Annotated in this window: 51 protein-coding genes and 2 pseudogenes (2 of these 53 only partly in view); 43 read left to right on the top strand and 10 right to left on the bottom strand. The window is 59.2% G+C overall.

Annotation, left to right across the window (positions count from 1 at the left end; genetic code table 11):
- A protein-coding gene (ppdK, locus tag AC0L16_RS01290; protein WP_473618549.1) for a pyruvate, phosphate dikinase crosses the window boundary here: on the top strand, window positions 1-416 show its end. It extends 2,263 nt beyond the left edge of the window; the window shows 416 of its 2,679 coding nt (coding positions 2,264-2,679); the start codon falls outside the window, past its left edge; it ends in the stop codon at window positions 414-416.
- A 96-nt stretch (window positions 417-512) separates the two neighbouring features.
- Here ppdK and AC0L16_RS01285 read toward each other — a convergent pair whose 3' ends face one another.
- Both AC0L16_RS01285 and AC0L16_RS01280 read right to left on the bottom strand, forming a co-directional pair.
- A complete protein-coding gene (locus AC0L16_RS01285) occupies window positions 513-902 on the bottom strand; it encodes a DUF427 domain-containing protein (protein ID WP_473618548.1) in 390 nt (129 codons plus the stop codon).
- A gap of 83 nt (window positions 903-985) precedes the next feature.
- Window positions 986-1,342 (bottom strand): hypothetical protein, encoded by a 357-nt coding sequence (locus tag AC0L16_RS01280; RefSeq protein WP_473618770.1) that lies wholly within the window; start codon window positions 1,340-1,342, stop codon window positions 986-988.
- 177 nt (window positions 1,343-1,519) lie between these two features.
- Here AC0L16_RS01280 and AC0L16_RS01275 point away from each other — a divergent pair, with 177 nt between their 5' ends.
- Both AC0L16_RS01275 and AC0L16_RS01270 read left to right on the top strand, forming a co-directional pair.
- Window positions 1,520-3,148: a fatty-acid--CoA ligase gene (locus AC0L16_RS01275; RefSeq protein ID WP_473618547.1), complete on the top strand. Its 1,629-nt coding sequence runs from the start codon at window positions 1,520-1,522 to the stop codon at window positions 3,146-3,148.
- Between the two features lie 79 nt (window positions 3,149-3,227).
- Window positions 3,228-4,010 carry a DUF1499 domain-containing protein gene (locus AC0L16_RS01270; RefSeq protein WP_473618769.1) on the top strand — a complete coding sequence of 261 codons (783 nt, stop codon included), beginning with the start codon at window positions 3,228-3,230 and terminating at the stop codon, window positions 4,008-4,010.
- 8 nt (window positions 4,011-4,018) lie between these two features.
- Here the strand turns inward: AC0L16_RS01270 and AC0L16_RS01265 are convergent, their stop codons facing one another.
- The gene (locus tag AC0L16_RS01265; protein ID WP_473618546.1) at window positions 4,019-5,017 is read right to left on the bottom strand and encodes a LacI family DNA-binding transcriptional regulator; all 999 of its coding nucleotides are present in this window, start codon (window positions 5,015-5,017) and stop codon (window positions 4,019-4,021) included.
- A gap of 197 nt (window positions 5,018-5,214) precedes the next feature.
- Between AC0L16_RS01265 and AC0L16_RS01260 the strand changes: the two genes are divergently transcribed.
- From AC0L16_RS01260 to AC0L16_RS01240, 5 genes are all read left to right on the top strand, one after another.
- Window positions 5,215-6,255 carry an ABC transporter substrate-binding protein gene (locus AC0L16_RS01260; protein ID WP_473618545.1) on the top strand — a complete coding sequence of 347 codons (1,041 nt, stop codon included), beginning with the start codon at window positions 5,215-5,217 and terminating at the stop codon, window positions 6,253-6,255.
- Window positions 6,256-6,283: 28 nt separating this feature from the next.
- On the top strand, window positions 6,284-7,321 hold the full coding sequence (locus tag AC0L16_RS01255) for an ABC transporter ATP-binding protein (protein WP_473618544.1): 1,038 nt from the start codon (window positions 6,284-6,286) through the stop codon (window positions 7,319-7,321).
- Window positions 7,318-8,205 (top strand): ABC transporter permease, encoded by an 888-nt coding sequence (locus AC0L16_RS01250; protein WP_473618543.1) that lies wholly within the window; start codon window positions 7,318-7,320, stop codon window positions 8,203-8,205. The genes AC0L16_RS01255 and AC0L16_RS01250 overlap by 4 nt, the downstream gene beginning before the upstream one ends.
- A gap of 70 nt (window positions 8,206-8,275) precedes the next feature.
- Window positions 8,276-8,989 carry an ABC transporter permease gene (locus AC0L16_RS01245; RefSeq protein WP_473618541.1) on the top strand — a complete coding sequence of 238 codons (714 nt, stop codon included), beginning with the start codon at window positions 8,276-8,278 and terminating at the stop codon, window positions 8,987-8,989.
- A gap of 32 nt (window positions 8,990-9,021) precedes the next feature.
- Entirely contained in the window at window positions 9,022-9,942 is a 921-nt protein-coding gene (locus AC0L16_RS01240; RefSeq protein ID WP_473618540.1) for a phosphorylase family protein, read from the top strand.
- Window positions 9,943-9,977: 35 nt separating this feature from the next.
- Here the strand turns inward: AC0L16_RS01240 and AC0L16_RS01235 are convergent, their stop codons facing one another.
- Window positions 9,978-10,886, bottom strand: a complete 909-nt coding sequence (locus tag AC0L16_RS01235; RefSeq protein ID WP_473618539.1) for an MBL fold metallo-hydrolase — start codon at window positions 10,884-10,886, stop codon at window positions 9,978-9,980.
- Window positions 10,887-10,999: 113 nt separating this feature from the next.
- Between AC0L16_RS01235 and AC0L16_RS01230 the strand changes: the two genes are divergently transcribed.
- The 13 genes from AC0L16_RS01230 to AC0L16_RS01170 all read left to right on the top strand — a co-directional run bounded on the left by AC0L16_RS01230 (window position 11,000) and on the right by AC0L16_RS01170 (window position 24,075).
- Entirely contained in the window at window positions 11,000-11,584 is a 585-nt protein-coding gene (locus AC0L16_RS01230) for a biotin transporter BioY (RefSeq protein ID WP_473618537.1), read from the top strand.
- Window positions 11,585-11,993: 409 nt separating this feature from the next.
- Window positions 11,994-12,557, top strand: coding sequence for a transcription termination/antitermination protein NusG (gene nusG, locus AC0L16_RS01225; protein WP_473618536.1), 564 nt, complete (start codon window positions 11,994-11,996; stop codon window positions 12,555-12,557).
- 142 nt (window positions 12,558-12,699) lie between these two features.
- The gene (locus AC0L16_RS01220; protein ID WP_473618535.1) at window positions 12,700-14,019 is read left to right on the top strand and encodes a UDP-glucose dehydrogenase family protein; all 1,320 of its coding nucleotides are present in this window, start codon (window positions 12,700-12,702) and stop codon (window positions 14,017-14,019) included.
- A gap of 39 nt (window positions 14,020-14,058) precedes the next feature.
- Window positions 14,059-15,336 (top strand): sugar transferase, encoded by a 1,278-nt coding sequence (locus AC0L16_RS01215; RefSeq protein WP_473618534.1) that lies wholly within the window; start codon window positions 14,059-14,061, stop codon window positions 15,334-15,336.
- Between the two features lie 148 nt (window positions 15,337-15,484).
- The gene (gene gmd, locus AC0L16_RS01210) at window positions 15,485-16,579 is read left to right on the top strand and encodes a GDP-mannose 4,6-dehydratase (RefSeq protein WP_473618533.1); all 1,095 of its coding nucleotides are present in this window, start codon (window positions 15,485-15,487) and stop codon (window positions 16,577-16,579) included.
- 11 nt (window positions 16,580-16,590) lie between these two features.
- Window positions 16,591-17,370, top strand: a complete 780-nt coding sequence (locus AC0L16_RS01205) for a glycosyltransferase family 2 protein (RefSeq protein WP_473618532.1) — start codon at window positions 16,591-16,593, stop codon at window positions 17,368-17,370.
- Window positions 17,370-17,987, top strand: coding sequence for a class I SAM-dependent methyltransferase (locus tag AC0L16_RS01200; protein WP_473618531.1), 618 nt, complete (start codon window positions 17,370-17,372; stop codon window positions 17,985-17,987). Before AC0L16_RS01205 ends, AC0L16_RS01200 begins: the two co-directional genes overlap by 1 nt.
- Entirely contained in the window at window positions 17,935-19,326 is a 1,392-nt protein-coding gene (locus AC0L16_RS01195; protein WP_473618530.1) for a lipopolysaccharide biosynthesis protein, read from the top strand. Before AC0L16_RS01200 ends, AC0L16_RS01195 begins: the two co-directional genes overlap by 53 nt.
- 8 nt (window positions 19,327-19,334) lie before the next feature.
- Window positions 19,335-20,060 carry an FkbM family methyltransferase gene (locus AC0L16_RS01190; protein WP_473618529.1) on the top strand — a complete coding sequence of 242 codons (726 nt, stop codon included), beginning with the start codon at window positions 19,335-19,337 and terminating at the stop codon, window positions 20,058-20,060.
- 30 nt (window positions 20,061-20,090) lie between these two features.
- Window positions 20,091-21,005, top strand: coding sequence for a hypothetical protein (locus AC0L16_RS01185; protein ID WP_473618528.1), 915 nt, complete (start codon window positions 20,091-20,093; stop codon window positions 21,003-21,005).
- An 88-nt stretch (window positions 21,006-21,093) separates the two neighbouring features.
- Entirely contained in the window at window positions 21,094-21,834 is a 741-nt protein-coding gene (locus tag AC0L16_RS01180; RefSeq protein ID WP_473618527.1) for a methyltransferase domain-containing protein, read from the top strand.
- A gap of 28 nt (window positions 21,835-21,862) precedes the next feature.
- Entirely contained in the window at window positions 21,863-22,939 is a 1,077-nt protein-coding gene (locus AC0L16_RS01175; protein ID WP_473618526.1) for a glycosyltransferase family protein, read from the top strand.
- Between the two features lie 419 nt (window positions 22,940-23,358).
- Complete coding sequence (locus AC0L16_RS01170; protein WP_473618525.1) at window positions 23,359-24,075, top strand: hypothetical protein; 717 nt, start codon at window positions 23,359-23,361, stop codon at window positions 24,073-24,075.
- A gap of 6 nt (window positions 24,076-24,081) precedes the next feature.
- Here the strand turns inward: AC0L16_RS01170 and AC0L16_RS01165 are convergent, their stop codons facing one another.
- Window positions 24,082-25,305 (bottom strand): O-antigen ligase family protein, encoded by a 1,224-nt coding sequence (locus AC0L16_RS01165; RefSeq protein ID WP_473618524.1) that lies wholly within the window; start codon window positions 25,303-25,305, stop codon window positions 24,082-24,084.
- 5 nt (window positions 25,306-25,310) lie between these two features.
- Window positions 25,311-27,269 carry an acyltransferase family protein gene (locus tag AC0L16_RS01160; RefSeq protein WP_473618523.1) on the bottom strand — a complete coding sequence of 653 codons (1,959 nt, stop codon included), beginning with the start codon at window positions 27,267-27,269 and terminating at the stop codon, window positions 25,311-25,313.
- Between the two features lie 288 nt (window positions 27,270-27,557).
- Here AC0L16_RS01160 and AC0L16_RS01155 point away from each other — a divergent pair, with 288 nt between their 5' ends.
- The 16 genes and pseudogenes from AC0L16_RS01155 (at window position 27,558) to cysQ (ending at window position 45,151) form a co-directional block, all read left to right on the top strand.
- Window positions 27,558-27,716, top strand: coding sequence for a hypothetical protein (locus AC0L16_RS01155; RefSeq protein ID WP_473618522.1), 159 nt, complete (start codon window positions 27,558-27,560; stop codon window positions 27,714-27,716).
- A complete protein-coding gene (locus tag AC0L16_RS01150) occupies window positions 27,709-28,575 on the top strand; it encodes a class I SAM-dependent methyltransferase (protein WP_473618521.1) in 867 nt (288 codons plus the stop codon). The genes AC0L16_RS01155 and AC0L16_RS01150 overlap by 8 nt, the downstream gene beginning before the upstream one ends.
- 23 nt (window positions 28,576-28,598) lie before the next feature.
- Window positions 28,599-28,889, top strand: a pseudogene (locus AC0L16_RS01145) (NAD-dependent epimerase/dehydratase family protein); the annotation flags it as partial.
- Window positions 28,877-29,545, top strand: a pseudogene (locus AC0L16_RS01140) (NAD-dependent epimerase/dehydratase family protein); the annotation flags it as partial. The pseudogenes AC0L16_RS01145 and AC0L16_RS01140, both read left to right, overlap by 13 nt.
- The gene (locus AC0L16_RS01135; RefSeq protein WP_473618520.1) at window positions 29,542-30,717 is read left to right on the top strand and encodes a glycosyltransferase; all 1,176 of its coding nucleotides are present in this window, start codon (window positions 29,542-29,544) and stop codon (window positions 30,715-30,717) included. The pseudogene AC0L16_RS01140 and the gene AC0L16_RS01135, both read left to right, overlap by 4 nt.
- Window positions 30,714-32,954 (top strand): AGE family epimerase/isomerase, encoded by a 2,241-nt coding sequence (locus AC0L16_RS01130; protein ID WP_473618519.1) that lies wholly within the window; start codon window positions 30,714-30,716, stop codon window positions 32,952-32,954. The genes AC0L16_RS01135 and AC0L16_RS01130 overlap by 4 nt, the downstream gene beginning before the upstream one ends.
- A gap of 83 nt (window positions 32,955-33,037) precedes the next feature.
- On the top strand, window positions 33,038-33,505 hold the full coding sequence (locus AC0L16_RS01125; RefSeq protein ID WP_473618518.1) for a hypothetical protein: 468 nt from the start codon (window positions 33,038-33,040) through the stop codon (window positions 33,503-33,505).
- 231 nt (window positions 33,506-33,736) lie between these two features.
- Window positions 33,737-34,393 (top strand): hypothetical protein, encoded by a 657-nt coding sequence (locus AC0L16_RS01120; RefSeq protein WP_473618517.1) that lies wholly within the window; start codon window positions 33,737-33,739, stop codon window positions 34,391-34,393.
- Window positions 34,394-34,786: 393 nt separating this feature from the next.
- Window positions 34,787-35,596 (top strand): tyrosine-protein phosphatase, encoded by an 810-nt coding sequence (locus AC0L16_RS01115; protein WP_473618516.1) that lies wholly within the window; start codon window positions 34,787-34,789, stop codon window positions 35,594-35,596.
- Window positions 35,596-36,381 (top strand): polysaccharide biosynthesis/export family protein, encoded by a 786-nt coding sequence (locus AC0L16_RS01110; protein WP_473618515.1) that lies wholly within the window; start codon window positions 35,596-35,598, stop codon window positions 36,379-36,381. Before AC0L16_RS01115 ends, AC0L16_RS01110 begins: the two co-directional genes overlap by 1 nt.
- A gap of 51 nt (window positions 36,382-36,432) precedes the next feature.
- On the top strand, window positions 36,433-38,808 hold the full coding sequence (locus AC0L16_RS01105; RefSeq protein WP_473618514.1) for a GumC family protein: 2,376 nt from the start codon (window positions 36,433-36,435) through the stop codon (window positions 38,806-38,808).
- Window positions 38,771-39,955 (top strand): tetratricopeptide repeat protein, encoded by a 1,185-nt coding sequence (locus tag AC0L16_RS01100; RefSeq protein WP_473618513.1) that lies wholly within the window; start codon window positions 38,771-38,773, stop codon window positions 39,953-39,955. The genes AC0L16_RS01105 and AC0L16_RS01100 overlap by 38 nt, the downstream gene beginning before the upstream one ends.
- Window positions 39,952-41,265, top strand: a complete 1,314-nt coding sequence (locus AC0L16_RS01095; protein WP_473618512.1) for an O-antigen ligase family protein — start codon at window positions 39,952-39,954, stop codon at window positions 41,263-41,265. Before AC0L16_RS01100 ends, AC0L16_RS01095 begins: the two co-directional genes overlap by 4 nt.
- 244 nt (window positions 41,266-41,509) lie before the next feature.
- Window positions 41,510-42,415, top strand: coding sequence for a sulfate adenylyltransferase subunit CysD (cysD, locus tag AC0L16_RS01090; protein ID WP_287176677.1), 906 nt, complete (start codon window positions 41,510-41,512; stop codon window positions 42,413-42,415).
- A 2-nt stretch (window positions 42,416-42,417) separates the two neighbouring features.
- Window positions 42,418-44,355, top strand: coding sequence for a sulfate adenylyltransferase subunit CysN (gene cysN, locus AC0L16_RS01085; RefSeq protein ID WP_473618511.1), 1,938 nt, complete (start codon window positions 42,418-42,420; stop codon window positions 44,353-44,355).
- A gap of 10 nt (window positions 44,356-44,365) precedes the next feature.
- Window positions 44,366-45,151, top strand: coding sequence for a 3'(2'),5'-bisphosphate nucleotidase CysQ (cysQ, locus tag AC0L16_RS01080; protein ID WP_473618768.1), 786 nt, complete (start codon window positions 44,366-44,368; stop codon window positions 45,149-45,151).
- Window positions 45,152-45,322: 171 nt separating this feature from the next.
- Here the strand turns inward: cysQ and AC0L16_RS01075 are convergent, their stop codons facing one another.
- The 4 genes from AC0L16_RS01075 to AC0L16_RS01060 all read right to left on the bottom strand — a co-directional run bounded on the left by AC0L16_RS01075 (window position 45,323) and on the right by AC0L16_RS01060 (window position 49,316).
- On the bottom strand, window positions 45,323-46,465 hold the full coding sequence (locus tag AC0L16_RS01075) for a DegT/DnrJ/EryC1/StrS family aminotransferase (protein ID WP_473618510.1): 1,143 nt from the start codon (window positions 46,463-46,465) through the stop codon (window positions 45,323-45,325).
- A 254-nt stretch (window positions 46,466-46,719) separates the two neighbouring features.
- Window positions 46,720-47,643 (bottom strand): carbohydrate kinase family protein, encoded by a 924-nt coding sequence (locus AC0L16_RS01070; RefSeq protein ID WP_473618509.1) that lies wholly within the window; start codon window positions 47,641-47,643, stop codon window positions 46,720-46,722.
- Window positions 47,640-48,086 carry an RbsD/FucU family protein gene (locus AC0L16_RS01065; protein ID WP_473618508.1) on the bottom strand — a complete coding sequence of 149 codons (447 nt, stop codon included), beginning with the start codon at window positions 48,084-48,086 and terminating at the stop codon, window positions 47,640-47,642. Before AC0L16_RS01065 ends, AC0L16_RS01070 begins: the two co-directional genes overlap by 4 nt.
- A 3-nt stretch (window positions 48,087-48,089) precedes the next feature.
- Entirely contained in the window at window positions 48,090-49,316 is a 1,227-nt protein-coding gene (locus AC0L16_RS01060; RefSeq protein WP_473618507.1) for an ROK family transcriptional regulator, read from the bottom strand.
- A gap of 211 nt (window positions 49,317-49,527) precedes the next feature.
- Between AC0L16_RS01060 and AC0L16_RS01055 the strand changes: the two genes are divergently transcribed.
- From AC0L16_RS01055 to glgC, 6 genes are all read left to right on the top strand, one after another.
- Entirely contained in the window at window positions 49,528-50,544 is a 1,017-nt protein-coding gene (locus AC0L16_RS01055; protein WP_473618506.1) for a substrate-binding domain-containing protein, read from the top strand.
- Between the two features lie 97 nt (window positions 50,545-50,641).
- The gene (locus AC0L16_RS01050; protein WP_123147170.1) at window positions 50,642-51,760 is read left to right on the top strand and encodes an ABC transporter permease; all 1,119 of its coding nucleotides are present in this window, start codon (window positions 50,642-50,644) and stop codon (window positions 51,758-51,760) included.
- Complete coding sequence (locus AC0L16_RS01045; RefSeq protein WP_123147171.1) at window positions 51,757-52,539, top strand: ATP-binding cassette domain-containing protein; 783 nt, start codon at window positions 51,757-51,759, stop codon at window positions 52,537-52,539. The genes AC0L16_RS01050 and AC0L16_RS01045 overlap by 4 nt, the downstream gene beginning before the upstream one ends.
- 317 nt (window positions 52,540-52,856) lie before the next feature.
- Window positions 52,857-55,319, top strand: coding sequence for a glycogen/starch/alpha-glucan phosphorylase (locus AC0L16_RS01040; RefSeq protein WP_473618505.1), 2,463 nt, complete (start codon window positions 52,857-52,859; stop codon window positions 55,317-55,319).
- A 51-nt stretch (window positions 55,320-55,370) separates the two neighbouring features.
- Window positions 55,371-57,584 (top strand): 1,4-alpha-glucan branching protein GlgB, encoded by a 2,214-nt coding sequence (glgB, locus tag AC0L16_RS01035; RefSeq protein ID WP_473618504.1) that lies wholly within the window; start codon window positions 55,371-55,373, stop codon window positions 57,582-57,584.
- Between the two features lie 36 nt (window positions 57,585-57,620).
- Window positions 57,621-57,671, top strand: the start of a protein-coding gene (glgC, locus tag AC0L16_RS01030; RefSeq protein ID WP_473618503.1) for a glucose-1-phosphate adenylyltransferase. Its footprint extends 1,218 nt past the window's final position; 51 of the gene's 1,269 nt are visible here — the first part of the coding sequence; it begins with the start codon at window positions 57,621-57,623; the stop codon falls past the right edge of the window.

Genomic DNA, 57,671 nt, shown 5'->3' with positions numbered 1-57,671 from the left:
CGATGATCGAGCTGCCGCGCGCCGCGATCCGCGCCCAAATCATCGCCGAGGCGGCCGAATTCTTCTCTTTCGGCACCAACGATCTGACCCAGACCACCTTCGGCATCTCACGCGACGATGCGGCCTCGTTCCTGGAGACCTATCGCCAGAAGGGCATCATCGAGCAGGATCCGTTCGTGTCGCTCGACATCGAGGGCGTCGGCGAACTGGTGCGGATGGCGGCCGAAAAGGGCAGGGCGACGCGGCCGGAGATCAAGCTCGGCATCTGCGGCGAGCATGGCGGCGATCCGGCGTCGATCCATTTCTGCGAGGAAGTCGGCCTCGACTACGTGTCGTGCTCGCCCTACCGCGTGCCGATCGCCAGGCTGGCTGCCGCGCAGGCGGCAGTACAGGCTGCCAAGAACGGTCGCGGGTAAGCGGCAGACGTCAACCATGACCGTGCCACCGACTGGTCGGCAGGACAGGTCACGAGCCGTCCCTGCTCAAGCTGACCCTGCTCAAGCTGGCCCTTCTCAGGCTGGTTTGGCTTCGACCGTCACCTTGTTGGGATAGAACGCGCCGTGATCGCGGATTTCGATCATCTCGTCGAAAGGCTGCTCATAGGCCCACATCGCATCCTTGCCTGCTTCAGCAGCTGGCAGCACGCTCCAATAGCTCGCATCACCCTTGTATGGGCAATGAGTCGACAACTCCGTCTTGCGAAGCTGGTCGAAATCGATGTCTTCGAACGGGATGTAGAGGACCCCGGGGTAGGGGGATTCGGTCAAAACCTTGGCCCTCGTGGATGAGGCAATGATCGCGTCGCCGGCGCGTACGGTCACAGTTCCGCTGTAGGGCTCGATCGTAATCACCTTATCCGGGTTGCGCTGAAAGCCGGGTGACGGATTGGCGATCTGGTCCAAGACGGTTCTCCTTGCATCGACCTAAGGTGTGTCATCGACCTAAGGTGTGTCGGGCGCGCGCGCTATGCAAGGCCGCCGACCGATCAGGCGGCAGCCTGAAACGCGTCCATCAGCCCGGCATAGGCAGCGGCGATACCGGCGACAGGATTGGCGCTTCGCGACGCGGTTTCGACCTTGAGCGCACCACCACCGGTCGGCAAGGTAAGAAGCAGGAACTGGCGGTTGCCGCCATCGCCGACGCAAGCCGCGGCGACATGCTGGCTTTCGCCTTCGTTCTGAACGCACATCTTGAACAGCAGCGTGCCGCCGACCGCCTCAAGCGCGCCGCCGACAAGTTCGACGAACTCGTCCTCGGAAACGGTGTTGGCGTCCGGCGCCAGATCGGCCAGGCTTTCGGCAAGCGAATCTTCGAGAGCTTTGTCGTCGAGCTGCGCGTCCATGCGAACCTCTTTCATTCGCCAATCACATCCCTACCATTAATCAAAGTTAATGTCGACAATGGCCGGATTGTGGCGGTTTTCCCTGCCTTTTCGGACGATGCGCTGCTTCTGCCCGGTCATGGCTGGACAATCCCCTTGTTCGTCCCACAATGGAACGAAAACCGATGGGAGGAAAAAATGCTCGGACTGATGCAGGATTGGCCGCTGCTTTGCCACAAGCTCATCGACAACGCAGCCAGGCAGCACGGCGAACGCGAGATCGTGTCGCGTTCGATCGAGGGCCCGATCGTCCGCACCACTTACGCCGAAATTCATCGCCGCGCCTTGCGGGTCGCTGAGCGGCTCGAGCGTGACGGTTTTGGGCTTGGCGACCGCATCGCCACATTGGCCTGGAACACGGCGCGCCATCTCGAAGCCTGGTACGGCATCATGGGTGTCGGCGCGATCTATCACACGCTCAATCCACGCCTGTTTCCCGAGCAGATCGCCTGGATCATGAACAATGCCGAGGACAAGGCGATCTTCGTCGACCTGACATTCATGCCGCTGCTTGAAAAGATCGCCGGCGCGGTCAAAACGCTCAGAAAGGTGATCGTGCTGACCGACAGGGCGCACATGCCGCAGACGGCGCTGCCGAATGCGGTCGCCTATGAGGAATGGCTTGACGAAGCCGACGGCGCCTTCACCTGGAAGACGTTCGATGAAAACACCGCCGCCGGCATGTGCTACACCTCGGGCACGACAGGCGATCCGAAAGGCGTCCTCTACAGCCATCGCTCGAACGTGCTGCACGCAATGATTGCAGCGATGCCCGATGCGATGGGCCTGTCGTCGCGCGACACCATACTGCCGGTTGTGCCGATGTTCCACGCCAACGCCTGGGGCCTTGGCCAGAGCGGGCCGATGATCGGCGCCAGGCTGGTCATGCCTGGCTGCAAGATGGACGGCGCCTCGATCTATGAATTGCTCGACACCGAAAAGGTGACGTTCAGCGCCGCCGTGCCGACAGTGTGGCTGATGCTGCTGCAGTACCTGGAGGAGACCGGCAAGAAACTTCCCTATCTGAACAGGGTCGTTATCGGCGGCTCATCCTGTCCGCGTGCGATCACGGCAAAATTCCAGGGCAATTACGATGTCGAGGTCATCCACGCATGGGGCATGACCGAAATGTCGCCGCTCGGCACGCTGTGCACCATGAAGCCGGACTATGCCGGGCTTGAGGGCGAAGCCCGGCTCGACGTCCAGAGCAAGCAGGGTTATCCGCCTTTCGGCGTCGAAATGAAGGTCACCGACGACGATGACAAGGAACTGCCTTGGGACGGCAGGACGTTCGGGCGCCTGAAGGTCCGCGGGCCGGCCGTCGCGCGTGCCTATTATGGCGGCATCGGCTCCGAACAGTTCGATGAAGAAGGCTGGTTCGATACCGGTGACGTCGCCCATATCGACCCAGGCGGCTATATGCAGATCACCGATCGCGCCAAGGACGTCATCAAGTCGGGCGGCGAATGGATCTCGACCATCGAGCTCGAGAACCTCGCGGTCGGTCATCCGGATGTGGCGGAGGCGGCCGCCATCGGCATCCAGCATTCGAAATGGGGCGAACGGCCGTTGCTTGTCGTCGTCCGCAAGCCGGGCCGCGAGCCGACCAGGACCGATATTCTCGCCTTCATGGACGGCAAGGTGGTTAAGTGGTGGATGCCGGATGACGTCGCCTTCGTCGGCGAAATTCCCCACACCGCTACCGGCAAGATCCAGAAGACCACCTTGCGCGAGCAATTCAGGGACTATCGTCTGCCGACGGATTGACTGACATGACGTCGTTTGCCTTCAAGCCGCCGCTAAACGGCTTTAAGCGCCGGTTCGGGGTGAAGCAGTGCTGAAAACAATGAAAAATCCCGAGCGGCAGACGTCGAGGGCGGCCGGCTGGTCGCGGCGGACAGGCGCTTTTTCGGCGGTTCTGCTGCTGACCGTTCTCGTCGGCCACCGCTATCAGCTTGTTGAAACGCCGGCTTTCCTTTGGGTGCTCGGCATTGCCGCGCTGCTTGCCGCCTTTGCGCTGTTGTTCGCCGGCCTTGCCTTTTCGAGATTGTGGAATTTCGGCGACCGTGGCGGTCGCGATCTCACCCTCGGCGCGGTGCTGGCACTGTTGGTGCTTGTCCCTTTTGGCATTGCCGCCTACTGGGCAGCGACCTCTCCACCGCTCAGGGACATCTCGACGGATTTCGACGATCCGCCGGTGCTCGACACCAGCACCCGGACCGCGGACATGAACACGCTTTCGCCACCGAGCCCGGGCGAGCGGCGCCTGCAGAGCGAGACCTATCCGCTAGTCACCGGACGCAGCTACAACCTGCCTTTCGATCGGGTCCTGGAAGCGGTCGCAACCGTACTCGGTCGTCGCAACTGGCAGCTTGCGGCGCCGTTTCCCCGTGCGATCGGGCAAAGCGAGGCGACGATCAACGCCCTGGCCAGGAGCTTCATCCTCAGCCTTCCCGCCGACGTCGCCATCCGTGTGACCGACGATGGCGAAGCGGTCATCGTCGACATGCGTTCGGCCTCGCGTTACGGCCGCTACGACCTTGGCGACAATGCGGCCCGCATCGTGGATTTCCTGGCCGAGCTCGATCAGGAAGTCGCCGGCCAGGTCGGCACGGCCCCGGCCGAGTGATGTCCAGGCTATTCGCCAGGGTCGAATTCACCTTTTAGCAGGATTGTCTCCACCGGCCCAAGCGGATTGATGATCCGGCTCTCCAGGACTTCGACAAGCTTGCGTCCGACAGCCGCCATATCAACGGAATGAACTTCGATCTTTGCCGGCAGGAAGCGCGCCAGCCGCGTGCTGTCACGCGTTACAATGTGGACGTCGCTCCCCGGCGCAAGACCTCTTTTGCCAAGCGCGTGCAGCGCCCCTAGAAGGCCCAGTTCGTTGGCGCATGCCAAGCCTGTCGGCGGATCTGAACAAGCCAGCAAGCGATCGAACCAGGCTGCGCTCGATTCCATGGTGAACATGCCATGACCGATCAGCGATTGGTCGATCGGAATGCCGGCCTCGGCCATTGCCCTCCCATACCCGGAAAGACGCATGGCACTTGCCTGATCCTCCGGAACCAGAAGTTGCAGTGCAATGCGTCGACAGCCCTTATCCATGAGCCGTCGGGTTGCCTCGTAGGCAATCTGTTCATTGTCGACATCGACATAAGGATACGCGGTATCCAGGTCGGTTCTTCCAAACGCGACGAATGGCATGCGTTGATCCAGCAGCAGCTTGACGCGCGGATCACCCGACACCAGGCGCGTGATGATCAGTCCGTCTGTGCTGCGCGCCTGAAGCTGCCGCTGCACACTCTCGACCGGATCGTCGTCGGGCGTGGTGGAATAGATGGACAGACTATAACCGGCTTTTCGCGCCGCCAGCGTCATGCCTTCGATCAAAGGCAGCTTCAACAGATCGGACAGATGATCTCGGGTCTCCATCGGGAGTACGGCCGTCAGCGTCAGCGTTCGACCGGTCTTGAGCGCACGACCATGATGATTTGGCAGATAGCCGACCCGCTTGGCCGCCTCCTTGACGCGGGCTATGGTCGAGGGCTGCACTTCCGGCCCATCCTTCAGAGCGCGGGACACCGTGGTCACCGAGAGGGAAAGTTCCGCCGCGATCTGCTTTAGATTGGCCATTGTTCGCCCGACTTCCTTTGCGAAAGCGCCGGCTGACTTGCTGACCGCCATTACGTTACCGGATTCGACCTCCCGGTCAATCCAAACGCCCGTGGCAAGCAGCTTGACTCCTGCGTATTCAGATGCAATCGTAACGTTACGATTACAAATAAATAGCCATTTCACGCAATATTTGATGAAAGTTGGGAGGAGAACCTATGTCCTGGCTGCGCATTTCCTTAACAGCATTCGCCATCTTGGGTGCCTTGCCCGTCCATGCGCAAACACTCACCATCACGACCGCAGGCGGCGATTATGGCAACGCCATGAAAGGGGCCATGTGGGGGCCTGCTGCAAAAGAGCTTGGCTATGATGTCCGCGAGGAGACCCTGAGCGACGGCCTGGCCGCCTTGAAGATGCAGGTCACCTCGGGGGCAATTGCGACCGACATTATCCACCTCGGCTCGCCGGAAGGCGCGCAGGCCGCCGCTCAATCGCTGCTGGAGCCGCTCGACTACAAGATCATCGATCCCAAATCCGTGCCGGAGGGTGCCAAGTCCGACTACTGCTATCCGTTCGATTCCTATGGCACCGTCATGTCGTGGAACACCAAGGCCTATGGCGAGAACCCGCCGAAGACCTGGGCTGAGTTCTGGGACGTGGCCAAATTCCCGGGCCGCCGCGCGTTGCGCGCCAATGCGCAGGACTCGATCGAGATCGCGCTTCTCTCCGATGGCGTGGCGCCGGCGGACGTCTATGCCGTGCTCAGCACGCCGGAAGGGCTGGAGCGCGCCATCAACCGGCTTGAAGCGATCAAACCAGATGTCGCCGTGTGGTGGACCTCGGGAGCCCAGTCCGCGCAGCTGCTGAAGGATGGTGAGGCGGATCTGGTCGTTACCTGGAACGGACGGGCAGAGACCGTGAAAAAAGATGGCGGCGCGGCTGACTACACGTTCAAGGGTTCGGTCATCGGCACGGACTGCCTTGGGGTGCCGAAGGGAGCGCCGAACAAGGAAGCCGCGATGAAGCTCATCGCAGCGATGACGCAACCAGCGCGTGTAGCGAAGCTGACCGATTTCATCGCCTATGGCCCGGTCAATCCTGCGGCATATGAGGGTGGCCTGATTCCCGCGGACCGTCTGAAGACGCTTGCGACCGCGCCTGAAAATGCCGGCACTTCGGTGTTTTCGAATTCAGAATGGTGGGTCAAGAACGGCGAGGCTGCCCAACAGGCTTTCGATGAGATGATGGCCCGCTGAGTCTCGGCTGATAAGGCTGGAGCAGATGATGAAGTCGCTCCCGATCACCATCGACAGCGTCAGCAAGGCTTACGGGTCCTACGTCGCACTGGATGATGTTTCGCTCGATATTCAAGCTGGCGAGTTTCTCACGCTGCTGGGGCCCTCGGGATCGGGCAAGACCACGCTGCTCATGGCTCTGGCCGGATTTGTCCGGCCGGATTCCGGCAAGCTGTTGTTGGGCGATCGCGACATCACCCGCCTGGCGCCCAACAAACGCGAGATCGGCATCGTATTCCAGAATTACGCCTTGTTTCCGCACATGAACGTCCTGGCGAATGTCGCGTATCCGCTGGCGCTGCGCAAGACGCCGAGAGCCGAGGCGCGTCAGCGGGCGCTTGCCACCCTGGCCCGCGTCAAGCTGGATGGCCTGGCGGAGCGCAATATTGCCGCGCTGTCTGGCGGCCAGCGCCAACGGGTGGCGTTGGCGCGGGCTATCGTCTTCGAGCCGCGCGTCATGTTGATGGACGAGCCGCTGTCGGCGCTCGACAAGAATCTGCGCGAAACCATGCAGTACGAGATCCGGCGTCTGCACGATGATCTGGGGATCACCACAATCTATGTGACCCACGACCAGCGCGAAGCGCTGATCATGTCTGACCGGATTGCGGTGATGAACTCCGGCCGCATCCAGCAGATCGATACGCCGCAGCGGATCTATGATCGTCCATCGACCCGCTTCGTCGCCGAGTTCATGGGCGAGGCCAACATTGTGGCGCCGGGCTCGGTGCGCAGGATCGATGGTGCCGCAGCGTCAGGCGAAACTCTGATGATTCGCGCCGAAAGCTTCCATCTTGATGCGAAGCTCGTCGGGGCAGACGCAGTGGCTCTCGAAGGCATACTGCGCGCCAAGGCGTTCCGCGGCGAAAACTGGCTTTTGACGCTTGCGCTTGACGGTGGCCAGGAGGTTCTTGTCTGCATTCCGGCAGCGCTGGCTGGCGGCTGCGCGGAGCTTGCCGTCGGTCAGCGGATAACCGCCTATGCACCGGCAGCGAAGGTTCACGCGATACCGGGAGCGATGGCGTGACCGTCACTGTGGATCCAGCACTGCTGGCGGATGCGCGACGCGAGCGGCGGTTTTTTCTTTCGCTTTCGCTGCCGGCGCTGTTCATCGTTGGACTGGCGGCGATATTGCCGATCCTTTGGATCATCCGGCAATCTTTCCTGACCACAGGCGGTGAGTACACTGTCGGCAACTACGCGAAAGTGCTTTCGAGCGGACTGACATGGTCGGCGCTCGTCACCACCCTTGAACTGTCCCTCGGCACGCTGGCGATCTGCATTCTTCTGGGCATCCCGCTGGCACTCGCCTTGGCCAGCGCCAGGCCAAGGGTAGCCAACGTGCTGATGGCCTTCGTCATGCTGCCATTGTGGACCGCCATCCTGGTGCGCACCTATGGCTGGCTCGTGCTCTTGCGGCGTGATGGCCTGATCAACGCGGCTTTGACTGGTTCTGGCCTGACGGCCGAGCCTTTGCCGCTGGTCTATAATTTTACCGGGACGCTGATCGGCATGGTTCACTACATGCTGCCGCTGTTTCTGCTGCCGGTTTATGCCGCGATGCGCGATATCGACCCAAACCTCATTCGCGCTTCAGCGAGCATGGGAGCCACGCTCGGGCAGGTCATCCGCACCGTCATCATGCCGCTTTCGGCCGGCGGCATTTTCTCGGGTTCGGTCATCGTCCTCATCTATTCCATCGGTTTTTTCATCACGCCGGCGGTGCTTGGCGGCGGCAAGGTAAATCCTCTCTCTACCCGGATCGAGCGTGCGCTATCGACCTTTCAGGATTGGGGGTCGGCAAGCGTCCTGGGCATTCTGCTCCTCGTTCTGATGGCGCTGATCGGTGTGATGCTGCTGGCGGCACGCCGCCTGCTGGCCCACAACGCCGTGGCAACCTCCCATGCTTGAAGCCTATCCGCACAACCGGCTCGCCCGCATTGTCCTGTGGAGCTTTGCTGCTCTGGTCATGGCATTTCTGATGTTGCCGACGCTCGTCGTGGTGCCGCTTTCGTTTTCGGCGTCGAGCCTCCTCGAGTTTCCGCCGCAGGCCTACTCGTTGCGCTGGTACCAGAACTTCTTCGGCTCGGCGACGTGGATGGCTGCGCTCAGGACGAGCCTGATCCTTGGGACATTGACGGCGCTGATCGCGGTGCCGTTTGCGCTGCTCGCCTGCATTTCAATGAATCGGCTGGGCGGGAAGACCGCGGCGAGCATCCAGGGCGTCCTGCTCACCCCCTCGGTCACCCCGGGGATCCTGCTGGCGATCGGCCTGTTTTTTGTGCTGGCGGCACAACGTCTGGTCGGAACGCTGTTCGGTGTGCTGGTCGGACATGTGGTGCTGGCCGTTCCGGTGGCGTGCATCGTGTTGTTGCCAGCCCTGGCTCGCTTCGACTGGAACCAGGTTCAGGCGGCGCGCAGCCTCGGCGCGGACTGGGCCAGGGCTATTGGCGGCATAATCGTTCCGCAACTTCGGCTCAGCCTGTTGTCGGCGACATTGATGGCCTTCCTGACGTCGCTCGACGAGTCGGTGATTTCGATTTTTATCGCAAGTGGTCGCAACAGCACGATGCCGAAGCTCATGTTCCTGTCGCTGCGCGATCAGATCGATCCGACCATTGCGGCGATCTCGACATTGTGGACCGCTATTGTTGTTGTCGTCGTCCTGATCGTCGCCCTTCGCCAAAAATCCTGACCGAGCCAAAAATCCTTACCGGGACTGGAAGCATGCCCAAAAATCATCACGCAGCTGGCGCTCCGGCGGATCAATCGACTGACATACCTCAGGTTGGGTTGGCCATCATCACCGGGTCGGCAAACTGGGGGCTTGCCTTCCCGGAAGATGTCGGATTCGACGGCGTGCGCACGCTGCGTCGCGACATCAGTTTTGAAACGCCTTTCGGTCGTTCCGACAACTGGAAGTTGCTCGAGTTCGATGCCTCGATTTCAGCTGAAGGCAGAGCAAAGCGAGCGTTGTGCATGTATTCGCACGGCAATCCCCGCGACCATATCGACCATTCCTGCCATCGCCGCGCGTTCTGGGTGTTGATGCAAGCGGGGGTGCGGCAAATCCTCGCCTGCTCGACCGTTGGCGCCGTCAACAAGGCGATCCAGCCCGGCGACTTGGTGGTGAACGCCGATATCATCGAACTGACGCAGACCCCGTTTTCACTGCTTCCGGATCGCCAGAGTTTTGACTGTTCGGGCAAGCAGATCGTATGTCCAAGATGTGCGGCGGTTCTGGTCGAGACGGCCCGTCGCCATTGGCCAGCCGAAGGCCGTATTCATGGCATCGAACAGCAGCTGGTGGCTGCCCATTGTTATGGGCCGCGGCTGACAACCCCAGCCGAAGCCTTGGCCTATCGCGGCATGGGGGCGGACGTGCTCAACCATTCCATCGCCCCTGAGGCGACCTTGGCGCGCGAGATCGGCGCCTGCTTCGTGCCCTGTGCCTTCGTCACGGCGGGTTTTAACGACTACATGGATCGCAACCGCCAGAAATTGCTGCAGGAGGACGTGCTGCCCAACCTCTCCATGACAGCCTCGCTTGTCGCGCTGGAGACCGCCGCGCGACTTCCGGCCAATCCGCAATGCTCTTGCCAGGCTCTGAAGTCGCCTCAACCAGAAGAGCGTTCCAGCCGGTTCTGAGCTTTCAGGAGCGTAGTGTGCGCTCTGGCGGGGGCTTAACCAAGCGGCCTGAATATGCCGTCGATCGCCGGGTCGCCGTCGGTGCTCACCAGACCGCGCGCCACCAGGTCCTCGAGATGGGCAAGCACCGACAGGCCGGCCGCGCCGTGCAGGCGCGGATCGGTATCGTGATAGATCGCCGCGACCACCTCCTTGATCGTCCGGTCGCCGCTTCTGATCCGCTCCAGGATCGCTTGCTCGCGCATCCTGCGATGCGTCTTCAACTCGCGCATGAAGCTGCGCGGCGCTGTCACCGGCCCGCCATGGCCGGGCAGCAGCAGGCGGTCGTCGCGCTCGATCAGCCGATCCAGCGAGGCCATATAGTCGGCCATGGCGCCGTCCGGCGGCGCAACGATGGAGGTCGCCCAAGCCATGACATGGTCGGCCGAGAACAGGAGGCCGGTTCCTTCTAGCGCAAAGGCTGCATGATTGGCGGCATGGCCCGGCGTCAGCACCGTTCTGATCGCCCAGCCGTCGCCGTCGACCACCATATCGTCGGCAAGCGCGATATCCGGATTGAAGGCGGTGTCGGCGCTGGCGTCGAGCGGATTGATTTCGCCTATGCGCAGCGGCCTCGCCGGCCGATGCGGACCCTCGGCCAGGACAATCGCACCGGTGTGCTGCTTCAGCCGCGCTGCCAGCGGAGAATGGTCGCGATGCGTGTGGCTGACGAAAATGTGGCTGACCGGCCTGTCTGCGATCACCTCGATCAGTGTCTTGAGATGCGCATCGTCATCCGGTCCAGGATCGATCACCGCCAGCGTCTCGCGCCCGACGATGTAGCTGTTGGTGCCGTAGAATGTGAACGGGCCGGGATTTTCCGCGGTGATCCGCAGCACGTCGGGCGCAACGGTCACGCCCTGGCCGTAGGCCGGGTCGAAGTCAGTGTCGAATTTCAGCGCCATGGCCAATATCGTCGAGCTGTTGGGAGACGGCAAAACCGATTGCCGCATAGCACGGAAGCCAATATAGGAAAACGCAACGCCGCGATCTGCGGCAGTCCGCAATGAGGAAGACCATGGCAATTGCAACGACGCCGCTTGTTTCTCTCGCTCTGCCTGAAAAGGGCGCAGCCCGCCTGGCGACGCAGCTTTTGCTGGCGGTCGGTGGAACGCTGCTGCTGACCTTGTCGGCCAAGACCAGAGTTTTGCTCGGACCGGTCGACATCTCGATGCAGACCTTGGCCGTGTTTCTGATATCAGCTGCATTCGGCATGCGCCTCGGCGTCGCCACGCTGCTTCTCTACATGGCGGAGGGCGCCATGGGCTTGCCGGTGTTCCAGGGCACGCCGGAAAAGGGCATCGGCATTGCCTACATGCTCGGCTCGACCGGCGGCTATCTTGCCGGCTTCGTCGTCATGGCGGCGATCGTCGGCTGGGCCGCCGATCGCGGCTGGGATCGCCATCCGGTCAAGCTCTTCAACGCGATGCTGGTTGCCGAAATCGTCATGATGGCGATGGGCTTTGCCTGGCTGGCGCTGCTCATCGGCCCGGAAAAGTCGTGGCAGTTCGGCGTCGTGCCGTTCATCGTCGGCGACCTGATCAAGGTCGCCCTGGCGGCGAGCCTTGTGCCCGCCGTCTGGTCGCTGCGCAAGCGCCCCTGAACTCCGGCCGATCGGGCGCAGCACCACAGGAACGTGATCGTGGTCCCGTTTCAGCGACGGCCTGCCGCGAGTTGTCGTCGAAGCAGGCCACCGCCAAGCGGTCGGTAACGCTTTGATAACGATAATCGTCACACAATGTTCAAATCGACCGATTAAGGACCAGAAGAGCCTGCGGTCGTCGCGAGTCAGCGTAACCAGGCAGCTACATATCGACACAATTGCTCGATACCGCTGCTGGATAGCTGAAAAAGAAAGCGGCGCGATGACTTTAGCTGCAGCTAAAGTAGTGGACAATTAACAGGATTTTTTCGACCAAGCTTGATTCTCGCGAGATGGTTGCTTGCTGGTATCTTCGCGCTGTCGTAACCCTTGCCGTCAACCATGCCGAAAACCGCCGAGAGCGAGTCGCGTGACCAGCCCGGAAAAAACAACAGGGAAGGGGACTTTATCGTTGCAACGGCCCGCAACCGGCACCGCAGCACGCTGGTATGCCGCCAGCGTATTTCCGGGAAAAGAAGACGTCGCCGAACGGCATCTCCGGATACAGGGGTTTCACCCGTTTACGCCTCGCTGCGAGAAGACCACACGTCATGCTCGGCGCATCGAGACGCGACCGGCGGCCTATTTTCCAGGTTACATGTTCATCGCCCTCGATGTCGCGCTGCAGCGGTGGCGCTCGGTCAACGGAACGTTCGGTGTGCGCTCCCTCATCATGCAGGGCGAGCGGCCATTGCCGGTCCCCTCGGGGCTGGTGGAGCGGTTCATTGCCCTGACCGGCAAGGACGGCCTGCTTGATTTCAGCGGAGGCCTTACTGCAGGCGCCTCGGTTCGGATTCTCTCGGGTCCTTTCGCCGAGATGATCGGCCGCCTTGACCGGCTCGATCCGGCCGGAAGGGCTCGGGTTCTGGTTGCCATCATGAATGGCGAGATCCCTGTTGACATGGATTCAAGGGAACTCGTCGCGATCGCGTAGCCGCGCCCATCAAGGCGGCGCCGTGATGTAAATTGTTGTGGTATCCGCTCTCGGGATTCACCCTGGAGTGCGGTAGCCGTCGGTTGGTAAGACTTGCGCCTCTGCGAGATCGCCTCATCCGCGCCGATTGGGAGTATGTGGCATGCGAATAACAATGATTGGTGCCGGCTATGTTGGGCTTGTCTCGGGCGCCTGTTTCGCCGACTTTGGCCATCAGGTCTGCTGCATTGATCGCGATCCAGAAAAGCTTGCCATGCTCAAAGGCGGCAAGATACCAATCTATGAGCCAGGGCTCGAAGAGCTCGTCACGACCAACACTTTGCAAGGTCGCTTGCGTTTCGACGACAATCTGGCGGACGCGGTTTCTCAATCGGATGTCGTCTTCATTGCCGTGGGCACGCCGTCGCGACATGGCGACGGTTTTGCCGATCTGTCCTATGTTTATGACGCGGCGGCCGAAGTAGGCCGGGCGCTGAAGGGATTTACGGTCGTTGTGACGAAATCGACGGTGCCTGTTGGTACTGGTGACGAGGTCGAGCGAATTATCCGCGAGCAGAATCCAACGGCCGATTTTGCGGTGGTCTCCAATCCGGAATTTCTTCGCGAGGGATCGGCGATCGACGATTTCAAGCGACCTGATCGCATCATTGTCGGGACCGACGCCACAAGGGCCAAGGCAGTGATGGGCGAGGTCTACCGTCCGCTCTCGCTGAATGCCGCGCCGATTTTCTATACGAGCCGACGTACGGCGGAGCTTACCAAATATGCAGGGAATGCATTTCTGGCGATGAAGATCACCTTCATCAACGAAATTGCCGATCTCTGCGAGCGGTTGGGAGCCGATGTGCAGGACGTCGCGCGGGGCATCGGCATGGACAATCGCATCGGCGCAAAGTTTCTTCACGCGGGGCCGGGCTACGGCGGCTCCTGTTTCCCGAAAGATACGCTGGCGCTGGTCAAGACAGCGCAGGACGCGGCAAGTCCCATCCGGCTTATTGAAACGACGGTCTCGATAAACGACCAGCGTAAACGGGCGATGGCGCTCAAAGTGGTCGATGCCTGCGGGGGCTCGGTTCGCGGCAAGACCATTGGTGTCCTCGGCCTTACGTTCAAGCCAAACACCGACGATATGCGCGACGCCCCCTCATTAGCCATTATTCAGGCGCTGAAGGACGCGGGCGCTTCGATCAAGGCATATGATCCGGTCGGCATGGAGCAGGCGCGCAAGTTGATCGAAGGCATTGAATTCGGGGACAGCGCCTACGCGGTAGCCAACGGCTCCCATGCGATAGTGATCGTCACCGAGTGGAATGCCTTTCGGTCATTGGATCTCAAGCGGCTCCGTGCACTCATGGCGATGCCAGTGATGGTTGACCTTCGAAACGTTTACCGAGGTGAGGATGTCGTGAAGGAAGGCATAGCCTATTCGAGCGTTGGCCGAGAGCGACATCTTGTTAAGTGAACGTAAGGTTCTCGTGGGACCCGGTTTGCGAGTGGCAATTTGAACACCTCCACTATCAACCTGCCCAGGCAGAGGCATCTTCTGCTTCGGATGCGCTTTCAGCTGCTTGGCGGATTGACGTTCGCGATCCTGGTCCCCGCCATGGTCCGCATGTCGTTCGATCAACAAGTAATCTGGTCGACGAACATGCAAGCTACGATTCTTGCTGCCTTCATGGCTCACACGTCGGGTTACCTGCTTTACAAGCGCATCGGCAATTTTCCGGGTGTGGCGGCAGCTGGTTACATCCTGCCCACCTTCGCCCTGACTTATGGCCTCGTATTCATGGCCATCTTCTTTTTCAGGTTCGACTATAGCCGCTTCCAGGCCGCGGCGAGTCTCTTTCAGTCGACATTGTGGTATTTTGGTCTGAGCTTGGCCACGCGACGGCTCGACCCATACCGGCTGGCAGTAATCCCCGGTGGAGATGTCGATAGGCTGCAAAGCATACCAGGCGTTAGTTGGCACCGGATTCCGTCGCCCGAGACGATTGTCAAACATGCCAGCGGTGTGGTGGCCGATCTTCGAGCCGATCTTTCGGATGAATGGGAGCGGTATATTGCCGATCGCGCGCTCTCGGGAACGCCGGTCTACCATGTCAAACAAATCAGCGAATCGCTTACAGGCCGAGTGGAAATACAACACCTTTCCGAAAATACCTTGGGATCTCTGAACCCTAACCAGGCATATTTAAAGATCAAACAGGCGGCTGACTGGATTGCGGCACTAGTTATTCTGGTGGGTTTTTCGCCATTGCTCTTGTTCGTAGCGGCAGCGATAAAATTTGACTCAGCTGGTCCGGCCTTATTCAAGCAAAAAAGAATGGGGTACAGAGGAAAGATCTACGAAGTTTACAAATTTCGGACGATGAAACTCGGCGCCCCCGTTGGCGATGAAAAGGAAGAGGCCATCACAAAGGCCGGCGATGCGCGCATTACGCGCCTTGGGCAGTTCTTGAGAAAATCCAGGATCGATGAATTGCCGCAGGCCTTCAACATCCTGCGCGGCGAGATGAGCTGGATCGGACCGCGCCCGGAAGCACTCGTACTCTCCAAGTGGTACGAGGCGGAGCTGCCATTCTATCGGTACCGCCACATCGTTCGGCCTGGCATTACCGGATGGGCTCAAGTCAACCAGGGCCACGTTGCCGCCGTGGGCGACGTTCTGGAAAAACTCCACTACGACTTCTACTACATCAAGAATTTTTCGCCTTGGCTCGACGTGCTGATTGTGTTTCGTACGATCCGAACCATGCTGACAGGATTTGGCGCGCGTTGACAATACGGCAAAGATCGGTAGCCGGTGTAGCCAAGCCGCCGCGCTCGAATCTCACAACGTTGGGATAGCCACCAGCTTTTGAAATGGGCATTAAAGCCACGCTGACTAGCGTTGAGAAATATCGTCGTATCGACCTCGGAGAAGCACAATGACCAGAAAAACCGCCCTCATTACCGGCATCACCGGCCAGGATGGCGCCTATCTGGCGGAACTTCTCTTGGCAAAGGGCTATGACGTCCATGGCGTCAAACGGCGTTCCTCGTCGTTCAACACCGGTCGCATCGACAATCTCTATCAGGATCCGCATGAGAAGGACGTAAGGCTGTCGCTGCATTATGGCGACATGACTGACGCCACCAACCTCATCCGCATCGTCCAGGAAGTGCAGCCAGACGAGATCTACAATCTCGCCGCGCAATCGCACGTCCAGGTGAGCTTCGAAACCGCGGAATATACCGCGAATGCCGACGCGATCGGCACATTGCGTCTCCTCGAAGCCATCCGGCTGCTTGGCCTGACAAAAAAGACGCGTTTTTATCAGGCGTCGACTTCCGAGCTCTACGGCAAGGTGCAGGAGATCCCGCAACGGGAGACGACGCCTTTCTATCCTCGGTCGCCCTATGCGGCGGCAAAGATTTATGCCTACTGGATCACCGTGAATTACCGCGAAGCCTACGATATCCATGCTTCCAACGGCATCCTGTTCAATCACGAAAGCCCGATGCGCGGCGAGACGTTCGTCACCCGCAAGATCACTCGCGCTGCTGCCGCGATCAGCCTTGGCCTTCAGGACAAGCTCTACCTCGGCAATCTGTCGGCTGAACGGGATTGGGGCCACGCCCGCGATTACGTCGAAGGCATGTGGAGAATCCTTCAGCATGAAGTGCCGGACGACTACGTCCTTGCAACCGGCGTAAAGCATTCGGTCCGCCACTTTGTCGAGCTTGCATTCAGCGAGGTCGGGATCGAGGTCGATTGGGTTGGGTCCGGTATCGACGAAAAAGGCGTCGATGCAAAATCAGGCGCTGTCCTGATCGAGCTCGACCCGCGCTATTTCAGGCCGACCGAAGTTGAGCTGCTGATCGGCGACCCTTCGAAAGCGGAGCGCGTTCTCGGGTGGAAGGCAACAACCTCGCTCGATGTGATGGTCCAGGAAATGGTTCAGTCCGACCTCGAAACGGTAAGACGGGAATCCGAGCACCGGCGCCTGGACGAGGATCGAATCCGCGTTGCGGCACAGTAAGCCGAGTCTACATGAAAATCTCGGTCTTGACCGTCTGTTGGAACTCTGCGGCGACAATCAGGCATACGATCGATAGCTTTTTTGCCCAGGATCATCAGGACAAAGAGCTGGTGATTGTCGATGGCGGATCGTCGGACGAGACGTTGTCAATTGTCCGGTCTCATCCAACGGACCAGATCCGGCTGATCAGCGAACCCGACAGCGGAATGTATGACGCACTCAACAAGGGGCTGCGTCTCTTTACCGGAGACGCGGTAGGCGTGCTGAATTCAGACGATTGCTTTCACGATCGCACAGTGCTGGGACGGATATCGGCAGGGCTCGAGACAGCCGACATCGTGCATGGTGACCTGGATTTTGTCGAAGACCATCTGGGCAAGCGGGTCGTACGCCGTTGGCGTGCTGCGGCCCGACCCGCCAAGGGCTTTCGGACCGGATGGATGCCGGCCCATCCAACATTCTACGTCAAGCGGAAGGTTGCGGACGCGGTCGGTGCATTCGATCTCAGCCTCAAAGTGGCATCGGATTACGATTGGATGTTGAGAGCTGTTGAACTCCACGGATTCGAGACCGCTGCAACCAGCCACGTGTTGGTGGACATGATGGTTGGCGGGGCCAGCACAAGGAGCTTGCGTTCGCACATCGGGCACAACCTGGAAGCGCTACGGTCTCGACGCCGTTGGCTTGGGTCCGGGGCCCTCGACTACGCGCTGGTCGCGAAGCCGGCGCGGAAAATAGGTCAGTTCTTGTTGAAGCAAGGCGATAATCCAAACATAAAGAAACCTATCTGATGAACGACCCCAAGAGCATTTTAGAACCGATCGGAGGTTATGTCCTCGATCTCGTTGCGAAGCTGCGAAACCGACAATTTGTCCCGCATTCGCTAACGAAGTTGCACAATATGAAAACCTGCAGGGACATGACTGGCGCCACGACGGCAGTGGAAATTGGTTCCTATAAGGGTGTCACGACAAAACGAATGTCTCACCTGTTTGAGAAGGTGATCTCAGTCGAAATTGACGAAGCACTGTATCATCAGGCCAGCAAGCGGTGCGCAGGGCGGAAAAATGTGGAATTGCTGCTCGGTGACGGTTCCAAGCTGCTGCCCGAAATAGCTGCGCGGGTGAGCAAGGCGCTTATCTTTCTGGACGGCCATTTCAGCGGAGGTATCACCGGTCAAGGTGACGAACCGGAACCGGTGTTGAAGGAGCTTGATCTTATCCAAGCGAACCTGGACCACTTCTGCGCGGTCATCGTAGATGACTTTCGCCTGTTTGGCGTCGAGCCGGGATGGCCGCGGAAGGCCGAGGTGATGGAGAAATTGGAAGACGTTTTGCCTGCGCCCGAATGGGTCCATGGCGTTCTCAACGATCAGTTCATTGCGGTTCGGAAAAGAACGGCAAAATGAACGAACACCGCGTGCGTCACAGATTGCAGGCGAAAATTGCCCTTATTTTCATATCTGGCGATTTGGAATGTTTCGCAGCATCCTGACCGTTCTGTCGGGGTCGGTGATTGCGCAAGCCATTGCAGTTGCTGTTCTTCCTGCCCTGACGCGGCTCTATGATGCTGAAGCGTTCGGCCGGTATCAGATTTATGTCTCGATACTGAACGTGGCGGTCATGTTTGTCGCATTTCGCTACGAGGTCGCAATCCTGAGTGCACGACCAGGAAGGATTTTTGAAAATCTATTAAAACTGACATTTCGGCTTTGTATCGTGACTAGCATGATAGCCTTCCCTGTTGCCGGTGCCATCAGCTTGTGGATGCCGGGTGACCTGTCATCACTACAAGGAATTATTTTTCTTCTACCCGTCGCGATGTTTGTCGCGGGCATCTACCAGATGCTTAGCTACTTGCCGATCCGCGAACGCAACTACGGTCTCAGTGCACGGTCCAAGATTTTGCAATCGGTAGGATTCTCAATTGGCGCCCTTGGGTGTGCCTTTCTCCCTTTGATCGGGGTTGGTCTCGTTCTCGCTGACGTCTTCGGCCGGCTCGTTGGGAGCATCAACGTCTTCTTTGAGAGTGGAAAGCTCTGGCGAACGCTGATCTCTCCTATTTCGTTTTCCGAGATGAGATTTACGGCAATTCGCTTTCAGAAATTTGGGTTCTTCACTTTCCCGGGGACCCTCCTGTCAGCTCTTAGCGCTGCGGTCGCGCCATTCGCCTTTCTTGCACTGTTCGACCTGGAAGTCGCAGGACAGTACGCCCTGATCGAACGGTTTGTCTTAATGCCTGTTGGCATCGTCGCGGTTGCTGTTTCACAGGTCTTCACCGGTGAGTTTTCGAAACTTTATCGCACGGAAAAAAATGAGTTGAACGCGGCATTTCGGCGTTCGCTCTTGCAGCTGCTTGCCATCGGTCTGTTGCCGACAATGCTTGGAATGGTACTTTCGCCAAGCGTCGTTCCCCTCCTCTTTGGCGCCGATTGGACCATGGCAGGCAGGCTCTGTGCCATCGCGTTTCCAATCGCGTATGTGCGATTTGTCGCCACGGCGTTGACGATGACTCTTATCATTATCGATCGCCAGTCGCTTCAGTTTACCTGGGAAATAGGCCGGTTCCTTTTCACTTTGTGCGTCTTCGGTTGGCTCGGTTGGGTAGGTGTCGATAATCCAGCCACCGTTATGGTCTGGTACGGATTGGCGACTGGTGTCACCTATGCTCTCCAACTTGCATTGGCTGACCATGCAACGAAGATAGTCAACCTGCAGGCAAGGGAAAGCGAAGGGAGCATTTCATGAGGGTGAGCTTGGCGTTCGCCGTGCAGCGAATCTTCGGTATGTTCGGCTACCATTTGAGAAAGCTCGATCGTGGTGTTCGGATCGATGACTCGTTCGAGGAGCAACTGCGTCTCGTTGGTGATCCTGTCGCTACGATCTTCGAAGTGGGAGCTGCCGACGGGCGGGATACTCGCACATATGCGGAGAGGTGCTCGAAGGCGGTTGTTCACGCGTTCGAGCCTCTGCCGGAAAATTTTGCCAAGCTGCGCAACATCGCCGAAAGCGAGCCGCGAATTATTCCCGTCAATATGGCTGTTTCTTCGAATGTAGGGACCTCTTCGTTTCATGTCGCGGCGCTTTCCGACGCCAGTTCCCTGTTCAGGCCGCGCAGTACTGGATCGACCTTTGACAAGTACACATCTGAAGTCGATGTGATTGACGTTAACCTGATTACATTGAATAGTTATTGTGACGATCGAGGAATAACAAAGGTGGACCTCCTTAAAATGGACGCGCAGGGTGGGGAGCTAGATGTTTTGAGGGGGGCGGACAATATTCTCAAAAATAAAGGCATCGGTGTAATTTATACAGAGGTAAATTTTATGAGAATGAACGAAGGGTCCTGTCTCTTTCACGAGGTGACAGCCTACCTTGAGCAATTCAACTACCGGCTCCACGCGATTTACAATCAGCACCATAACCAGTTTGGCCGGCTGGCCTGGGCTGATGCGATCTACCTGCCGAACATTGACTGACTTTCGGCGTTTTCGATAGGGCAGGCGCTCATGACCCATCTTTACGGTTATCCCGATATCGGCCGCTTTGGTCTTGGTCACAGCATGCTTGCTTGGGCACGCTGTGAGATATGGTGTCGAAACAACGATGCGCAGATGCTCGGGCCGCGTTGGTTCCGCCCACGTATCGGTCCCTACTTGCGCCGCGAACGGGACAAGCGCGAGTATTTCAGGCTCTTCAACAATAAGGGCTATGTCGGCGAACCGTGGCGAACTGCACTGCTTGCAACTGCGCGAAAGGTTCCGGCAGAAGCGGCTGCATCCGCTCCATATGACGGTGGGAATACGGTCGTTGTTTTCAAGAACACCGTGGCATCAAACTTCGAAAGACATTTCCATGAAGTCCGCGGTCACGGTCCGGTGCTGTATGACGCGTTTCGCCGGATCACCCGCAAAAAGTACCTGCCACAAGCGCCTGCCACGCCTTTCCTGGCTGTCCATGTCCGCCTTGGCGACTTCTCCCGTTTCGACGTGAGCCAGGTGGAGGCGAAGACGCACAACCAGCGGCTTCCGATCGAATGGTATTGCGACAGCCTTGTCGCCCTTCGTAAGGGACTGGGTACGAACATGCCGGCCCGTGTGTTTTCCGATGGAGATGATGCCGACCTTGTTCCACTGCTCCGTCTGCCGGATGTGCGCCGGGCCAATGACGCGGAATCGGTCACGCACATGCTGGAAATGGCTCAGGCGAATGCGATCATCGGAGCAGGCTCGAACTTCAATCTGTGGGCTGCCTTTTTTGGGCAGGTTCCGCGGATCACCTACCCAAACCAGGCGATCGTCGTGGTAAATGACGATCCAACCCGCGAGACGAGTTTCCGCGATGATGCGTCCCTTCCTGACGCCTTCGTAAATCACGTGAAGTACCAGTTCATGCGGCGAGAAAAACAGGGCGAACTAACCTAGAGGTTGCCAGTGCAAGCCGTAGCAGCACTATGATCTTGATCTATTTTCGATGTTCCGGTCTCTACCGGTTTGCAGGACAAGGGGTGCGGTGATTCTCAGGTCGTTTATTGGTTGGAACAGGAGCGCCGCCGCCTGGCTCGAACGCCGCTTTCCCGGGATTTTCGGCGCGCCGTCCTACAAAGCGGAACTCGAACGACGTATCGCAGACGACATTGCGCGCCTGACGCCATCGGCGATCCTTGAGGTCGGCGGGATCGACCGGCCGCTTCTGGAGCGGGGTAATGGCTTCACTTATATCGGCCTCGACATCGAGGAAAAGCCAGACTGCTATCGGATCTACGATCGGTTTGTTGTCCAGTCCATCGAGCAGCCCGTCGACATTCAAGCAGACATGCTCATTTCGATCACATTGATGGAGCACGTGCCGGACAACAGGGCGGCGGCGCGTTCGATGTTTTTGGTGTTAAGGCCGGATGGCGTGATGCACCACTATATCCCGTCGAAGTGGCACCCCTATTCGGTAGCGTTGCGGCTCGTCGGACCCGTTATGCAAAAATGGCTTATTCCGTATCTTAGACCGGCTGCAGTCGGTGTTACGGGATACCCGGCCTTCTTTGATCACTGCTCCCCCTCGGACATGGCGAAGGTACTTCGCAGCCAAGGTTTCATCCAGGTCGACGCCAAGCCGTTTTACCGTGCCAGCGATTATTTTGCTTTCTTCCTGCCGGCCTACATTTCCGTCGCTCTGTTCGAGAATCTTTGCGCGGCCCTGAACTGGCGCATCTTCTGTTCCGGCTTTGTCATCAGCGCGACAAAACCCGCACGCTAGCTAACACCAGAGCAACAAGAACGGCGCCATGCAAATCTTTCAAAACTCCGGGATCGCCTCAAGCTATCGACCCCGACTTGCCGGTCTCGTCGCGGAGATCGTCGGGTTCGAACAGCAAAAGGACGTGTTCTTGAATGATCGTTACGGCGCAGCACATATTCTTTTGCCGGTACTCGGCCGTCGTCCGGAGGCGTTCTTTACGAACGGCGATGACGAATCGCTGCAGCGGGCGTGGGCACGCGAAAACGGGCTTGGTCCAGACACGCCGCTGGCCGATATCCTTCTTGCCCAGATCGAGCATCACAAGACGGATGTCTTCTACAATCTCGACCCATTTCGCTACGACGCCGCTTTTGTGAGCCGCTTACCTGGGCACGTGAGACGAAAGATTGCGTGGCGCGCCGCGCCAGGCAAGATTGACTTTTCCGGCTATGATCTTGTGCTTTGCAATTTTCCGTCGATGCGAAGGCTTTGGGAGGGGCAGGGCGCCAGGACGGCCCACTTCTTTCCCGCTCACGATCCGGAACTCGATGCCGTCGCTGCAAATCGGAACAGGGACATCGATGTCCTTTTCTTCGGTGGCTACAGCCGTCATCACCAACGTCGGCGGCAGATCTTGGAAGCTGTCGCAGGTCTTTCCAGCCGCCACCGTGTTGTTTTCCATTTGGACCTGTCACGCTACACGCCACTCGCCGAGACGCCGCTTGGCTGGTTCGGTCCTCTGAAAGCGGTACGCCGCCCACGTGCGATCCGCAACGTCAGCGCGCCCCCTGTGTTCGGGCGTGCCATGTATGAACAGCTTGGAAGAGCCAAGATCGTGGTCAATGCCTCGATCGACATGGCCGGCCCGGACCGTGGCAACATGCGTTGCTTCGAAACGATTAGCGCCGGAGCCCTGCTGGTTTCTGACTCTGGCAACTATCCCGCGTCGATGCGCGACGGGGAAACCATGGTCGTCTATGAACAGCCGCAGGACGCAGTGGAAAAAATCGAGCGGCAACTGGACGAGGGAAGCTGGGACAGAATCGGTTGGACCGGGCACCGCGCGATTCGTGAAGAATACAGTAAGAAACAACAATTTGAGCGGTTTGTCGAACTGGTATAGCGGATGATTCGATCGTGTTTTTACGTCTGGTGGCGACATTGCGCTTTTTGCGTTCACCCATAGCGCCGACGTATAACGACCTACGCGCCGGATTGGCGCGAGTCGTACTTGCCATCACGGTACGCGACGAGAGGGCGGTTATTGACAAGGGCCGCGATCTGATCCTCGTGGTACGGCGTCGTCTGATTGCTCTTTGAAATTCGCCCTGTATCGCTTCCCGCGCTCGGCATCGAGTTCCGCCCGGCCCGTTACCGACAAGTCTGGAATATGCGAGAGTCGGCTGCGCAAAGTCCACGAATGCGCGATACCGGATATCAACCGTCATGTTTCAAAAGATAATAGTCTGTGTAATATGCATTCTTGCCAGTTCTTGGCCCGCGACGGCGCAGACGCACGCTCCATTCAAGCTGTTCGAGAGTTTGCTTTTCACCGGCGAGCCCCCCGATTTCCGTTTGTTCGGGTTCGACCATCTCACGCTCGCCACCCCTCATGTGCTGGGATTCGATGTTCCCCGGGCCGACCAGGTGCAGAAAGCCTTGGCGCTGCCGCGGACCAACAAATTCATGGCGATCGACATCGAGCACTGGCCGATGAGTGGCACCGCCGTGGATCGTGCGTCATCCATTGCCAAATACAGAGCGACGCTCAGCGCCATAAAACAGGCTGATCCGAGCCTCAAGCTCGGGCTCTACAGCGTTCTGCCGATCGCAGACTACTGGCGAGCAAATGGCTCCGAAGGCAACGATGCATTCAGGGACTGGAAATCACGCAACGATCAGATCGCGTCCGCTCTCATCCCCCATGTCGATGTGCTTTTTCCTTCTCTTTACACGGCCTATGGCGACAAGGATGCCTGGGTGGTCTTCGCGCGAGCCAACATCGAGGAAGCGCGAAGAATCTCGCAGGGAAAGCCGGTCTATTGCTTCCTCTGGCCGCAGTTTCACAAGACTTTTGCCTTTCTGCCTGGGGATTACTGGTATGCCCAACTGGACACTTGCAGAACATTCGCCGACGGGATCGTGATCTGGGGCACGATAACTGGAGAGGCAGGTTATTCGCCCGAGGAATGGGACGAAAAGGCGGAGTGGTGGCAGGCCACATTGAGGTTCCTTCGCGAGTTGGGCAAGATTCCCTAGAGCCCGTCACACGCGGGCGTGAAACGAGCGTTGAACGGTTCTGTTCGAGCGCGGAAGCGCTGTCAGCGGGCGGGGCTCGAAGCTCTTGCTGGCGGTCAACAGAATCGAGGTCAGCACAAACAGGCTGTCTGCCGCCCATATCGCACCTGAAGTCTGCAAGAATGCGAAAGAAACGATGTACATAATCGTATAGAAGGTGAGGTGGGCCCTAAATTTCATCGCCCTGTACATCGACATGCCTATCACGATGAAAAGCGGAATGGCCCCCACCAGGCCCAGCGCCATGAGTATTTCAATGATGATGTTGTGAGGGTACAGGCCCGGCCCCCAGTTCATGTCGATAAAGTGCTTGCCGATGATAGGGCTGTCGAGGAAGTCGGAAATCGCCGTGCTTTGCACATTAAAGCGCTCCAAAGCTGCGGTGTCCCATTGCGCGATGACAAGGTCACTCATGCGCCGAACCAGGTAGTTGTCCTGCGGCAGGTACATCAAGCCGCCAAGCAAGAATGGTACCAAAATCCAAAGGCGGGATGGGCGGGAAACTGCATAGACAGCCGAAGCGACTATCACTCCAACGAAGGCGGCGCGGGATCCCGACAGGAACAAGGCGGCTATCGAACCGACGATGATCGCCAAGTGCACCACGTATTCGATAAGGCGTGGCTTATATTCGATTACGAAGAAAAATGCTGCGATTGCGACAGTGCAGGTAAAATGCCCGAGCAAAACCGCATTGACGAATTCAGAAGCATACCTGACGTTAGAGGCGTCCGTGCCTTGGGCGTTCAAGAGTCCATTGCTATACGCATAGAAGAATGCCGGAAGGAACAATACGCCGGAAAAAGAGATCATGAGAACGATTCTTTTTTGAATAGAGAGTATGTACTCAGAGTATGATCCAAGAGCAAAAGCTGGGATGACGACGGACGATAGGTAAAATTGAATAGCCACTAGCGCATATTCGTTGTATTGATATGCGTAATCGTATACAAGCCTGGCAAAATATAATATGAAGAACGCAAGCAACATTTTGTTAATTTTGAATTTTTTATCCGAGACTGCAGCAAGTATCAAAAATAGCGACATTATGGCGATAATCATTCTTGCAGCAATGGAGACTATATGATTATTTAAGCCGGCAACGGTGGTATACATTCCCAGTAAAGGATAGCCTACCAGCGCCCATAGGAGCACGATTTCCACCAACCGCTTTTGAATGGATACGAGCATTTCGCTTACTCGCTTTTCGAGCGTTGCATGGCCAACGCTTCAGAGAAGATGGAGCGAAAGCGGAACAATTCTGCTTGCGCAATATGGCTGGCGTCCGCAAACACGGATCGTCCATCCAGAACATAATTGCATCGACTTGCATCGCACAACACCGTGTCCGGACGGGCGAAGCCGATATCGCGGCGCGCTCCGAAATGTTGGATGGTCTCCTCATGCTGCCGCTGGAACGCATCTGCCGGCAGATAGGTCGGTTTTCCAAGTGGCCGGCCGAAGGCGAGATCACGGCTCAATTCGGAAGGAAGATCCCATCCGGGGTAAGCTATCGGGCCGATCAGAACGACTTTCTTGCCAAACCCCTGCAGGCGACCGATCAGATCGTCCAGCCCGCGAACGAGTTCTGCGTCATTCCTAGTGTCGACCGTCTTTCCGTCCGCATCGACCAGTCCGTTCTCTGCATTTGCCCAGTTCAAGCCAAGAATAACGGTCCTCACGTTTGAAAGTTTGCCAAGCTCACTGAGATTGGCGGCGGCCACATCGATACATTCACGCGAGATATTGACGGACACAGTCGGCAGGCAGCCGTTGGCCGGAACCAGGAGGCCGGGCAACCCTTCCTCGACAAATATGGACTCCCAGACAGGCGCATACATTTGCGCATGCGAATTCCCCAACAGAACAACCTTTGCGTCAGAAGGGTTGCGAGTGGGAAGGTTCAGCACACAGGCGCGCGACTGGCCCACCCGCAGAAAATTTGGGACCGGGCAACGATAGTTGGTTCCGACAGCCGCATTGATGGCCGCGGCTTCACCGCTCATCCGGCCGGGCAGCCCATTCGACCAGATCAGCACCGACGCAATCACCACGAGGGCACCGGCGCCGGCGCCAGCAGCGAGACACACGGTTCGTGCCGCCATGGCTCGGCTACGAAAAGGGCGCTCAACGTATCGCCATGAGACAATGGCGCAGATAGCCATGCCGGCCACGGCAATCGTCATCTCGCCGATGTTGAGGTCGCGGACGAGATAATATTGCGACAGGACGATGAAGGGCCAATGCCAGAGATAAAGCGAATAGGAGATCAATCCGACAAAGGCGAGCGGGCTGGCCGCTATTATTCGGTTGATGGACGGTTGCTGAACCTGACCAGCGGCGATCAAAAACATCGTGCCGATGACCACGGGTAGCGCGGCAGGTACGGAGCCATACGTCTGAAGGGGGGTGATGATGCCAATGAGGACTGCAATCGCACCGATTGCCCCGAGAAGGCTGGCGACGGTTCCTCGCGGCGTCAGGCTGGGCGGCAGAAGAGCAACCATAGCACCAGCTCCAAGCTCCCACGCCCGGGTAGGCAGCAGGAAAAATGCCGGCGATGCGCCACCTATCCTGAGCGCCAAGCAGTTGGCTGCCAGAGACACAAGAGTGAGCAGTGCGATTGCGGGGAAAGTCGCGCGGGGCCAAAAGCGGGCAAATACCGCAATGAGCAGCGGAAAAATGATGTAGAACTGTTCTTCGACACCCAATGACCAGACATGCAGGAGCGGTTTGTCCTCAGCGGCTCTCGAAAAATAGTTCGTATCTCTCCAGAAATAGATATTTGCCACGAAGCCGAGCGTGGCGAGCATGCTCTTTCCATATCCGATCAAGTCGGCAGGCAGCAGCAAGATGATCGCGGCCATGGTGGTGAAAAACAGCAGGAGGAGAAGAGCCGGCATTATCCTGCGGATCCGCCGTTCATAGAACCGTAAGATCGAGAACTGCCCCTTGAGCGCCTCACGCCATAATATCAGGGTGATCAGATATCCCGAGAGCACGAAAAAGATATCGACGCCCAGATATCCTCCCGGCAACCATGATCTCGACAGGTGGAATGCTATCACCGAAGTGACAGCAATTGCGCGCAGGCCGTCGACGTCCGCCCGATAGCCAATGAGGTGTGAATCCGCGCTTCCAACTCTGGTGTGCATGCTGAATATTCAGGTCCCCGAGGCAGTGCCCCGTCTATAGAAGAACCAGAGCCGGGGCGCTACTCTCAGGTGGGCGTTTTGCGCGGACGAAGTTCGCGCGGTTCGACCTCTCGTGACCTGAACTTGACGAATTTTAAAACGGTAGCTTAGCTGGACGTCTCGAACAACCTCCTGACTGAACCATGATCGACGCTGGAATTATCCGCCTTTGTGGTGGACGGTCGAAGCATGCAAGCCTATGACCGAGCGCTGTCGCATTCGTCAAGCTGAGCCTTGGCGGCGGCTGCTGTGGCCGCATCTGACAAATCTGACGAGGAGTTCGAGATCGTTGTGACCGAGATCGTTGTGACAAAGGACGTGCCGCCTTACGCAATTGTCGCCGAAATTCCGGCTGTCGCCGAAAATCCGGCGCGGATGATCGAGCATATGGTTTCTCTCGATGCCTGAAGCGGCCATGAGTTGGGAAGATGCCGTCCGCTGGTGCATGAGCGAGCCTTCGATGAAGGAACTCGCCCGCGCCGCTTATTTCGACGATCCAGTCGTGGCCGCGCGGCGCTATCACGAAAGCGCGGAGTTCGACGCGGTTCGTGACATGATCCCGCGCAAGGTGGGCCGTGCTCTCGATCTTGGCGCCGGCAACGGCATTCTCTCCTATGCCCTGGCGCGCGAAGGGTGGTCTGTAACCGCTGTTGAGCCTGATCCGAGCGCGCTCGTCGGCGCCGCTGCGATCCGGGCGCTCGCCAGAAGCACAGGCACGCCCATCGATGTGGTCGAAGCGTTTGGGGAGGCGATCCCGTTGTCCGCCGCAGGCTATGATTTGGTCGTCGCGCGGCAGGTGCTTCATCATGCCCATGATCTTCCGGCTTTCTGCCGCGAAATGGCGCGTCTCTCTCGCGAAGGCGCGACGGTGCTGGCGTTGCGTGACCACGTGGTCTCCGGGCCGCAGCAACTCGAGCCTTTCCTGCGCGCCCACCCACTTCATCATCTCTACGGTGGAGAGAACGCCTTTACGCTGGCGGGCTACCGCGCTGCGATAGAGGGGGCCGGGCTGACGATCGATCGCGAACTGATCTCGTTCCAGTCCGTCGTGAATTATGACCCAATGATACCATCCGAGATTCGCGAGAGGCTCGCCAAAATCTTTGGTGCGTTTTCCCCGGTTGTTCGCCTGGCTCTTTCGACTGTGCCCTTTGGTGTCGTCGCCAGGGTCGCCGCCCTGCTTGACCGCCGGCCTGGGCGCCTGGTCTCTTTCCTTTGCCACAAACACGGGCCTTTGCCACAAGCGGGGGAAGGACTGATTTCTTGATACAACCAAACGAGGCCAAGCCTGTGTGGGTGACTGGAGCCGGCGGTTTCATCGGCTTGCACCTCGCTCGTTTTCTTGCTCAAAAGGGATGCCATGTCATCGGCTTCGGTCGAAAAGAAGCACCGGGTTTTGCGTCGGCGACCGGCGGCGTATTTGTTTCCGGTGGAATAGCCGTGGAAACAATGGATGCGGCTCTGGCAGCGCATGGTCGCCCGTCAGCCGTGTATCATTTGGCGGGCGGCGCAACGGTCGGCCAGTCGATTGCCGACCCCCTGAAGGACTTTGAACAAGCGTTGTCTCTGCGGCTCGCGTCCTGGATTTCCTACGCCGCCACGCATCCGATGTACCTGTCGTTCTGGCATCCTCCGCTGCGGTCTATGGCGGCGGGCATGCCGGTTCGATCAGGGTCGACGCGGCGCTCGATCCCTATTCTCCCTATGGCTATCACAAACGCATGGTTGAGGAGCTTGGCCGGTCATATTGTGCCGCATACGGCCAGCCAGTCTCAGTGGCCCGCCTCTTTTCGGTCTATGGCGAAGGCTTGCGCAAGCAACTGCTCTGGGATCTCTGCGGAAGGCTCGCGGCAGGCGAAACCGATATTGTGCTTGGCGGCACAGGTGCGGAAATGAGGGATTGGCATCATGTCTCGGATATCGTGCGGTTGATCCATCGCATTTTGCCTGAAGGCGAACCGCGCTTCGCCGTCTATAATGGCGGTGCGGGCGCTCCTGCGTCCGTCAGCACAATTTCCAGCATGGTTTTGGATGCCTGGGGAGGGAACCATCGCCTCTCGTTTTCTGGAGAATCCCGGCGGGGCGACCCTGTCAATCTGATCTCGGATCCCTCCGGCGTCCCGGAGGGGCTTCAGTTGCAGGTGCCGCTCAGCAGGGGCATTGCCGGCTATGTCGATTGGTATCGCGCTGAAATTCTCGCCGAACCGGTCGGCCATCTGCGACGCTCCGCGCCTTGATTACCGTCGGCTTCACTCTCATCGGCCGCGGAACCTGGTCAGGCGGCGAGTCCTATCTGCGCAACATGCTGAGCATCGTCGCCTCCGAGTTGCATGGTAAGGTGCAGGCGAAACTGTTTCTTACCCCTGAGCAGCATTCAAGCATTGGCGCGTCCTTCGATCATATGCTGGCTGCGCCTGCTATTGTTGATAACCGGGTCACGGGCGCCGGGCTCGGCAGGCGAGGGCTGATCGCACTTGCTGGCGGAAGTGACCGTGCCTTCGCGGGTCTTGTCGCCGCGGAAAGCATCGATGTTGTGTTTGAAGTCGCCCAGTGGTTCGGCAACCGGTTTCCAGTGCCGGTCGTTTCATGGATTCCGGATTTCCAGGACCGTCGCCTGCCGCACCTCTTTCCCCGTAGCGCCTGGTGGCGCAGGGATCTCGGCTATCGTCTTCAGATGTCCGGGAATCGCACCATAATGCTCTCGAGCGGGGACGCGCTGGGGGACTGCAAAACATTCTATCCGGCCTCGCGAAACAAGACCGCTGTCATGCGGTTCGCTATCGATCTCGATCCCGGTGCCATCCTGGCGCGTGCCGATGAGGCGCGCCAGGCACACGGTCTGCCCGCGCGTTTCTTCTTTCTCCCCAACCAGTTCTGGATCCACAAGAACCATAGGCTGGTCATAGAGGCGTTGAAGCATATAGACCAAATCGGGGCGCTGGGCTCCTTGCCGCCGATAATCCTCACGGGGTGCACCACCGATCCGCGCGACCCGACATTGTTCAAGCGCCTGATGGAGCTTGCGGAAACGCACCGGCTCGGAAGCCATTTTCGACACCTCGGATTGATTCGCTATGACGATGTCGTCGCCCTGATCGGTGCCGCGGACTATCTCCTGAACCCTTCCCACTTCGAGGGGTGGTCAACCACGGTCGAGGAAGCGAAGTCGCTGGGCACGCCGATGCTGCTGTCCGACATTGCACTGCATCGCGAGCAGGCGCCGGAATCGCTCTTCTTCGCACCCGATAGTGCGGAAGCGCTGGCGCAGCGCCTGCTCGAAGCCGCGCAGCGCCCACGCTTGGCCCGCGACAGTGTCGCCGTGCTACAAGGTCGGCAACAGATGCGCCGCCGAGACTACGCGGCAGCGCTCCTTGCCTTGTTTGAAAATGTCAGAGGTATCACCCCATGACCGAGCGGATCGTCAGTTTTGTCATGAGCGGCGGCGTTGGCTCGCGGCTGTGGCCGCTGTCGCGCGAGGACAATCCCAAGCAGTTCCATGATTTTTCCGGCGACGGTTCGATGCTGGCCAAGACGCTGCGTCGGTTGACGGCGCGGCCGAAGGGCGAAACGCCGGTCTTCCTGATCGCCTCGGAGCGGCACGCCGACCGCGTTCACGCCGATCTCGCCGGCCTCGACCTTTCCGGCGGTGGCCCGTTGTTCGAGCCGACCGGCCGCAACACCGCCGCCGCCGTTGCCCTGGCGACGCTGCGCACCTTGTCCGAATTTGGCGACAGCCTGGTGCTGGTGGTGCCATCCGATCATGAGATCACGACCGCACGGCAATTCTGGCAGAGTGTGGAAAACGGCAGCGGCGCGGCGCGTGCGGGCCGGCTGGTGGTGTTCGGCATCAAGCCGAGCCAGCCGGAGACCGGTTACGGCTATATCGAGGTCGCCGGCGAGAAGGATGGCATCCATGATGTCTCGCGTTTCGTCGAAAAACCGGACCTCGTGACCGCGCAGAGCTATCTGGCGGCCGGCAATTTCTACTGGAACACCGGCATCTTCCTGTTTCGCGCCAGCGCCATGCGCGACGCCTTCGCGGCTTTCGAGCCCGAGATATGGAAGGCCACCGAAACTGCCTACCGGGCGGCGACCTCAGATCTTTCCGGTCTCTATATGCCTCTCGAGCTCTACGCCGCCATTCCCTCGACGTCGATCGACTATGCGATCATGGAGCGCGCCAGCGACATCGCCATGGTGCCGGCCGGCTTCCGCTGGAACGATCTCGGTTCCTGGCAATCACTGCTCGATGTCGGTCCGTCCGACAATGACGGCAACGTCATCGTCGGCGATGTCGTCGCCATCGATTGCGAGAACTCCTACATCCGCAGCGACAGTCGCTTGCTCTCGGCCATCGGCTTGAGGGACGTTGCCATCGTCTCGACCGCCGATGCCACCTTCGTCGCCCCGGTCAGCCGCAGCCAGAACGTCAAGAAGATCGTCGAGCAGCTCGAAAAGAGCGGCCGGCTGGAAACCAGGTTCACACCCGCCGGCGACCGCGTCATCGAAAGCGGCGCCTGGCGGCGCCGTGTGCACCACTGGCTGTTCGAAGAGACGGTGCCGCTGTGGTCCACGGTCGGGGTCGATGAGCGCCATGGCGGTTTTCACGAGGCGCTCGGTTTTGACGCCACACCGCTGATGAAGCCCAAGCGCATGCGCACCATGGCCAGGCAAGTCTACGCCTTCGCCGTCGCCAAGGCGCGCGGCTGGGACGGGCCCGCCGACCGGTTGATCAGCCACGGCCTCGAATTCATGGCCAGAAACGGCCGCACCGACAATGGCGGCTGGGTGCGCACGCTTAATGTCGACGGCACGGTCGCCGACCCCACCGAGGATGCCTACGATCATGCCTGCGTGCTCCTGGCGCTGGCGCATGCCCATATGGTCGGCAATCCTGATGCATTGCGGCTTGCCGAAGAAACATTTTCGTTTCTCGACGCGCATCTCGAGGATCACCGCATGACCGGCTTTCTCGAAACGTCGAGCGGCACGGGCGAACGGCGCTCCAACCCGCACATGCATCTGCTCGAGGCTTTTCTGGCCTGGCATCAAGCGACCGGCGAGCTCGCCTATCTTCGCCGCGCCGCGCGCATCGTCGATCTGTTTCGCAGCCATTTCTTCGATCCGGAAAGCTGGACGCTGGGCGAATATTTCGATGCCGAGTGGAGGCCGGCGGAGGGCGAGAAAGGTGCCTGGACGGAACCCGGCCACCATTTCGAATGGGCCTCGCTGCTGGTCGACTTCACCGGGCGCAGCGGCCAGAGTGACCTGACCGGCTTTGCCAGAAAGCTCTATGCCTCGGCCATCGCCAACGGGCTCAATCGCGCCACCGGCCTCGCTTATGGCGCTGTCTCGCGACAGGGGCTGCCGCTCGATCTTGTCTCGCGGAGTTGGCCGCAGGCCGAAGCAATCAAGGCGGCGATTGCACTGGACGGTTCAGGCGGCCCCGATCTCAAGCCCGAGATCGAAGCACGCGTCGGCCGCCTGTTCCGTTGGCACATCAATCCGGCACCGCTCGGCCTGTGGATAGACCGGATCGACGAACGCGGCCGCTCGCTGGCGACCGATGTGCCGGCAAGTATCTTCTACCATCTGGTCTGTGCGCTGACCCAATATCTCGACAGCACCGCCGGCAAATCTCGATAGAGCAGTTGACGGGATAGGAGGTGGTTGCGCGGGCGTTTCCGTTGGCGAAATGCGCGTGCGTTGGCCACGGCGGGAGCAGGATATTGTCATTCAAGAAAATAGGCGTGCTGGCACTTGTTGCCTTGGCGTTTGCGATTGGCTTCTTTGGCATCATCGTGGAAAAAGGGACGGCTGTTCGTCCGCCAAAGCCGCAAGCGGCACTTGAGCCGTTTGACGGCAAGCTTTCCATCCAGGCAGTCGATGATCTTCGCATCGCCAGCCGCAAGATTGTGTTGTGCGGCGTGTCGTTTACCAAGCCGCGATCCATGCGTGCGATGGTAACGGAGGCGGCGCGCCGGGACTATCAAGGGGTCGCCCTGACCTGCAAGCCGGTCGGCATGGGGACACCATGCGACGGCAATGTCGCCTCAAAATTTGGTGATGCCATCGTTGTGCAATGCCTCACGTCCGATGGCACGGATTTGGCCGCGAAACTTGCCGAGAATGGCATCTTGTGCGGACAGCCCGCGCAGGCGGGTTCGACCTACAAATCTTGCTTATCGGGTTCGTAGCTCGCGGCTTCGCTAACCGCCCTCGCGGCCGTCATTCCACGAATCGCGACTGTCATGAAACGAAAGGCAGGATGTGCGATAACCCCAAACAGAGTCGACCATAATCCCTGTACGAAGCACGGCGCGATGGCGGCCATCAAAGGCCATGAAATAGACCTGACTTTCCGACAATTTCCAGAGGGGGCCGGCAGCGAAAATGCTAAGTTCAAAGCTGCCAGGTGAGTGTGTCCAATGAAGCACAGCGGAAGCCAAAAAGTCATCTCGCAAGTGCGAAGCAGGTTGGAATCAAAGCAAAAAGCTGTTACGAGCTTGGTCAATACCTTGGTGTCTGGGCGGGGCCGAGGTGCGGCGGGACAAAAAGGATCGAAACGAATGAACCTTATAGTTAAAAGTGCGTTGGCCGGATTTGTCGCCTCGATCGGCTTCGGCCCGGTTTCGTCTTTCGCTCAGGAAACGCCATGCACTTGTACGACCCCTTACCAGGGAGCGGCGAATTCGATTGGTTCCATCGGGCGCGCCAATGGCGACGTCATGGTTTCGCAAGCCGCCGGCTATGGCCCGGCCAAAGCGGGAAGTGCTCTGGATTTTGGCAGCCGCATAGTGGTCGGAGCCAGGGGATCGGCTTCCGTCAATGTCGGTGGCTGCAACCTGGATGTGCCGGCAAATTCAAGCCTCGACATTTCCCGTGTCGAGAACAATATCTGCCTGAAGGTCGTGGGCTCCGAGCAGTCGGCTGCCGTTGGTGTGAGCCCTGAGCATACGGGGCAGATTGCCCCGGGCGGGGCCCGGTCCAACACCCCGCTCTTTATTTTTGGGGGCATGGGTCTTGGCGCTGGTGTCCTTGCTGCAACGCAGGATGACGGCGACGGCGGCGCTGTCAGCCGTTAAGCGCAGTTAAGATAATACCGGCAGAGGCATGTTACTGCCTCTGCCGGTATTGTATTGCCGGCGCCTCTGTGCCTTGGCCTTGGCGCGCTGGAGTCGGACTATTGATGGAATTCATTAATCATTCCACTCTATCACTTGAGTCGAAGCTGAATGCGCTTCGTCTTGGGCGATTCGTCTCGTCCGACTCGACCAGGTGGCGCTGTGACAGGTGGCGCGGCAACGCTGATCATTAGCTTGCAAGATGACGATAGCGCTGTCCGCGAATAGCTTGAATCTGGCATCTACCGCATTGCGTGGGCTTGGCAAATGCGTCATTCGCTATCGCGCGGGTGGTGCACTTGCCTGTTTTCTGGGAGAAGTCGCCACGTTGCTTCAATGCGGCCACAAACGCCAATGATCGACCTGCATTCCCACATCTTGCCCGGTCTTGACGATGGCTCGCCCAGTCTTGCTGAATCGTTGGCAATGGCGCGGCTGGCGGTGGCCGATGGAACGACGCATATGGCGTGTACGCCGCATATCGTGCCAGGCATGTACGAAAACGGATCGGCAAATATTGCCCGAGCGGTTCAAGCGTTGGAGCAGGCGCTACATAGTGCGGCAATACCGCTTGCGCTTTATGTGGGCGCCGACGTGCATATAACGCCGGATCTTCCGGAGCAATTGGCGCTGGGTAGTGTGCCGACCTTGAACAGGTCGCGTTATTTTCTATTCGAACCGCCGCATCACGTTCTGCCGCCAAGGCTGGAAGATCTGGCTCTGCGCCTCATTAACGACGGGTTCATTCCGATCCTTACCCATCCTGAGCGGCTGACCTGGATCAAGACGAATTACGACGTTGTCGAGAGGTTGAATGCAATCGGCTGCCTTGTTCAGCTTACGGCAGACTCGATTGTTGGTGCTTTCGGACGTACGGCGCTTTACTATTCGGAAAAGCTGATTGACGAAGGCAGGGTAGATATTATCGCATCGGACACCCATGGCGCCACCCGCCGGCGTCCTGGGCTTGCGCAGGCCGTCGCCGCGGCAGCGAAGCGATGTGGGGAAGACGAGGCCCGCAACATGGTGTTGAAACGTCCAGGCGAAATCTTAGCGAATCGGACTCTCGAGCCGGTCGGAAAGGCAGGCTCGAAAAAGCCAGGCCCCGGCAACGCCGGTCGCTTCGCAGGATTGGGTCGCTTGTTGAAGGGTGGGACAGCGTAATGGGCGTTTTTCATTTCGCAAAAAGCTATATGGGCACGATATGTGTCCTGCTCGCTTCGCTCTCTATGTCTGCCTGCACGAGCACGTCGTCGACATCGTCTTCGCCGGCTGCCGTCGATGCGCTGCAACTGACGGCATCGTCGGCGTCGCTCTCGGGCGGTGGCGCCCTGCAGGTCGTAAAGGAACTGCCTGCGCCGCAGAACACCCAGAACGGCAACGAGCAGCCTTTGTCGCCGAACGATGTGCTCGAGGTGAATGTGTTCCAGGTCGACAATCTGAACAGAACCGTCCAAGTCGACGCCGGCGGGCAAATTTCGCTTCCACTTATCGGGACCGTCACCGCGGCAGGGAAGACCGTCCGTCAGCTTGAGCAGGAAATCGAAACGGCTTACGGCGCCAACTATCTACAGTCGCCCGATGTGTCGGTCTATATCAAGGAATCGATCGGACAGCGCGTTACCGTCGACGGCGAAGTCACCAGGGCCGGTATTTTTCCGGTGTCGAGCAATTCGTCTCTTATCGACGCAGTGGCCCTTGCCGGAGGGTTCAATGCCGTAGGCGATGCAAAAAAAGTGTTTGTCTACCGCAATATCGGCCCAAACACATTGGTCGCAAATTACGATGTGGAACAGATTCGCGCCGGCAAGAACCGCAATCCACGCATTTATGGTGGCGACAAGATTGTCGTCTTCGCCTCGAAGTCGAAAATTGCGATGAACAATCTCAAGGACGCTCTCGGAGTTGCATCAAGCGCAGCGAGACTTGCCGTAGTCCCCGGATTGTAAATCACGGCCGGTTAAAATTAAGCCCAGAGACAAACCCAAGGTTGTCACGCAATGCTCGACCGTAACAGACAGCATCAAATCGCAGGTCCAGGACATGGCCAAGCCTTGTCTGCTGACCTGTATTATGACGGTGGGCAAAACTATAGCCCGTATGGTCGCGATTACGCGGAGCAGGACGAGGGCTTCAATCCGCTCAGGCTGTTTTTTTACGTTGTCCAGTATCGGTGGCTGATCGTCATGATGATAGCGGGCGGGCTTGTCGCCGGCGTCGTTGTTACCATGATGAAGACGCCAAAATACCGGGCAACAGCGCAATTGGAAGTGCTGGTTCCTTCGGCCAAGGTCTTCAAGGACATTGAGGTGGTCTCTGAAGCCAGCGACAACTATCTGGTCTTCGAAACCGCCCGGGAAAAGCTGAAAAGCCGGGCTTTGGCGCAGCGCGTGGTGTTCCAATTAGGGCTCAGCGAAAAGCCGGATTTCCTGTTTCCGACCCCGAACTTCTCGCTCAGCAATATTTTCTATCGCGCCTTCGGAATTTCCAAATCGCCTGCCATTGAAGAAACAACCCCGGAGGAACGTGAAGAAATTGCGATCGGTCGCGTTCAAGATGACCTCGAGGTCACCTTGGTCTCAAATACAAGCCTGCTGTCGATTACGTTTGCCGACCAGAAACCAAAATATGCAAGCGATATAGCCAATCAGGTCGCGCAAAGTTTTATTGACCAGCGACTCGATCAGGTCAGCGAAACCTCAGACCTGGCGCGGCAATTCATCCAGGAACAGGTTCTGCAGGTAAAGCAAAAGCTGCAGAAGTCCGAGGAGGAGCTCGTCGCTTACGCAAAGGATGCAGGCATCACGATAACCGGCGACGAGAAATCGCTGATAGGCTCGAATATCGAGACTCTGAACACCGCGCTCGCGACAGCAATCCAGGAACGTCTCGATGCCGGACGGATGGTGGACCAGATAGACAAAGGTCGCGCGGCGAGCCTCGGGCCCGTCCTGGACAGCGAAGGTCTGCAGAGGATCACTGAGAAGCTGTCGGATTTGACCAGCCAGTATCAGCAGAAGCTGGGTATATTGAAGCCTGGCTTCCCAGAGATGCAGCAGCTTCAGGCGCAGATCAAGGAGCTGCAACGACTTTATGACAACGGCGTTTTGACTATAACCGACTCGCTGCGGCAGAAATATCAGGAGGCTCAGAACAAGGAGGCCGACCTCAAATCAAAACTTGCCGAGATGGAGATGCAGCAGGTTATCTTCAACGATAAAAACATCAAATACACGATCTTGAAACGAGAAGTTGATTCAAACCGCTCTCAGTATGACAGCCTTATTGCCAAGCTGAACGAGGTTGGCGTGAGCTCCGAGCTCAAGACACAAAGTGCCGCGATCGTCGATTTCGCGCCGCCGCCCCAAGGCCCTTATTCTCCGCGCCTGACCATCAATGTTGCGATCGCTCTATTTATTTTCATGGGCCTGGGCGCAGCAATTATCTATATCATCGAGTTGTTGAACAACACCTTCACCAATCCTGAGCAGGTCGAAAAGGAACTGGGATTGGCGATGCTCGGCATCTTGCCGCTTGTCGATGATCGGGAACTCATAGCGAGCATCGCCGATCAGAAATCAGGACTGTCCGAAGCCTACCGTTCGCTTCGAACGTCATTGCAGTTCTCCGGCGCCGAAGGTGCGCCGCGATCGCTGCTGGTCACGAGTTCGGAACCCTCGGAAGGCAAGTCGACCACGTCGTTCAAGCTCGGGCAGGATTTTGCCGCGCTCGGTGCAAGGGTTCTCATTGTCGACGGCGATCTGCGAAAGCCCAATCTTCACCGGCTGTTTGGCCTCGACAACACGATCGGACTGAGCAATCTGCTGACAAACACTGTCCGCAAAGAGGATCTGGCAAGCATCTTCAGGGCGACGAAATATCCTAATGTGACCGTTCTGACCTCCGGAACAATCCCGCCGAACCCTGCTGATTTGCTCTCTTCGCCGAAGATGGCGCTGATCATCACCAATCTCGGCAAGCGCTTCGATCTTGTCATAATCGATGCCCCGCCGATCGTCGGCCTTTCAGATGCGCCCATTCTCAGCCGGCTTGCCGAGGGCACATTGATGGTCGTCTCCACCAATCAGGTGACACGCAAGTCGGCAAAGACGGCGTTGAAGCGCCTGCGAGCAGCCGGCGCGAATGTGGTCGGAGCCGCGATGTCGAAGTTTGCAGTGAACAAGTTCGACTACAACTACGCCTACAAATATATGAACCACCAGTATTACGACTACGGCACCCCGAAAATTGAGGGCAAAGTCGATGACGGAGCAGACCAGCCCGCTTATGCAAAATCTCCGGCGTTCAGGCGTTTGGTTCGTCGGATTCGCGCTAGCGTTGGCGGCTTCGTCGATCGGGCTAAGTCGGTTTCTTGAAACCGAAACGCCAACCGTTTCCCTCGCGCTGGATCCGTTGAACGTCAATGCCTTGACGGGCGAGATTACCGACGACCTGAACGATACAAGCAATGCCCCCGATCTCGATGCATTGCTTGCCCAGGCCGAAAGCGCGCTTCGCTTTGACCTTGCGGACGCACGTCTCTACAGCCTGATCGGCGAAATCAAGTACCGACAGGGCGCAAAAGACCAAGCCTACGAATTTTTCGATCAAGCTCGAAAATTATCCAAGACCGAGATCCACGCGCTCCAGAGATCGATAGGCCGCTCGATCGAAACTGGCGATCTGTCCGGGGCTGTCGGTGAGATCGACATTTTGCTGCGGCGATGGCCAGATCAATTTCCGGCGATCGCCGAGGGGCTGCCGACAATCCTCTCGAACCCCGATGGATACCACGCTGTGCTGACAGCCATTGGGGCCCCGGCGCCCTGGAGGGCCAATCTGCTGGTCGCGCTGGGCAAAACCCCCGACGGGCTCGATTTCGCGAATCGGCTGCTGCTCGATTTGACCGGGTCAAGTGCGCCACCAAACTCGAGCGAATTGTCCCATGTGATCTACGGCTATATTCGTCAGAAAGAATATGAACAAGCGTATCGGTTGTTCCTTTTCAGTCTGTCCGATCAAGAACGGAAATTGGGCGGATACATTTTCAACAGCACATTTGATCCTGTGTCTCGCGGCAAGCCTTTTGATTGGCAGGTCGGCGATCAGTCGGGCCTGGAAGTTGCGTTTGCAGCATCCAAAGATGCGGTAGAAGGTGAAGGGGGAGCGACGGTCCGCTTCCTGAATACGCCCGTCAAGAATACTCCTCTTCAGCAGTATATCCAACTCCCTCCAGGCTCCTACAAGATTTCTCTGGCCGCGTCTGCAGCAAACCTGAAGCTTCCGAAGGAGTTGTTCTGGTCAATCAGGTGCGTGGGGCCTGCTGGTGAAATAGCGCGGTTCAATATTCCGGAGGGTACATACAATCGCCAGGCGCTCAGTCTGGAGTTTTCGGTTGGACCGGCCGGGTGCCCCATGCAATTGTTGAAGCTGGAAACTGCCGCCATTGCCGAGAGCTGGCGCTTTCGATATGTCGGCACGCTGGTAATGCACAAATTGAGCATCGAGAGACTTTCATCTTGAGCGACCGGCCATCGGAATGGGATAAATATCTCCTCGGGTCGGTTCTGTTTATAGCGCTGCTGATCGGCGGTGGCACTGCAAGCGGCCTTTACACGGACACGCTGATTGAGGTTGCGGCAATTGTCTCGGCAGCGGCGGTCTTTTCCCAGGCCTCTGGCCAAAGAATCCCCCATTCTGTTCTGTGGCTGCTTATCTTCGCCGTGGCGCTGCTGGTTTTGCAAATTGTTCCGCTGCCTGCGGCGATATTCAGCGGATTGCGACCGGAATTGTTGCTCGCAGATTCCGGGCTGGTTGGAGAAACCCGATTTCGGTTCGTCAGTGTCGGCGTTGGACGGACGATCGAATGTCTGTTGTATCTGGTGGCGTTGGTGGCGTTTTTTTTGAGCGTATTGCGTTTGCGCGTCGAGCAGGTCCGTGCGCTCCTGCCGTTCTTTTTTATGGGCGTTATCTGCAACGGCTTGGCAGGCGCGATTCAATATTCGCTTTCGGACGACGTCGCCATAAAGGGATTATTGCCTTTCACGATCAACGCCGGGCTCTTTGCCAATGAGAATCATTTTGCGGCGTTACTTTTTGTGTCTATCCCCTTTGTCGCTTATTACGGTCTGTTCCGAGGACATCTTTTGTCCGGATCGCTCGGGCTGGCCACGCTTTTGCTGCTCCTTTTGGCCGTCGGTTCGCGTGCCGGTGTCCTGATCGGATTGGCCACTACCGTGCTATCCATAGTCTTTCTTTCAACGCGCTCCAGGGTGAGTGGGATCGGCATCGTTGCCGTTTTCATAGCACTTTCAGTGTTTTCGATAGGCGCATGGACGAAGATCGATGCCGACGCGATTGATCCAGATTTCGGGCGAGGAGAGATTGCTCGCACCACCATTGAGGGGATCAAAGAGAATTGGGCAACCGGCGTTGGGTTTGGAAATTTTCAAAAGGCCTACCAGATATATGAAAAGGAAGAGATGATATTCAAGCAATATGTCAATCATGCTCACAATGAGTATCTTGAAATAGCTTTCGAAGGCGGAGTTCTTGCTGTTCTGTTGATGGCGCTTTATTTCGTGATGCTTTTTATGGCGCTTGCCAGAGTTCGTCGCGATCCCCTTCAAAAGGCGGCGTTTCTCTCCGTGTTTTTTCTTCTCATCCACTCACTCGTCGATTATCCGTTGCGGACCGAGGCGCTTGCAATGACGTTTGCCTTCATGAACGCCATTATCTTCCACAAAGGATTTGCAGCCCGCCAGAAGAGTGAATTGATCGAGATCGACCACAACGGTGAAAAATTACTCGTTCCCATCGGAACGCCGTCCTAGCGCCTCCTGGCGACGGCTCTGCGATCTGGGCAGGAATTTCCGGTTTCTGGGCCCTGCGTGGAAAAATCATTCTCGAACCACTCCAGCGCAGGCCCGTCTTGCATTGTTATAGATAATGGCGATCTGATAGAACGCCTGCACGAAAGAACATCGCCCAGAAGTGAAGCTTTGACCGGGTCGCTGAAAAATTGCGCCTGATGCATCGATGCAAGATCCGGGCGGCACGAGAGAACGCTTAAAGTCCATGAACATCGCGCTTACGCATCTGCAGCGGCTTGAGGCCGAATCCATCCATATCTTTCGCGAGGTTGCGGCGACCTTCGCCAAGCCGGTTATGCTTTATTCGGTCGGCAAGGATTCTTCCGTGCTGATGCATCTTGCGATGAAGGCGTTTTATCCGGCCAAGCCGCCCTTTCCCTTTCTCCACGTCGACACGACCTGGAAATTCCGCGAGATGATCGCGTTTCGCGATCAGATGGCGCAAAAGCTCGGCTTCGACCTCCTGGTCCATGTCAACGGCGATGGTGTGCGCGACAACATCAATCCCTTCGACCATGGCTCCAACACCCATACGCATGTGATGAAGACCGTGGCGCTGCGGCAGGCGCTCGACAAATATGGCTTCGATGCAGCCTTCGGCGGGGCGCGGCGCGACGAGGAGAAATCGCGCGCCAAGGAGCGGATCTTCTCTTTCCGCAACGCCCAGCACGTCTGGGATCCGAAAAACCAGCGGCCGGAGATGTGGAAGATATTCAACACCCGCATCGCGACCGGTGAGTCTATCCGGGTCTTTCCGTTGTCGAACTGGACCGAACTCGATATCTGGCAGTATATTCTCCAGGAAGACATCCCGATCGTGCCGCTCTATTTCGCCAAGGAGCGACCGGTCGTCGAACGCGACGGCATGCTCATTCTGAAGGATGACGACCGTATGGAACTGCGTCCCGGCGAGACGGTGGAGAACCGGCTGGTGCGGTTCCGCACGCTCGGCTGCTATCCGCTGACCGGCGCGATCGAATCGGCCGCCGACACGCTGGAGGCCATTGTTGGTGAAATGCTCACGGCGCGCACCTCAGAACGGCAGGGCCGCCTGATCGACCGTGATGAAGCCGGCTCGATGGAAAAGAAGAAGCGCGAGGGGTATTTCTGAGCATGCGCCACATCACGGCCGAGAGCCTCGCCCCCACCGACGGCATTCGCGACTATCTGGCGGTGCAGGAACAAAAGTCGCTGCTGCGCTTCCTCACCTGCGGTTCCGTGGACGACGGCAAGTCGACGCTGATCGGGCGCCTGCTTTCGGATACCAAGCAGATTTTCGAGGACCAGCTTGCCGCGCTCGAGCGTGATTCGCGCAAGCACGGGACGACGGGCGACGATGTCGATTTCGCGCTGCTGGTCGATGGCCTCGAGGCCGAGCGCGAGCAGGGCATCACCATCGATGTCGCCTATCGCTTTTTCGCTACGCCCAAACGCAAATTCATCGTTGCCGATACGCCTGGCCACGAACAATACACGCGCAACATGGCGACGGGCGCGTCGACCGCCGATCTGGCCATCGTTCTGATCGACGCCCGGCAAGGCGTGCTGCGCCAGACAAGGCGCCACTCTATCATCGCCTCGCTGCTGGGCATCCGGCACATTGCGCTCGCCGTCAACAAGATCGATCTCGTCGGCTTCGACAAGGCGGTGTTCGAACGGATCGTCGAGGACTATCGGCAATTTTCGCACAAGCTTGGCTTCGAGACGATCGTGCCCATCCCGATGTCTGCCCGTTTCGGCGACAACGTCACCAGCCGCTCGGATAAGACGACGTGGTATTCCGGCCCGACGCTGATCGAACATCTGGAAGCCGTGTCGGTCGATGAAGCCGTTGTCGAACTGCCGTTCCGTTTTCCAGTGCAGTATGTGAATCGCCCCAATCTCGATTTTCGCGGTTTTGCCGGCACGATTGCGTCCGGCTCGGTCTCACCAGGCGACGAGGTCGTTGTCGCCAAATCCGGCAAGTCCGCTCATGTCAGGCGCATCGTCTCGCATGGCGGCGATCTGAGCCAGGCGGTGTCAGGCCAGGCCATCACCCTTGTTCTCGACGACGAGGTCGAGGTCTCGCGCGGAAACATGCTGGTGTCACCTGCGGCGCGCCCGCAGGTCGCCGACCAGTTCGCCGCCAACATCGTCTGGTTCGACGAGCACGCGCTGCTGCCGGGCCGCTCCTATATCCTGCGGACGGAGACCGATCAGACCAGCGCTACTGTCACCGACCTGAAATACCGCGTCAACGTCAACGATTTTGCCCATGAGGCGGCCAAGTCGCTCGAAATGAACGAAGTCGGCATTTGCAACATCTCGACGCGGGCGCCGATCGCCTTCGATACGTTCGCCGAGAACCGCACGACCGGCGCCTTTATCTTGATCGACCGCATTACCAACGCCACGGTCGGCGCCGGCATGATCCTGCATTCGCTGCGCCGCGCCGAAAACATCCACTGGCAATCGCTCGATGTCGGCAAGCACGGCCGCGCCGATCTGAAGAATCAGCGGCCCGCAGTGTTCTGGTTCACCGGGCTCTCTGGCTCGGGCAAGTCGACCATCGCCAATCTTTTCGAGAAGAAGCTGTTCGCCACCGGCCGCCACACCTACATCCTGGATGGCGATAATGTCCGCCACGGGCTCAATCGCGATCTTGGCTTCACCGACGCCGACCGCGTCGAGAACATTCGCCGCGTAGCCGAAGTGGCGCGCCTGATGGCCGATGCCGGGCTGATCGTCATTGTTTCCTTCATTTCGCCATTCAGCGCCGAGCGGCGCATGGCCAGGGAATTGATGGCCAACGGTGAATTCGTCGAGGTGTTTGTCGACACATCCTTTGAGGAATGCGCCAGACGCGATCCGAAGGGCCTCTATGCGCGGGCGTTGAATGGCGAAATCAAAAATTTCACCGGCGTCGATTCACCGTATGAAGCCCCGGAAAATCCCGAGATCCATCTCAAGACACTCGGCAAGTCTGCCGAGGAGATGGTAGAGGCCCTGGAACTCTGGCTGAACGAGCGCGACATTGCCGAAAACCAATATGATAGCGGCGGCGGCATCTGACGACGAAGCGATGCTCGGGGTGTTCGAGCGCCTTGCCCTAGCGGCGGGGCGAGAGGTGATGCGAGTTTTTGATGCCGGCTGCGCGGTCGGCCAGAAATCAGACAACTCGCCAGTGACCGAAGCCGATCGCGAGAGCGAAAAGATCATTCTCGCCGGGCTGCGCGCCGCCTTCCCCGATATCCCTTGCGTGGCTGAGGAAGAGGCATCGGCCGGCATCGTGCCGCCCGACCTCGACGACGCCTTCTTCCTGGTGGATCCACTCGACGGCACCAAGGAATTCGTCAACCGCAGGACCGACTTCACCGTCAACATCGCGCTCGTTCGCCACGGCGTGCCGGAGATCGGTGTGGTCTTTGCGCCATGCACCGGACGTTTCTTTTCCGGCCGGCCGGGCAGGGCGGAAGCAATCGATATCAATGGCGATTACCAGATCATCGGCCGTCGGCCGATTTCGGCCAGAACGGGCGTGGCGCCTCTGACCGTCGTCGCCAGCCGGTCCCACAATACGCCCGAGACCGAAGCCTATATCCGCACAGTGGGCGCTGCCGAAATCGTCTCGGTAGGCTCGTCGCTGAAATTCTGTCTTGTCGCCAGCGCCGAGGCCGACGTCTACCCGCGCTTCGGCCGCACCATGGAATGGGACACCGCAGCGGGTGACGCGGTGCTGCGCGCTGCCGGCGGGATGACGCGCACGCTCGATGGTGAGCCGCTGGCCTACGGCAAGCGCAACCAGAGCGATGACGAGGATTTTGCCAATCCGCATTTCATCGCCAGCGGGAAGAGCGCGGGCCGGTAATCTCCCCCCTTGAGGGGGAGATGTCGCCGAAGGCGACAGAGGGGGTCGCCTCAGCAGGTGCGACGCATATGGAAACGAAAGAGGGAAGTCGGCGCTTTACGCGTGGGAACCCCCTCTGGCCTGCCGGCCATCTCCCCCTTGCGGGGACCCTCAAGGGGGGAGATTACGCGGCTACGCGGCGGCGATTTGCGCCGAATTCGAGCCGATATAGTTACGGATCGTTTCGATGATCTGGTCCTGGTCGGCTTCGCTCAGATAGGGATGCATCGGCAGGCACAGGATACGCTTCGGCAGTTCCTCCGAGACGGCAAGGCCTGTCGGCGTGCGCGGATAGTCGCGGTAGGCGATCTGGCTGTGCAGCGGCTTCACGTAATAGATCACCGACGGGATGCCTTTTTCTCCGAGATGCGCCTTCAGCCCGTCGCGCTTCGGCGTCTCGATGGCATATTGCGCCCAGGCCGAACGGCCGCCGTCCAGGTTGCGCGCCGCCTTGACGATATCGCCGAGGCCTTCGGCATAGCGATTGGCGACCGCTTGCCGAGCAACCATCTCGTCTTCGAGAATGGCCAGCTTCTCGATCAGGATCGCCGCCTGCAGAGTGTCGAGCCGCGAATTGATGCCGACGCGGACATTGTCATATTGGGTTTCGCCTTTGCCGTGGAAGGCGAACGAGCGAAGTTGCTCAGCCAGTGCATCGTCATTGGTGAACATCGCGCCGCCGTCGCCGTAGCAGCCGAGCGGTTTTGCCGGGTAGAAGCTGGTCGAGCCGACCGCGCCGAACGAACCCAGCATCTTGCCGTCGCTCGAGCCGCCGATCGCCTGGGCGGCATCTTCGATCACCATCAGCCCTTCGCGGTTGGCGATGGCCATGATCGCCTCGTAGTCGGCGGCGAGCCCGAACAGGTCGACGGGAATGATCGCCCTTGGCTTCAGCCGGCCTTCCGCCTTGATCATGGCGACGGCGGCTTCGAGGCTGGCGATGTCGATATTGTAGGTCTGCGGATCGACATCGACGAAAACCGGCTCGGCCTTGGCCAGCGCCACCACTTCCGCCGTGGCGGCGAAGGTGAAGCTCGGCACGAACACCGCGTCACCTAGGCCGATGCCGGCCGCAAACAGCGGCAGCAGCAGTGCGTCGGTGCCGTTGGCGCAGGCGACAACATGCTTGGTGCCGACATAGACGGCGAGCTTGTTTTCGAATTCGGTGACCTCAGGTCCGAGGATATAGCGCCCCTCGTCGACGACGCGGTCGATGGCTGCTTTCAGCCTGTCGCGGATTCGTTCGCGCTGCGCGCCAAGATCGATGAACTGCATGTCGGCCTCAAAACGGGACTAGCCAGATAACCGGCCGCTGGTATCAGACTTGGCGCGGCCGAGAAAGCTGTACGGACCAATCGACGAATTGCTCAAACGTCGCAGCCTGTTACCTCTCAGTCCGACAGGTCCCCATCAGACGCCGGAAATCCGGGGCTTTGCTGCGCACGACATGGCGTTCGTGTCGCACGCGCCCGGCTGGGCGAAACATAAAGTGATCGATGTTTAGCGCATCTTCAGCGCATAGCCGTCCATCAGGCTATTTCATGCCGCCAGGGCGGGTTGGCGCCGGCCCGCGACACGGTTACCGCCGCAGCCTTGGCGCCAAGCGCCAGCGCCTTGTGGATGGCGTCTTCCGACAGATTGGCGATCGCCTCCTTCGACAACAGACCTTGCTCGTGCAGCGAGGCCAGGATGCCGGCGTTGAACGTGTCGCCGGCGCCGACCGTATCGACCACCTCGACCTTGTCCGGCACGACCGTGACCTTGTGATCCCTGGTGTAGCCGACGGCGCCTTCGCTGCCATGGGTTACGACGATCAGCGTCGGGCCGCGCTCCAGCCAGTTGCGGACGACGTCCTCGTGCGAGCCGGCTTCGCCGAACCAGTTGAGGTCCTCGTCCGACAGTTTCACGATATCGGCCATGGCCATCATCGAGCGGATGCGCCTGAGATGCTTGGCCTTGTCCGGTATGAAATTCGGCCGGATGTTGGGGTCGAGCATCATGACGCGGTGGCTGTGCTCGCGCCGCATGAATTCCTCGTAGGCTGATCCGGCCGGCTCCGAGATCAGGCTGATGGCGCCGAACAGCATGGCTTCGATCTCGCTGCCGAGTTTCGGCAGATCGTCGATGGTCAGCATCCGTCCGGCTGTGTTCTCGTCGTAGAACGTGTAGGTCGCCTGGCCGTTGTCCAGCCGCACGAAGGCGAGCGTGGTCGGCCTGGGCGATGTGTGCGCATAGGTGGAACTGACCTGGCTTGCCCTCAGCGCGTCCTTGAACTGGCTGCCGAACAGATCCGTCGACATGCCGGAAAAGAAACCGGCGGGCGCTCCCAGCCGGCCGAGCGCTATTGCCGTGTTGAAGACCGCGCCGCCGACATAGGGGGCAAAGGCCGGCTCGCCCTCAGTCGTGGTGCGTGGCAGCATGTCGATCAGGGCTTCGCCGCAACAGAGGATCATGATTTCCTGTTCTCCGGCGGATAGATCACACCCTTGCGGATGATGATGTTGGCGTAGAGCCGCGGCTCGCTTGTCGCGACGATCGCGTGCGCGGACCTGACCCGTTGATAGAAGTCGGCGCCGGCAAGCGCAACCACCTTGCGGCCCGGAGCACGCCTGGCGCAGATCGCCTCCATCTCGTGATGAACGGGATCGGCAAGCAGGGGATCACCTTTGACCGAGGCGCGAAACAGCGCCTCCGGCACGGCGTCATCGACAGGCAATACGCTGAGGATGGCGTCGAGCATCGGAACAAGATGATGACCGTCGGCGCGGATGAGCCGGTGTGCCTGTTCCTTCGCCGGGTAGTTTCCGTCGACAAGGGCGATCTCGTCGCCATGACCCATGGCATGCAGCGTCGCCAGCAGCTGTGGACCGAGCAGCACCGGGATTCCGATCAGCATCGCTCAGGCACTCCTGGAAATCGTGGTCGAGCCGATGAGGAAGCGCTCGGAAAGCGGCAGGCTGGCACCGCCCAGGGCACGTGCATGAATGCCGACAGTCCCCTCGCGCACGGCCGGAAGCTTCAGGCCTTCACCGTCGATCTTGCCGATAGCATCGATAACGGCATCGACGAGCCGGCGCCGCACGGCCTTCGGCATCCATCCGTCGATCACCGCCGCCTCGAAATCGATAACCGATGACGCCGCCACAATGGCATAGGCGAGCGCCTGCGAGGCGCAGGCGATCCAATCGTCGAGCTCGACGCCGATTTCGCCCCAATCCTCCGGTGACGTCCACAGATGTGAGGCTTCGACGCCGCGCGCGTTGAGTGCCTTTTCCAGCATGGCGATCGACGCCACGTCGATCAATTGGGCGGGCTTGCCGTCCGGTCCAGGCACCGGCATCGAACCCAGCGCGCCGGCATTGCCGGTCGGTCCGCCGAAAAGGTGACCGTTCAGCACGATGCCGCCGCCGGCGAAGGCACCGATATAGAAATAGACGAAGTCGCGTGGCGTGCCCGCTTTGCCGAACACCAGTTCGGCGCCGCAGGCAGAGGTGGCGTCATTTTGCAGGTAGACCGGGAATTCGCACTGTGTCTGGATGTCGGCGCGGATGTCTCGGTGGCGCCATTCGTCCATGACGTCGCGCGGCGCACCTGCCGTATCAGCCCAGCTCCACAATTCGAACGGCATGGCGATGCCAAGTCCGGCAATGCGCTTGTCCTGCGCCGGGGTGAGTTCGGCGCGCATCGTCTTCATGCCGGAGGTGACGAACTCGACCGTCTCGCGCGGTGCCGGATAGCGGTAGGAATGCTGCAGCATCGAGCGCACATTGCCGAGAAAATCGATCAGCACGAGTTCGGCGCTGCGACGGCCGATCTTCAGGCCGATGAAATAGGCGCCATCGGGATTGAGCGCCATCGGAATGGAAGGTTGGCCGATCTTGCCGCGCAACGGCGCCTGGCGGACAAGAAGGTTGTCCTCCTCGAGCTCGCGCATGATGACCGAAACCGTCTGGGCCGAAAGTCCGGTCATGCGCGCAATGTCGGACTTCGCCAGGCTGCCGTGCTGACGCACCAGCGACAGCACCAGCCGCTCATTGTGGTCCCGCATGCCGCTCTGGTTGGTGCCGCGGTGAATGCGGCTTTTGGCTGCCTCGGGCGAACCGTGCCTTGTGATGCCGGTCTCCACCCCTTCTCCTCCCGTCGTTTTCCTCAACGCTTTTGGCCAGAATGGGTGACCGGCGCCACGCTGTCAATAATAAATAAGAGTGATTTAATTATTGACAGAAACCTCAGTCTGGTATTCTCTTGGGGCAAGCGTCCACACTGGGAGAAGTCGCTGGATGCTCATGCGATGCCGGGTTGGCCGGCATCCAAACTGGATCCACTGGGAGGAAGTCATGGGAAAACTGAATATTCTAAAGGCGGCCGTTGCGGGCTTTGCCCTTTATGGTGCGACGGTTACGGCCTCATATGCGGCTGATACCGTCGGCCTGATTACCAAGACCGAAACTAATCCTTTCTTTGTGAAAATGCGTGAGGGCGCGCAGGCCAAGGCTAAGGAGCTTGGTGTTACCCTGATCGCTGCCGCAGGCAAGTTCGACGGCGACAACGACGGCCAGGTGGCGGCGATCGAGAACCTGATCTCGGCCGGCGCCAAGGGTTTTGCCATCGTGCCGAGCGACTCGAAGGCGATTGTGCCGACCATCAAGAAGGCGCGCGACGCAGGCCTCATGGTAATCGTGCTCGATACGCCGCTCGATCCGATGGACGCCGCAGATGCGACCTTTGCGACCGATAATCGCAAGGCCGGCATGTTGATCGGTCAGTGGGCGTCCAAAGCACTGGGCGACAAGGCAGCGGACGCCAAGATCGTATTTCTCGATCTCGCGACCAACCAGCCGACCGTCGACTTTCTGCGCGATCAGGGTTTCATGCAGGGCTTCGGCATCGACGTGAAGGACCCCAACAAATACGGCGACGAAGATGACAAGCGCATCTGCACTCACGAAATTAGCCAAGGCGACCAGGAGAAGGGCCGCACGGCAATGGAAAACGCGCTGCAGAAGTGCCCGGACGTGAACGTGGTGTACACGATCAACGAACCGGCAGCGGCTGGCGCCTGGGAAGCGCTGAAGGCGGTCGGCAAGGATGACGGCAGCGTGATGATCGTTTCGATCGATGGCGGTTGCCCGGGCGTCAAGAACGTTCAGGCGGGTGTAATCGGCGCAACCAGCCAGCAGTATCCGCTGAAGATGGCGTCGATGGCGCTCGAGGCGATCGTCTCGGGCAAGATTCCGGACATCGATCCGAAGATGGGCTTTCTCGACACCGGTGCGGAACTCATCACAGCCAAGCCGGTTGAGGGCGTGCCGTCGATCTCGGTCGAGGAAGGCCTGAAGCTCTGCTGGGGCTGAGTGCCTTCCAACATCGTTCCACGAAGACTATTGTCCAGAAACTCGGAGGGGGCGCTCGTGGCGCCCCTGACGATGAGGCGTCGGAGAGGATTGCCTGATGAGTGATGATACCGCGGGTTCGGCCACAGCCGAACGCGGGCTGAAAGGCGCCACAGAAGCCTTGGCCAGTTTTGATGAGTCGGATGCCGGCGCGATCCGCCGTGTCCAGGCTTTTCTTCATCAGTTTCCCACATCCATTCCCTTTATCGTTCTGCTGTTGGGTGTGGCCATCTTCTCGGTTGCTGCGCCGGACAAGTTCTTTGCTCCATTCAACTTTTCGTTGGTGCTGCAGCAGGTTACGATCATCGCCGTGCTCGGCGTGGCCCAGACGCTGATAATCCTTACGGCCGGCATTGACTTGTCCGTCGGCGCCATCATGATCCTGTGCTCGGTGGTGATGGGACGAACCGCGGTAGTCTATGGCGTTCCGGTATTGATCGCCTTTCCGCTCGGGTTGCTCTGCGGCCTGGCATGCGGCATCGTCAACGGCCTGATCGTGACCATGCTGCGCTTGCCGCCCTTTATCGTCACGCTTGGCACCTGGAGCATTTTTGGCGCGCTGAATGTCTGGTATTCCCGTAGCGAAACCATTCGCCAGCAGGACATGGAGGCGGCGGCGCCATTCCTGCAATGGACGGGTACGATCTTCAAACCTTATGATTTCTTCTCAAAAACGCTCGGGCTCGACTGGATCTTTTTGAAAGGCTGGGTGCTAACCTACGGTTCGCTGGTCATGCTGATCTTAGCGTTCATCATTTGGTACGTGCTGAACAGAACGGCGTTCGGGCGGCATATCTACGCCACTGGTGATGATCCGGATGCAGCCCGGCTGGCCGGTATCAACACCAAACGGACCCTGATCGCCGTGTACGGGCTCGCCGGTTTCATCTGCGCGATCGCCGCCTGGGTGCTGATAGGGCGCATCGGCGGCGTAAGCCCCCAGGCAGGCCAGACCGCAAACCTCGATTCCATTACCGCTGTCGTGATCGGCGGCACCTCCCTGTTCGGCGGCCGCGGCTCAATCGTCGGAACGCTGATCGGCGCCTTGATCGTTGGTATCTTCCGCAACGGCCTTGCGCTTTCCGGCCTCGAGTTGCTGTGGCAGGACTTCGCCGTGGGCGTGCTGATCATCGTTGCTGTCACCATCGACCAATGGATTAGGAGAATTTCGGCATGAGCGACACTCCGGTTCTCCAAGCCAAGGGTCTCAACAAGCGCTACGGCAGGGTTGTTGCCCTCGACAATGCCGATTTCGACCTCTTGCCAGGCGAAATCCTCGCTGTCATCGGCGACAACGGCGCCGGCAAGTCGACGCTGGTCAAGGCGCTGTGCGGGGCGGTCATTCCGGACTCAGGCACGATTGAGCTCAATGGCCAGCCGGTGCATTTCCGCTCACCGATCGAGGCGCGTGTGGCCGGCATTGAGACCGTCTACCAGAACCTTGCGCTGTCGCCGGCGTTGTCGATCGCCGACAACATGTTTCTCGGCCGCGAGATCCGCAAACCTGGCTTTGTCGGGCGGTGGCTGCGAAGGCTCGACCGCTCGGCGATGCAAAGGATCGCCCGTGAAAAGCTTTCCGAACTGGGGCTGATGACCATCCAGAACATCAACCAGGCGGTCGAAACGCTCTCCGGCGGTCAGCGCCAGGGCGTTGCTGTGGCGCGCGCCGCCGCATTCGGCAGTCGCGTGGTCATCATGGACGAGCCGACCGCCGCCCTCGGCGTCAAGGAGAGCCGCCGCGTGCTCGAGCTGATGCTCGACGTCAAGAAGCGCGGCCTGCCGATCGTGCTTATCTCGCATAACATGCCGCATGTCTTCGAGGTGGCCGACCGCATCCACATCCATAGGCTGGGCCGTCGCCTCGCCGTCATCGATCCCAAGCAATATACGATGTCCGACGCCGTCGCCTTCATGACCGGAGCGACGCGTCCGCCGGAGGCGGCACTGGCGGCCTGATGCATATCGCCCAAAAGTGGTCAGCGGTTTTGGGATGACGACATGCATCAAAGAGAAATACATGTCGCCCAAAAGCATGCCCTCGGGCGTGAACCGAGGGTGCGCAGCGGTTTTGAGACAACGACATGCACATAAGTAAGAACCTCAGGTGCGTCGCAGAGGCCGCCCAAACGCGATGCGCTTTTAATTGCTAATTGCCGTTGGGTAAGCTTTCCCGCGGCAATCTAACTCGATTGAACGCTTAACAATATGAGCTAGCATGGGCTGGGAGGAATGGTGAAAGCCGGTATGATCTTGGCAACCGCACAAGAGGCAGCATGACGCACGCGACAACGACCGAAGCACCCATTCTCGAAAACTCCGATCCCAAGGCGCTTGCCGATGAAGTCTTGAAGGCCCTCAAATACAGGCTCGGCAAGGGCACCAGCGTCGCGACGCAATATGACTGGCTCACCGCCTCGATCAAGGTCGTGCGCGACCATATCGTCGATCATTGGATGCAGGCGACGCAAGAGGCCTACGCCCATCAGGAAAAGCGCGTCTATTATTTATCACTGGAATTCCTCATCGGCCGCCTGATGCGCGACGCCTTCTCCAATCTCGGCCTGATGGACAATATGCGCGAAGCGCTGCGGTCTCTCGGCGTCGACCTTGACCTCATCGCCGCCCTCGAACCAGATGCAGCGCTTGGCAATGGCGGTCTCGGGCGGCTCGCCGCCTGCTTCATGGAAAGCATGGCAACCGTCGACATCCCCGCGCATGGCTATGGCATTCGCTACGCCAACGGCATGTTTCGTCAGGAGATCCATGACGGCTGGCAGGTTGAGCTGCCCGAAACCTGGCTCGATCACGGCAACCCCTGGGAGTTCGAGCGGCGCGAACGCGCCTTCGAGGTCGGCTTCGGCGGCTCGGTGGATTCGATCACCTCAAAGGACGGCGGGCTTGAGCGCCACGTCTGGAAGCCGATCGAACATGTTTTGGCGGTTGCCTACGATACGCCGGTGGTTGGCTGGCGGGCCAACCGTGTCAACACACTGCGGCTCTGGTCCGGCATGCCGATCGATCCGATACTGCTCGACAAGTTCAACGCCGGCGATCACATCGGTGCGCTCGCCGAAAGCAACAAGGCCGATGCCTTGTCGCGCGTCCTTTACCCTGCTGATTCCCACAAGGCCGGTCAGGAACTGCGGCTCAGGCAAGAGTATTTCTTTTCCACCGCATCGTTGCAGGACATCATTCAGCGTCATCTCAGCCAGTATGGCGACCTGCTGTCGCTGCCCGACAAGGCGGCGATCCATCTGAACGATACCCATCCGGCCATTGCTGTGGCCGAGCTGCTGCGCCTGTTGATGGATGTCCACGGCATGGATTTCGACCAGGCCTGGAGCATCACCAAGCGCACCTTCGCCTACACCAACCACACGCTGCTTCCCGAAGCGCTCGAAAGCTGGCCGGTGCCGCTGTTCGAGCGGCTGTTGCCGCGCCATATGCAGATCGTCTACGCCATCAACGCCGAAGTGCTGCTGGAGGCGCGCGCCTCCGACCAGTTTTCTGACGAGCAGATCAGCCAGATCTCGCTGATCCAGGAAAACGGCGAACGCCGGGTGCGCATGGGCAATCTGGCGTTTGTCGGCTCGCACTCGATCAACGGCGTCTCTGCCCTGCACACCGAGTTGATGAAGGAAACGGTGTTTGCCGAGCTCCACAGGCTCTACCCCGACCGCATCAACAACAAGACCAACGGCATCACGCCGCGGCGCTGGCTGATCCAGTGCAATCCCGGTCTCACCGCTCTCACCCGCGAGGCGATCGGCGACCGCTTCCTCGACGATATCGACGCGATCAAGGAGCTCGATGGCTTTGCCGACGATGCCGCCTTCCGCGACAAGTTTGCCGCAGTCAAGCGGGCGAACAAGGCCAGGCTTGCCAATCTCGTCGCCGACCGCCTCGGCATCAGGATCGATCCCTCGGCGCTGTTCGACATCCAGATCAAGCGCATCCATGAATACAAGCGCCAGCTCCTCAACATCCTCGAAACAGTCGCGCTCTACGACCAGATCCGCTCCCATCCCGAGCGCAACTGGACGCCACGCGTCAAATTCTTCGGCGGCAAGGCGGCGCCCAGCTATCACAACGCCAAGCTGATCATCAAACTCGCCAACGACGTCGCCAAAGTCATCAACCGCGACCCGGCCGTTCGTGGCTTGCTCAAAGTGGTGTTCGTGCCGAACTACAATGTCAGCCTGGCCGAGATCATGATGCCGGCCGCCGATCTTTCGGAGCAGATATCAACCGCCGGGATGGAAGCCTCCGGCACCGGCAACATGAAGTTCGCGCTGAACGGTGCGCTGACCATCGGCACGCTCGACGGCGCCAATGTCGAGATCAAGGAATGCGTCGGCGACGACAACATCTTCATTTTCGGCCTGACCACCGAAGAGGTCGCCGAGCGGCGCAGCAACGGCTACGATCCGCGATCGGTGATCGAAGCCTCTCCCGAACTGGCGCAGGCCGTGGCTGCCGTTTCGTCCGGCGTCTTTTCGCCTGACGATCCGGAACGCTATCGCGACCTGATGAACGGCCTCTATCAGAGCGACTGGTTCATGGTCGCCGCCGATTTCGACGCCTACGCCGCCACCCAGCGCGATGTCGACGCCGTCTGGCGCGACAGCCCGGACTGGTACGCCAAGGCAATCCGCAATGTCGCCCGCGTCGGCTGGTTCTCGTCCGACCGCACGATCCGCCAATATGCGAAAGAAATCTGGAACGTGCCCGTCTGATATGATTGCATGAGGCCACGAACAACGTGGTCCGGGGAGGGTCACTGCCTGATGAGGAAGCCGCGCGCGACCGCTGCGACAAGCGGGCCGGATGGACTGGCGTCAGCCGGTGATGTCGCGGCGATTGTCGCCGGCACGCATGGTGATCCTTTCGCTGTGCTGGGTGTGCACGAGGTCGACAAGGGCTTTGTCGCCCGCTGCTTCGTCCCCCATGCCGAGTTCGTCACTGCCTATACGCTGACCGGCAAGAAAGCCGATGAACTCTCCAGGCGCGACGAAGCCGGCTTCTTCGAGGGCAGCCTGTCGCTCAGAAAGCGTCAGCCGCTGCGCTATCACGCGCGCAATGCCGGCGGTGACTGGTGGCTGACCGATCCCTATTCGTTCGGTCCGGTGCTCGGTCCGCTTGACGACTATTACATCGCCGAAGGTTCGCACCTCAGGCTGTTCGACAAGCTCGGTGCGCATCTCATCGATCACGAGGGTGCATCCGGCGTGCATTTCGCCGTCTGGGCGCCCAATGCAAGGCGCGTCTCGGTGGTCGGCGACTTCAACGAATGGGATGGCCGCAGGCATACGATGCGCGTCCGCCGCGACACCGGCATCTGGGAGTTGTTCATCCCCGACATCGGCGCCGGACGGCCATACAAATACGAGATCATCGGGCCCGATGGCGTGAGACTGCCGCTGAAGGCCGATCCGTTCGCTTTCAAGTCCGAACTGCGCCCGGCCACCGCTTCGGTGACGGCGCTTCCGCCGGCGCATCAATGGGGTGACGAGGCGCACCGCAACTACTGGCGCAACGCCGACCCGAGGCGCGAGGCGGTGTCGATCTATGAGGTCCATGCCGGCTCCTGGCAGCTTCACGACGACGGCAGCTTCCTGTCATGGGACGAGCTAGCCGACCGGCTGATCCCGTACGTCGTCGACACGGGTTTCACCCATATCGAATTCATGCCGATCTCCGAACATCCCTATGATCCGTCCTGGGGCTACCAGACGACGGGCCTCTACGCGCCGTCGGCCCGCTTCGGCGATCCGGACGGTTTTGCCCGGTTCGTCGACGGCGCCCACCGCGCCGGCATCGGTGTCATCCTGGACTGGGTGCCGGCGCATTTCCCGGTGGATGCGCATGGCCTGGCCAATTTCGACGGCACCGCGCTCTATGAGCATGCCGACCCCCGCAAGGGCTTCCATCCCGACTGGAACACCGCGATCTACAATTTCGGCCGGCGCGAGGTGGTCTCGTTCCTGGTCAACAACGCGCTGTTTTGGGCCGAGAAATACCATGTCGACGGTTTGCGCGTCGATGCCGTCGCCTCGATGCTCTACCTCGACTATTCGCGCAAGGCCGGCGAATGGATTCCCAACGAAAAAGGCGGGCGCGAAAACCTCGAGGCCGTCAGCTTCCTCCAGAGGATGAACAAGGAAGTCTACGGCCAACATCCTGGCGTGATGACGATCGCCGAGGAATCGACCTCATGGCCAAAAGTTTCGCAGCCTGTGCATGAGGGCGGGCTGGGTTTCGGCTTCAAGTGGAACATGGGCTTCATGCACGACACGCTGGAGTACTTCTCCAAGGAGCCGATTTTTCGCAAGCATCACCACGGCGACATCACCTTCGGCCTGGTCTACGCCTTCTCCGAGAATTTCGTGCTGCCGCTCTCCCATGACGAGGTCGTGCACGGCAAGGGGACGCTGCTTGGCAAGATGGCCGGCGACGACTGGCAGAAATTCGCGACGCTGCGCGCCTACTACGCCTTCATGTGGGGCTACCCCGGCAAGAAGCTGTTGTTCATGGGCCAGGAATTCGCCCAGCGCCGCGAGTGGAGCGAGGCGCGCGCACTCGACTGGAACCTGCTCGATTTCGGGCCCCACCACGGCGTCTGGCAGACGGTGCGCGATCTCAACTATCTCTACCGCTCGCGCCCGGCCCTGCATGCGCGCGATTGCGAGCCGGAGGGCTTTTCCTGGCTGATCGTCGACGACAGCGCCAACTCTGTCTTTGCCTGGCTGCGCAGCGCGCCGGGCGGAAACCCGGTCGCCGTCATCTCCAATTTTACACCGGTGCCGCGTGACGATTATCGCGTGCCGTTGCCAATGGCTGGAAGCTGGCGCGAGATCATCAACACCGACGCCACCGACTATGGCGGTTCCGGCAAGGGCAATGGCGGTGCCGTCGAGGCTCGGGCGGAAGCAGGAGGCATCTCGGCGACGATGCTGTTGCCGCCGCTGTCGACGATCATGCTCGAATTTGCTCCGGACTAGGCGATGTCACGCAGCGCGTAACTTGGGAGGATAAAAATGGCAGAGATAAAACGGACCCAGCCGCTGGCGCGCGATGCCATGGCCTAT

This window comes from Mesorhizobium sp. WSM4848, assembly GCF_055811375.1.
Note: the sequence above shows the minus strand (reverse complement) of the source record. Positions and strands in the feature narration are given on the sequence as shown.

Excerpts from the sequence above, each read along its gene's own strand:
- AC0L16_RS01280 (WP_473618770.1), bottom strand. The coding sequence starts at position 1,342 with ATGGACGCGCAGCTCGACGACAAAGCTCTCGAAGATTCGCTTGCCGAA.
- AC0L16_RS01220 (WP_473618535.1), top strand. The coding sequence starts at position 12,700 with ATGCGAATAACAATGATTGGTGCCGGCTATGTTGGGCTTGTCTCGGGC.
- AC0L16_RS01045 (WP_123147171.1), top strand. The coding sequence starts at position 51,757 with ATGAGCGACACTCCGGTTCTCCAAGCCAAGGGTCTCAACAAGCGCTAC.
- AC0L16_RS01115 (WP_473618516.1), top strand. The coding sequence starts at position 34,787 with ATGATCGACCTGCATTCCCACATCTTGCCCGGTCTTGACGATGGCTCG.
- AC0L16_RS01260 (WP_473618545.1), top strand. The coding sequence starts at position 5,215 with ATGTCCTGGCTGCGCATTTCCTTAACAGCATTCGCCATCTTGGGTGCC.
- AC0L16_RS01175 (WP_473618526.1), top strand. The coding sequence starts at position 21,863 with ATGCAAATCTTTCAAAACTCCGGGATCGCCTCAAGCTATCGACCCCGA.
- AC0L16_RS01185 (WP_473618528.1), top strand. The coding sequence starts at position 20,091 with ATGACCCATCTTTACGGTTATCCCGATATCGGCCGCTTTGGTCTTGGT.
- AC0L16_RS01050 (WP_123147170.1), top strand. The coding sequence starts at position 50,642 with ATGAGTGATGATACCGCGGGTTCGGCCACAGCCGAACGCGGGCTGAAA.
- AC0L16_RS01270 (WP_473618769.1), top strand. The coding sequence starts at position 3,228 with ATGAAAAATCCCGAGCGGCAGACGTCGAGGGCGGCCGGCTGGTCGCGG.
- AC0L16_RS01105 (WP_473618514.1), top strand. The coding sequence starts at position 36,433 with ATGCTCGACCGTAACAGACAGCATCAAATCGCAGGTCCAGGACATGGC.
- AC0L16_RS01230 (WP_473618537.1), top strand. The coding sequence starts at position 11,000 with ATGGCAATTGCAACGACGCCGCTTGTTTCTCTCGCTCTGCCTGAAAAG.
- AC0L16_RS01160 (WP_473618523.1), bottom strand. The coding sequence starts at position 27,269 with ATGCACACCAGAGTTGGAAGCGCGGATTCACACCTCATTGGCTATCGG.
- AC0L16_RS01075 (WP_473618510.1), bottom strand. The coding sequence starts at position 46,465 with ATGCAGTTCATCGATCTTGGCGCGCAGCGCGAACGAATCCGCGACAGG.
- AC0L16_RS01205 (WP_473618532.1), top strand. The coding sequence starts at position 16,591 with ATGAAAATCTCGGTCTTGACCGTCTGTTGGAACTCTGCGGCGACAATC.
- AC0L16_RS01070 (WP_473618509.1), bottom strand. The coding sequence starts at position 47,643 with ATGATCCTCTGTTGCGGCGAAGCCCTGATCGACATGCTGCCACGCACC.
- cysD (WP_287176677.1), top strand. The coding sequence starts at position 41,510 with ATGAACATCGCGCTTACGCATCTGCAGCGGCTTGAGGCCGAATCCATC.
- AC0L16_RS01130 (WP_473618519.1), top strand. The coding sequence starts at position 30,714 with ATGACCGAGCGGATCGTCAGTTTTGTCATGAGCGGCGGCGTTGGCTCG.
- AC0L16_RS01200 (WP_473618531.1), top strand. The coding sequence starts at position 17,370 with ATGAACGACCCCAAGAGCATTTTAGAACCGATCGGAGGTTATGTCCTC.
- AC0L16_RS01120 (WP_473618517.1), top strand. The coding sequence starts at position 33,737 with ATGAAGCACAGCGGAAGCCAAAAAGTCATCTCGCAAGTGCGAAGCAGG.
- AC0L16_RS01265 (WP_473618546.1), bottom strand. The coding sequence starts at position 5,017 with ATGGCCAATCTAAAGCAGATCGCGGCGGAACTTTCCCTCTCGGTGACC.
- AC0L16_RS01255 (WP_473618544.1), top strand. The coding sequence starts at position 6,284 with ATGAAGTCGCTCCCGATCACCATCGACAGCGTCAGCAAGGCTTACGGG.
- AC0L16_RS01165 (WP_473618524.1), bottom strand. The coding sequence starts at position 25,305 with ATGCTCGTATCCATTCAAAAGCGGTTGGTGGAAATCGTGCTCCTATGG.
- AC0L16_RS01150 (WP_473618521.1), top strand. The coding sequence starts at position 27,709 with ATGCCTGAAGCGGCCATGAGTTGGGAAGATGCCGTCCGCTGGTGCATG.
- AC0L16_RS01055 (WP_473618506.1), top strand. The coding sequence starts at position 49,528 with ATGGGAAAACTGAATATTCTAAAGGCGGCCGTTGCGGGCTTTGCCCTT.
- AC0L16_RS01235 (WP_473618539.1), bottom strand. The coding sequence starts at position 10,886 with ATGGCGCTGAAATTCGACACTGACTTCGACCCGGCCTACGGCCAGGGC.
- AC0L16_RS01065 (WP_473618508.1), bottom strand. The coding sequence starts at position 48,086 with ATGCTGATCGGAATCCCGGTGCTGCTCGGTCCACAGCTGCTGGCGACG.
- AC0L16_RS01040 (WP_473618505.1), top strand. The coding sequence starts at position 52,857 with ATGACGCACGCGACAACGACCGAAGCACCCATTCTCGAAAACTCCGAT.
- AC0L16_RS01240 (WP_473618540.1), top strand. The coding sequence starts at position 9,022 with ATGCCCAAAAATCATCACGCAGCTGGCGCTCCGGCGGATCAATCGACT.
- glgB (WP_473618504.1), top strand. The coding sequence starts at position 55,371 with ATGAGGAAGCCGCGCGCGACCGCTGCGACAAGCGGGCCGGATGGACTG.
- AC0L16_RS01195 (WP_473618530.1), top strand. The coding sequence starts at position 17,935 with ATGGCGTTCTCAACGATCAGTTCATTGCGGTTCGGAAAAGAACGGCAA.
- AC0L16_RS01110 (WP_473618515.1), top strand. The coding sequence starts at position 35,596 with ATGGGCGTTTTTCATTTCGCAAAAAGCTATATGGGCACGATATGTGTC.
- AC0L16_RS01245 (WP_473618541.1), top strand. The coding sequence starts at position 8,276 with ATGTTGCCGACGCTCGTCGTGGTGCCGCTTTCGTTTTCGGCGTCGAGC.
- AC0L16_RS01275 (WP_473618547.1), top strand. The coding sequence starts at position 1,520 with ATGCTCGGACTGATGCAGGATTGGCCGCTGCTTTGCCACAAGCTCATC.
- cysN (WP_473618511.1), top strand. The coding sequence starts at position 42,418 with ATGCGCCACATCACGGCCGAGAGCCTCGCCCCCACCGACGGCATTCGC.
- gmd (WP_473618533.1), top strand. The coding sequence starts at position 15,485 with ATGACCAGAAAAACCGCCCTCATTACCGGCATCACCGGCCAGGATGGC.
- cysQ (WP_473618768.1), top strand. The coding sequence starts at position 44,366 with ATGCTCGGGGTGTTCGAGCGCCTTGCCCTAGCGGCGGGGCGAGAGGTG.